The organism is Methylomonas sp. ZR1, from assembly GCF_013141865.1.
Lineage (GTDB): Bacteria > Pseudomonadota > Gammaproteobacteria > Methylococcales > Methylomonadaceae > Methylomonas.
This window is the reverse complement of record NZ_RCST01000001.1, coordinates 1,153,428-1,206,624: the sequence shown is the minus strand read 5'-3', so window position 1 is coordinate 1,206,624 and position 53,197 is coordinate 1,153,428. Positions and strand designations below refer to the sequence as shown.

Genomic DNA, 53,197 nt, shown 5'->3' with positions numbered 1-53,197 from the left:
CTTGCCAAGTTAGAAAATTTAAAAATCCTTACGACTCATTTGCTTTATCAAGATGTACTAAACAACTGGCCAACTCTGGAAAACATAAATTGTTTATACATTTCCTCGTCAAATATAACCGATGTAACACCGTTAGCAGGGTTTATAAATTTAGTGGATTTGGATATATCCGGGACAAAAGTCAACGATATAAGTCCGTTGAAATCCTTAAAAAAATTAAAACAACTATTTTTACCTTCAGAAGATATAAATGGCATAGAATTGTTTGATAAAAAAATATTGAAATACAGAAATATTGAGTTTAACGATTCGGAAGAAGTCGAGTCGTTAAACTAATAAAGACATAGAAATACAATAAATTCGGCACTTGCCACGATACTAACTCTGAAATTCGTTCTGAAACGTTTCTTCTCCGTGAGTAGAATTTTTTGCATTGTTACAAAAGCAGACCCAGTCATGAGCGAACAAGTAAAACCCACCCTCAGTCCCAACACTCAAGCGATGTTGGATAGCCTGCAATCCGCCGTCAGCAAAACCCTGGAGCGCAAGCGCCGACTGGGTCAATACGTGGTGCAATGGGACGGTCATCGCCCTATAGCCATTGGCGATGACGCGCCGGAGGAATTAAAACCCGTGCTTTCCGACCCTGAATCTTAAAGCTATGACTTGGTTAAGTCGTATAAAACGGTAGCCGTCGTTTTTTTTGCATGTTTTATTCATCCCGCCGCCTGCCGCCGCTTCTCGCTTGCAGCAATCATCGCCGATAAATCCTCGGCCGGGCGGATTTCCCACGGCCCCATCTTCGTTCCGGGATGGTTGGATATTAACTGGATGGCGTGATTAGTATCCGTCGCTTCCAAAATCAATAGTCCGCCCAACAGTTCTTTGGTTTCGGCGTAAGGGCCGTCGGTGCGGAATACTTCGCCGTCTCGGTGACGCAGGGTCACGGCGGTGTTGGGGCCTTGCAGCCCTTCCCCGCTTACCCAGTTGCCGTTTTTCTTCAGGACGGCATCGTAGGCAAAGCACGCATCGATCATGGCTAGTTGTTCGGTTTCCGGCTTGCTAGTCCAGTTTTCGACGTCCAGGTAGCCGAAGCAAATGTATTTCATGGTTTTCTCCCGAGTTGGTTTATAAAGACAAGAAGGCTGTCGTCACATAATCGTTTGAGAAGCGTCCAAATCGACAACGGCTCGAAAAATTATTTTTCAATTCAGCCAGAATCACGGAAATCGTTAACAGTCTTCGCAACCGCAGTTGTCACATTAAGCTTAGGTGGCAAAGCTTATCGAAATCGGCTTTTAAGTTTAATTCCACTACATCCACGCCCGGCGTAAACTAAGTCCAAAATGCCTACTCAAACCGAATCCCCAATTATTCAGCGCATCGGTATCATCTCCGACACCCACGGCTTACTCCGCCCCGAGGCGCTAGCGGCGTTGCAGGGCTGCGAGCGGATTATCCACGCCGGCGACATCGGCAAACAGGAGGTGTTGCAGCGGCTGAACGAGTTGGCACCGGTTACGGCGGTACGTGGTAACAACGATAAAGACGCTTGGGTTGAGGAACTGCCGGTTAGCGCCATTGTGACGATTGAGCAAGCGTGCCTTTACGTGATTCACGATCTGGCCGAGCTGCGCATCGATCCAGTCGCGGCCGGGATTCGTGTCGTCATCTCCGGCCATTCGCATAAACCATCGATTCAAGAACTTGATGGCGTGCTGTATCTCAACCCCGGCAGCGCTGGTCCACGCCGATTTAAATTGCCGATAGCCGTTGCCGAACTTGTCATCAGGGATACGGCAATCGAGGCGCGAATCGTCGAGCTGGCAGTTTGAAACCGATTGCAAGAATTTGTTATCGTTGTCACCTGCAGGATCATGCTGGCGCACGATTCGTTTCCATTTAACCTCTTTTTCACTGTACCAGATTACCCCATGAGTTTTGATTTTAACGCTTACCTAAACCGCATCGGCATAGCCAAACCGGAGACTAGCCTCGCCGGGCTCAGCCAATTGCAACAGGCGCAACTCGGCGCTATTCCGTTCGAAAACATCAATCCGCTATTAGGCTTGCTGCCCGAGTTGGAAACGGCGGCGTTGATGGAAAAGATCGTCGCCAATCGACGCGGCGGCTATTGTTTCGAATTGAACGGGTTGTTTGGACAGGCGCTGGACGAGTTGGGATTTGCGTATCAGCCGATTATGGCCAGAGTGCGAATGGGCCGTAACGAGGGCGGACCGCGACTGCATTTGGCGTTTATCGTGGAGGCTGAAGGCGATTCCTGGCTGGTCGATGCCGGCTTCGGCGGCCCTAGCCACTATCGGCCGCTACGCCTGAATACCGAGCAGACGCAAAGCCAGGATCATAACCAGTTTCGGTTGCGCGAAGAAGCGGAAACGGGAGAAACCGTATTGGAGCGCTGGCAAAACGGCGAGTGGTTTGCGTTGTATAGTTTCGACCGCTCAAAAGTGCAACGCTGCGACCTGGACGCGGCCAACTTGGTATGCACAACCTGGGACCAATCGCTGCTGTCGCAAAATTTGTTGATTTGCCGGAATACCGCCGAAGGCTGGGTACAATTGTTCAATACCCATTTTTCAAGATGCCGCGCGGATGAGAAAATTAGCCATTCAATTGACAGCCAGGCGCAATTAAATGACTTGCTGGACGAGCAGTTTGATATAGCGCTCAACAGTGAGCAATTGCGCTGCCTCGCCGAGCGTTTGGCATTAAACCAGGATAACTAAGCATTTGTCCGGCGGGTTTTATCGGCATTGCAGCGCCCTGTCTGAGCAGGTACTCGGCAAATTTGCCTATTTGTTCAAGCAAACTTGACGATTTATCCATCGCTCAAGATGTCTGGAACGGCTTTTGCTTGGAAATGGCGACAAAACTGGCTAATACAAAGGTCGCGTGCTATCAGCAAGGCAAACTGAGTGTTAAAAAAATGATTTTGGTATTCTCATACGTATGATGTAGCAGGGGAAATTTATTTCCAAACTCGGCGAGCACTTTAAGGCAAGTCTTGTCGCGCGTTTATCGCACCCGTCGATGTGCGCTTACCCAAGGCCTCGGAGCCAAATTCAGTCCGGCACCAGGACTACATGCTAGTGAATTACTCTGCAGTTAACACAGCTTTTTGAAGAGCGTGACCAACCGACAATACGGTTGCTAATTGTGAAGTAGGATTAACCGGCAGAGCAGTTTAGTGTGCTGCTGAGTATGTGATTAAGCGGGATATATGGCGGAAGGTGGGATTTGTCGGGATTTGGCCGGAAGTGGCGGGACGACTGGGGTTGAGGGGATTTTGGGTTAGTTTTGCGGTTGCGCGTTATTTGGCGCATTTTAGGGAGGTTGGTTGATATTTTGCGAGATAATTGGCGGAAAGTTTTTCCGGCTTTTTGCTTTATTGCACGCCATATCGACAAAGGCGATACGCTGACGATTATACCTATATATATGAACGGCCCCAAAACTAGACTCGGGGCTGAGTAGTGGGTGATGGTGTAGTTGATGTTGATGGTGTTGCCTACACCATAGCCTAAATCAACGTTGTCGCCGTTTATGGTAATGTTAATACCGCCGGATGGCTCTTTCGGCGTGGGCTTTAAAGTCGAGTGCTCCAATTGGTCTTTTATTCTGTCCTTAATGTCCTTTTGCTTAACGTCCTGATGATCAGCCATGATGAATCTCCGTGTATTGGTGGTTGCGGCGCACTTTAGACGCTTGAAAGCCGCGCCGCTATTGGACTTTGCGCCAATTTACGCCACTAATTTAAGGAATCTCTCCACCGTGGCCGGAGCACTCACATCATCTTCCAGCTTGCAATACTCGTACATCAACTGAATCACGGCCGCCTTGCGGGCTGGCGTCAATTCCAGATTGCGTTCATCCAGCGCGGTTTCCAGCGACTCTATCAAATCCTGCAACAGCTTGTAATTCACTGGTGATGTGGGGATCGGGGCCGATTTGGCCTCAATTTGCCGGATAAACTCCGCCAGCTCCTTGACCGCCAGGCGAATAACCGGCGTATACGCCTGATCCATTGCCATCAATGACCAAAAGTTCATGCGCGTCAGCTGTGGCAGTTGCAAGCCCTCCTCTATCTCGATGGCCTGTAGATCGGCCTCGATCTGCCTTGATTTGGCGCTTTGCTCCTCTTGACGGGCTTGGAGGCGGCGCTTGGCCTCTTCATCGCCCGCAAAAGAAAGCGCAAAGTCAATGCCGGCTTGCAATTCAGGCGGCAGCTGCTTGGCATCTTCCAGCAGCATTGGGCCTTCGCCTGTCATTAGCCAGTTGGCATTGATGCCTGCCTCAATAAATCCCTTAACCGCATCACCGCCAGGGATCGTCCTATCGGATTCATACTTTTGATACACACCATAAGAGACGCCAAATAGTAAGGCCGCATCCTCTTGACTCATTTTATTTGACGCCCTCCATTGCTTTAATCTGCTCCCGATGGTCATGCGGCAATTGATCCCGTGAATTGCCGCATGGAGCTAGTTTCTATTGCCGCACATGCGGCAATTCTATGTTTTTGATTTAATTGGTTTTTCATAAAATCACCAGATATGGCGCGCAAAACTAATTGCCGCATGTAAAAAATAACGTTTACGCATTTGACAACACGTTAAATATGGCGTCTAATTAGCACACCTTGAAACACACCAAAGGACAACAAGTTATGCAAACAGCAGCCCCAAAAAAAGCCAATCCGGTATCGGTTGCACCCGATACCGATTGGCACCCTGCACAGATTCTCGCGGCACTGAATATGGCCGGCTATACGATCACCTCGTTAGCTGAACATTACCAGCTGAGCGATGGATCATCTCTATCCAAAGCGCTACGAAACAGCTCACCCGCCGGTGAAAAACGCATTGCCGAAGTCCTTGATAGACACCCCAAGGAGATTTGGCCCAGTCGTTATGAGAAAGATGGCACTCGCAAACTGGTGGGTTTCCACGCCTTACAGTCTACACGCCGCCGTAATAGCGTCAATGCCAAACTGGCAAAAATGAATAGCCATGAAAGCGCGTGATGCATTGACTGTCGATCTGTTTGACGGCTTTTTTACCGTGCCGGTTGAGCGTGGCAACAAACCTGGATCGTTAGACATTGGCATGGAATTTAGGCACCTGATTAGCGAGCAAATCAAGGCTTGCCCCAAGTCCAGACACCAAATAGCGGCGCGGATGAGCGAGCTGGTAGGGCATGAAATCACCAAGCATCAATTGGACAGCTGGACAGCGGAAAGCCGCGAAGGCTGGCGCTTTCCGGCCGAGTATCTGCCCGCATTGGAAATGGCTCTGGAAACGCATGAAGTGTTGGCTTTTCTGGCGGATTTGCGTGGGGCAAAACTCAGCGTTGGTAAAGAGGCCTTGGAAGCGCAACTGGGCAAGCTGGAAAGCATGAAAGACCAATTGCGCAAGCAGGAACAGGTATTGAAAAAGCTGTTGGGTGAACGGGAATGAGCGAGATCGACAAAAACCTGTATGCCGATGCCGAGGAAATCGCAGCAGCGATTTGCAAAAGCAAAAGCACCGTTGAGCGTATGGCCAACGATGGCAAATGGGAAAGTAAAGAAGGAAAAAGCCGTGGTAAAAATAAGAAAAAATGGTTTTTGATCAAACGGTTGCCGCAACACATTCAAGAAGCTGTTTTTATTAAACGCTATACCCCAGGAGTTAGCAATGAGCAAGCAAGACAAGCCGCAAGTGCTAAAATTTCCAGACAAGTTAACGATGGAGGACATGACCGAACAGCAGATGGACGAAATTCTGGCAATGGAAAAACAGCTGACTATCTACCAGTTGTCGTTCCTGGCTCAAGCCAAGGGAAAGCTACATGCAATTATGCCGATGTGGCATTACCAGAACACGCAAGAATGGGCGGAAACGTACTCGCTAGCGTTTCATCAGGTGCCGGAGATCATGACGGAAGACTTGTTAACGGACCTGTTGCAAGTGCGCAAGCTGGAAACATTGGGCCTGGTCAGGAAAATCAAGTTTCAGGACAAGGTTTGGTGGCAGTTAACAGCGCGCGGACATCTGACGGTGGTCTTATTCCTGGGGTATATGCAGGATTACCAACAGGACATAGACAACCTGTAAAAACCGACGAAAAGCAGCGCATTCGGGATGGTGCGCGCCAATACATTCTCAATTTTGTCAGCAAATACCCTGGAAAATTAGAAAAGGCGGTAGCGTTCATTAACGAGGGTTTTGCCGCTGGCACTCTGGATATTGATCTGCACAATGCTGTATTGCATTGCAACGATAAAGCGAATGCCGAACGGGTTGGGAAGTTAGCGGCTAGAACTTTACAGCGTTGGGCAAAGTTGCGGGACGATGCCGGCAGTTGCACGCCAATGAAAACTCGCGTGAAAACCGATTGGCGCGATGTGGTTTGGTTAAATTGGTATTTTGGCTTTTACCGGAAGCCGCAGAAACCGGGGATTAGCGAAGCGTATAGGCTATTTGCGGCCGACTTTGAAGAGCGCGGTTTATCCGAATCCATCCCCAGTGAATTTGCCGTGCGGCGGTTGCTGAAAACCGTGCCGAAACTGGTATTGGAATGGGGGCGCTCGACAGGTGCTGAGTACAAAGCCATGCAGGCTTTTACGCGACGGGATTGGTCAGGCGATTCCAACGAGATTTGGGTAGGCGACGGTCACAGCTTTAAAGCCAAGGTGCGGCATCCGGATGCGCCAGACCGTCTGGCGTTTACGCCTGAAGTGACAGTAATAATTGATGCTGCCAGCCGGTTTATCGTGGGATGGGCATTTAGTTTGTCGGAAAACCAAATCGCGGTTTCAGAAGCCTTGGGCAATGCGATGGTCAAGCATGGCAAACCACTGATCTATTACAGCGATAACGGTTCCGGCCAAACCGCCAAAACCATCGACTGCCCTGCTGGCGGCATGTTAGCAAGGTTGGGCGTGCAACACGAAACCGGCATCCCAGGCAATCCGCAAGGACGCGGCATTATTGAAGGCATGTGGGACGTTACCACGATTTGGGCCGCCAAACAGTTTCCGACCTTCCAAGGCACCGGTATGGATGCCGAGACCCTGCGGAAGAACACCGTCGCCATTAATTCCGCTAAAAACAAGAATGGCGAGATGCCAGATAACGTGCCGTTTTGGGAAGAATTTATCGCAGCCTGCGAGGCGCGATTTGAGTGGTACAACACCCAGCACAAACATAGCGCTTTGGGCGGCAAAACGCCGGCCGAGGTGTATTACGCCAACTTCGACGATAGCTGGCATTGCCATTTGACGGATGACGAAAAAGCCACGCTGTATCGTCCATTTAAAGAACGGACGCCGGCTCGCGGCGAAATTCGCCACTTGAACAACATCTATTTCCACGCGGCATTGGCGGCTTTGCCTGCCAATACCAAGGTCAGGATGTATTACGACTTATACAACGCCGATCAGGTGTGGGTAACGGATTTGGATGGTGTGGCGATCTGCGTGGCTGAGTGGAACGGCAACCGGGTAGCCGCTTTCCCAATCACACCAAGACAGAATTTGAAGATTCAACGCGCCAAGGCCAAAAAGAAATTGGGCCAAGAGCGTTTTGATGTGGCGGACATCGAGCTTAACGGCTTATTGGACGCCGACTATGGACTACTTGAAGCCATCCCCGCCAATCAAGTGCCTGGGCTGGAAATCACTGCGAAGAAGATCGAAGAGAAAGTATCGACCAGGATGGCTGTCACCATCCCGGAAGACCCCCGCGAGCGCCATTTGTTCTGGCGCGAGTGGACCCAAAAATCTGCAAACGGGACGGCAATCCCGGATGAATTGCAGATGTTTATGAGCAGCTACCCAACGACCGCCAAATATAAGTCCTGGGAAGCGTATTACAACGCCGGCCGCGATTCCGCGACCGGTTAACCGTCGCTGAATGTTCCATACAACAGCGACATTTCCGCCATCCATGGCGGTCACGGAGACAAAATGATAGCAGAAATCAACAGCCCCGGTATCGCGCATATCGGCAACATGATGCAGTGCCAGACCGCGTTGGAGCGCGCTATAGAGCGCAATGCCAACTTGCCGGGCATGGTCTGTTTCTACGGCCCCAGCGGCTGGGGAAAATCGCTGAGCAGCAATTACTTGTGCAACCAGATGCGCGGCTATTACATCCAGGTCAAAAGCATCTGGAGCAAGAAAGTTATCCTGCAAAAAATTCTGGGTGAAATGGGCATCAAGCCCGCGCAAACTACAGGCGAAATGTTAGACCAAGTCTGCGACCAGCTCAGCGCCAGCCAACGGCCTTTGGTGATCGATGAAATGGACCACGTGGTGGATAAAAAAGCCGTCGAACTGGTCCGCGACATCTACGAAGGCAGCCAAGCGCCGATTCTGATCATCGGCGAGGAAAACCTACCGCAAAAGCTGAAAAAGTGGGAACGCTTCCATGGCCGCATCCTGGCTTTTGTGCCCGCGCTGCCTGTCGATCTGGAAGACGCACGGCGCTTGTCCAGCGTCTACGCACCCGGCATCGATTGCGCCGACGAGCTGTTGCGCAAGCTGGTGGCGGATAGTCATGGTTCGGTAAGACGGGTCTGCGTCAACCTGGATCAAATTCGCGAAGCAGCCGCCGAGCACGGCGCAAAAGGCATCGATCTTGGTTGGTGCAAAGCCCACAACGTCACGTTTTACAGCGGCGAAGCGCCGAAGCGGAGGGTGGTGTGATGAAAAAATCTACTGACAAAAAACCCAGCCAATTAACCGAAATACCGTTTGGCGTATGGGTCAAAAAAGGCAAGTTCGACCACTTATACGGTCAATCGTCGGTGGCTTTGAACATGAATGATGGCGCGTGCTTTCTCAACCTGAGCTGCGATTGTGGTGCCGAGCCTATCGTGTTGGGCATGAACCTGGAAACGCTGAAAAAGGTATCTTCTGGCATGACTCGTGCCATTGCCGAATTGGAGCGCAGCAAGCAAGGAGTTGCGAATGTCCACTAATAAATTCACCAAGAAGCAATCAGCGCTATTGAATGCCTGTGCGGCTGATTACGAAGCCATGGGCGACGGTGTAATGGTCAAGGCAATAAAAGGCTTTTATGCCGATCATTCACATGTCACAGCAAGGTCACTGGAAGAACGCGGCTGGCTGAATGTCGCTGAAAACAGCGTTGGTGAGCAATATGCCAGCTTTGACGGCATGCAATACAGTGAATGGTTTGGCTTGAACGGGGGTAAGGATGACGAATAACCGTAAACCCGCTCACCTGGAATACGCCGGCGGCAAGTCGCCACGCCAGTTGATTTGGGAGCAACTTCGCCACAGTCGCAACGGCATCACCTTACCGGCCTTGGTCGGCGCTCTGCCAGGCACGATTCACCGAGATACCACCAGAACCTATGTCAAATCATTGTTGGCCGGTCAGTATCTGGAGCTGGACGACTTTGGCCTATACAAGCTGATAAAAGACAACGGCGTCGAAGCCCCGCGCGTTCGCAGGGACGGCAGCGAGGTGACACTGGGTCGTGAACAGGAAAACGTGTGGCGCTCATTACGTGCAGTTAATCACCCCGTTAACTATAGGGAGCTGGCCGCACTGGCTAGCACGGCCACACACCCGGTTACTCCGGCCTTCGCGAAAGACTACTTGGCGAATTTATACAAAGCCGGCTATGTGACTCGAAACGACTCCAAGCCGTTTAAAGGCGCTTGTAAATACCAGCTAATCCCCAGCAAAAACACCGGCCCGCGCCCGCCCATGATTCAGCGCATCAAGCAGGTCTACGACCCTAACCTGGGCAAAGTGGTCTGGTCGGAAACCAAAGGAGACGGCGATGCGTAAATATCGAATCCCAGACAATGCGGCAGTGCGTGTAGTACCGGCAGAAGACGGCGGTATTGCGATGATGGTTAGGCTACCAGGTGACACGGTAGTGCTATTAGCCAGTGCCTACGTAGCAAGAGCTTTAGCTGAAGAAATCAATAGAGCAACCGACTTCGCTTGCAACGGAGGTAGTCATGGTTGAGCAGACTGAAGCCTTGCAACGCCTGAAACAAGCGGTGGCGGACAGCAATATCACCCAGGTCGCCGACAAGATCGGCGTTAAACGCTGCACCTTGAGTTTGGTGGTTAACGACAAATATCCCGCGAATCCAAAGAAGATTCTGGAGAAGTTTGAAACGGCCTATGGCGGCGTGGAATGCCCGCACCTGGCACAAACCTTAACCCACGAGCAATGCCGCGACTATGCCACCAAGCGCCGCCCCAGTAACCCGCTGGGCCTGCAACACTGGCGCGCCTGCCAAAACTGTATCCACAAAGGAGCTAAACCATGACTCACGTCATTATCAGCATAGACGATCAACCCGACGGCAGCCTAAGCATTAAAACCCTGGCGCATCCGGCCCAAATCGGTCAGCCGTTGACCCAAACCCCAGCCACCGAGCTGGGTGATTTTCTGCAAAAAGCCATCGACGTTTGGCACGGCACCCGCGATATAGACATGCCGCAAGCCGCCGCCTTTGTGCAATCCGTAACCACTAAACCAACCATCAATTGAGGTGAAGCATGCCAACAATCAAACGCAAACGCGCCACGGTTGACGATTACATCGCCATCCTGACTGAACATGACCGCAAACAAGCGCAGCGCGCCACTCGCGACGCAGCAATTAGCCAATTGGCTAAACGAGCCGCGCAAGGCTACACGCTGATGGACCACGTCGAAACCGTGGTGGTCATCATCATCCTGGCGATAGTCGGCATTATGAAAACCGGAGGCCTGTGATGGACATGCTCACAATCATTATTGCGGTGTTAGTGGCGTGCTTCGGTTACGCAGTAGGGTTTTTCAGCTGTGCTCTGTTAGCGACGGGCTTCGAGGCAAAAGGCGAAGCCGCCCGCCATCAACCCGCCTGCGCGGTGATAGACGCCCTGGCGAAACAGGTATGCCGCTATCGTCTGGGTATGGTCGTGATATTCGTGCTGATGTTTTTCGGCATGGTGATGCTGGCCGGAGCGATGTGGCATGACTAAAGCAAAACTCCCCGAGCATCTATCCCAAGCCGAGGTAGCCGAGCTGATGGACGTGAATAAACACATGCTCAGCAAAGCGATTCCGTACTTGCCCGGCTTCCCCAAAACGCAATCCGTACCCGGTCAGGCCGGTAATTTCCGGCGCTATTCGCGTAAACAGATTTTAGCGTGGTGCAAAAATCGAGACGTTAAAAAGGAAGTCAGCATCGCCGGCTCCCAAGCGCGGGCCGGCCAATCAAACGAAACGGACCAGCGTTTCAATGCCGCCTGCCGTCTGTTTATAACCGGCGCCTATGTCGGGCCAACGCAGCGCAACCGCATTGCCTTGAAAAAGATAGCCGCCCGCCAATGCTACAAACCCGGCAAGCGCTTGATTATCACCATCGTGCCGGATTGGATGCAAGACCAACGCGGCTACAACGAACCCCAAACCAAAATTATTGAGAGGACAGTATGAGCCTGATTAAAAACGCCATTACCTACAAATGCGACCTGCCGGCAGCGGCCACGCTGGAAAAACACCTGGCCGAGCATCCCTTCCGCGAACTGGGCGAGGCGGAGTTTTCCATAGCCGGCTTTGTGCCGGTTAAAGACGACCGCTACGTGTTTCCGTTTCCGGATGGCTACTGCTTTCGGTTGCGTTTCGATGAAAAGATTCTGCCTACATCGGTAATTGGTACCGAGGTCAATAAACGCGTAAACGAAATAGAGACTGAACGCGGTGAAAAGCTGCCATTCAAAGAAGTATTGCGGGTTAGAGACGATGTGTACAACGACCTGGTCAAAAAGGCGCTGAGCCAAAGCCGCCACGTAGCCGCGTTTTATCGTCCGAAAGACCGGCTGTTGGTGGTTGCCACCGCCAGTAAAGCCCTGGCGGATGTATTAAGTAACCGCCTGGTTCACGCCGTGGGCAGCATCAAGGCAACCACCATCTATATCAGCGGTATCAGCAACGGCCTGACAGCCAAGCTAAAAAGCCTGTTGGATGGCGGCGATGGTTTGGCCGGCTTTGAAATCGGCGGCGTCTGTAAATTGAAAGGCGAGAATGGCACCGCCCTTTCGGTTAAAGCCCTGGAAATCCAGGAATCCAAGCTGGGCTTAATCGAAGCCTTAGAGCAAGGCTACAAAGTCACTGAATTAGAAATCGGCAACAAAGACGTGCATTTCCGCTTAAACGAAAAGTTTGTCAAAAAAGGCATTTTCTTTCATCCGCAAGATGACGAATACGACGCCGACGACGGTATCGACCAATTTCAACACCAAGCCTCGACCGAACTGCTATGGCTAGCCAACGCCTGCCAGCAGCTGTTGACCTTATTCGAATACAAAGAACCCGCTGCCGATCAGGAGAAAGCCGCATGAATACGCCAACAACACTATTACCACCGGGCTACCGGGCCGATAGCTTTGGCCGCTTAGTGCCGGAAGACGGCATCAAGAAAATCGACCTGCTGCGGGATGACACCGTTAAAACTATCGTCAAGGGCGGCTTATTGCTGCAAGAACAGATGCGTACATGGAAGCACCAAGTGCTGGCCGATATCGCCGCGTTTTGTGAGCTGTCTGCCGAGCAATATGGCGTGAAATGGGGCGGCAAGAAAGGCAATCTGTCCCTGGTCAGTTACGACGGCAAATATAAAGTGCTGCTGGCCGTTAGCGATGCTTTGGCATTTGATGAGCGTCTGCAAGTCGCTAAAACTCTGATCGACGAGTGTATTCACGAATGGACGGCCAATAGCAATACCGAAATCAAGGTGCTGGTCGAACACGCTTTCCAGGCCGACCGCCAAGGCAAGATCAACACAGGCCGCATCTTCGGCTTGATGCGCGTCAAGATCGAGCATCCCAAGTGGAAAGAGGCTATGGACGCCCTGAAGGATTCCATTCAAGTGACTTCTACTAGCGAATATTTGCGCATGTATGAGCGGATTGGCGATACCAACCAGTATCGGCAAATCACTATGGATATTGCGGGGTTGTAGTCATGAGCAAATACGCTACTACGAAACGTATTGCCGAATTGCGCAGCATTGCCCAACATCATTTCGAGCAGGCCAAGCAATCGCCACGTTATGAGGTCTATTTCAGTGAACAGCAAAAAGCGCGTCTAGCGGATGCTGAAGCCGATCAGTTAGAGCTGGAATTGCAAGGCGGTGAGGCATGAGCAATCAACCGCACACCCATACCAACCCAAAACATAAAGCCCAGCGCTATGCCGCGCTGGGAAAAATCCACCTGGGCAAAAAGCAGCTTGGCATGGACGATGAAACCTACCGCGCCATGCTGCTGACCATCGGCGGCGTTAAATCCAGCAAGGATTTGACTAACGAAGGCTTGAACAAGGTGCTACGGCACCTTGAGAAAGCCGGCGTGGTGTTTGTCAGTAAGAAAAAGCACGGCCGCAAGCCCAATAACCTACCGAGCGGTTCCGACCGCAACGCCAAGCTGAGCAAGATCGAGGCGCTGTTGGCCGAAGCCAAACGGCCGTGGGAATACGCCCACGCCATGGCAAAGCGCATGTACAAAAAAGACGCCCTGGAGTTCTGCGACCACGATGAGCTGAGCGGGATTATTGCGGCGCTGGTGAAGAATGCCAAGCGGGAAGGACGGAAAACCGATGCAACTGAATAGATGCCCCGTCTGCCACACCCGCATTAGCCTGGACGCCATGGCCCAGGACGAAGCCGGCCGCGAGCTGTTGGGCATCCTCGCCAAACTCGATGGTGAAACCGGCTTTGCGCTGGTGGGTTACTTGGGCTTGTTCCGCTCTCATACCCGCGACCTGGCAAGCGATAGAGCCTTGCGAATGGCGAAAGAAGTCTTGGCGTTGTCGGAATCGCTGCCGGCGCTGGCCGAGGCCATGCGTATCACTGTAGAGCAAATCCGCGCCAAGGGCGGCGATCCGTTGAGCAACCACAACTATCTGCGCAAGGTGCTGGGTGATTGTCATGGCTTTAAAGCCGACATCGGTGCCGGCCAGGCCAATAAGGACCACGTCGACGGCTTGACGGTTTACGGCGCCAACAAAAAAACCAGCAAAACCGCGCAAGCCTTGCAAGCGTTGGAGGATTTCGGCAATGGAAACAGCTAACGACATCGAATGGTTACGCCAGGCGATCAGCAAGGGCTTGATGGGGCTGGTGGTGCTGCACTTGGAAGGCGGACCCAGCGCGGAGACGGTCAAGCACACGGCCGGGGTTTGGTATCACGTCGCGAAAAACTGGCCGATTACCTGGGAAGAAACGCTAGACCGGCCACGGCTGCGGACGGCGTTTACCCAGTTGGCCAGCCAGTCACGCCGCTGGCCTAGCCCGTCTGAATTGCGCTTGTTGTTGCCGTCGCGCATCTATCCGGACGACCAACTACCGGCGCCGGAATACCCGGAAGCCAAAGCCGCCGCCAACCGCGCCAAGATCAAGTTTTTACTCGGCGCGACATTTCAGCTGCGGGAGTTGAAAGACGACTTTGCCAAGCTGGAAGCCAAACATCAGCAAGCCCCCAGCGAAAACAGCCTGGAAGCGCTGACCGACCTGCAAATCAAAATAGACACCCTGCAACAACAAATCCAGGAGGCCCAATAGCCATGAACACCCCGCTGCCCAAACACCTGCTGCCCAAACACCTGCTACCCGATAGCCTGCTGCAAATCGCCGAGTATTGTGGCGAGGAAACTATGTGGCTGATCTGGCGGGCCTACGGCGGCGGGCATTTAACCGTGCCGGTAAACGTTACGCCCGACCACCGCCTTGCCGAGTTGCTGGGCATGGAATTGGCCGCGAAGTTTTGCGAGATGTTTGGCGGGGCCACGGTGTATCAAATCCCCAAAGCCCACGCGGCCATGCTGGCCATGCGTAATGAGCGCATCCGTCATGACCGCAGCAACGGCATGGGTAACTTTGCCTTGTGCCGTAAATACGGCCTGACCGAGCGGCAAATCATCACCATCGTCGGCCAAGCCGTACCGGCCGCGCTTAATTTCGACCTATTCGACGATTAACCATTTTTTAACAAACCGGAGTAATCCACTATGAACCACCGTGATCTAGTCAGAACCATCAGCGACAACACCGGTATCCATAAAACCGATGCCGATATGGCCCTTCGCGGCCTGGCCGATGTGATTGCCGCAGAGTTGCATATCCACGGCAGTATCACCCTGCATGAAATTGGCACCATCAGCGTCGTGGAAACCGCAGCCCGCAAAGGCCGCAACCCGCAAACCGGCGCAGAGATCGACATCCCCGCAGGCAAACGCATCAAGCTGAAAGCCGCCAAGGCTTTGAAGGATGCGGTGGCTGCTTAAAGCTTAAAGCCAAGCGCCCCAGGGCAAGCCTGGGGCTTTTGTCTTTAACCTTTTCCGCCGATAATTCGGCCATTTTTAACAAAGGAGCACGTATGAAAAGCAAAGTGATATTGGCAACAATCTGTTTATTGGCCGGTGGGTGCAGTACCAACTATCGATACCCAAACTGGCAATATGTGCGGTTGGAAGAAAAAACCCCGGACAATTGCACTTACAAAATGCAGGAAACATGCGCGAGAGCGGGGCTGGAATGTTACGACTGGTACAAGCAGCGGGCTACCACGTTTGGCGCTAATACCGTAGTCATCGGCCAAGTCTCCAAAGACGAACGGGCGACCACCAATCCGTTTACCGGCAACTATTCGCGTAATGTGGAAGGCAGCATGTTGGCGGAGTATTACCATTGCAACGGCGAAAAGAACATCCTTCCGCCAAAACAATAAATCGTTAAATTCAGTAGTAAAGCATTTCTTGACAACTCTCAAACCGAGGGGCTAACCTAATCGGGCACTGGCAAAATCCAGTGCTCGGGATTGGCGTCTCGGATTCGCAGGCTCAATTAACCGCGTTGAGCGGTTTTTTTGTGTCTTTTGCTCAAGCTCTACAGTCATGTCGGGCTGGGCAGGCCGTCGCAAGACGGGCCGGACCCTGTGACCGGTACGCCAACCTGTTCAGTCCGGCACCCTGATTGGCGTCATGGTGTCGGTTTTCAACTTTCACGGGAAACCATCATGAATTCACTTCAAGCTTTCCAATTCCATACCCATCAACTGCAAGTTATTGTCGATGCCATCGGCGAGCCTTGGTTTATCGCCAAACACGTCGCGGAAATCCTCGAATACAGTGACGCTCATAAGATGACCGGCCGGTTGGATGAGGACGAAAAGTCAAACCGCCAAATCGGCGGTTTGGGGCCAGATACCGGCGGCAGAGGGATTATCTGCATCAACGAATCCGGCCTATACAGCGCCATCCTCACGAGCAAAAAGCCCGCCGCAAAAGCCTTCAAGCGCTGGGTAACGCATGATGTCTTGCCGGCGATCCGCAAAACCGGCAGCTATCAGGTTATCCCCAATTTAGACCAACCGTTGACGTTGGCGCAGTTACAAGCCTGCGAAACCATGCTGCGTGATGCTTCCCGCAAATTGAGCAAGGCTCAGGTCATTTTGACGGTAGATGAGCTCAAGCAATACGAGAAAACCGCTAAAAAGAAACAATACGAGTTGATTTGCGAGCGGATAAAACAAGGTTTTACTCGTGCCGAAATATCGGAAGAGCTGGGTATTACGCGGGTCAACGTGCGCCAAGTCATTTTTCATGCGCACAAAGATGGCGACTTGGCCGCCAATGAGGGGTTAGCATGAACCCCGCCCTAAATGCGTTGGATCGTATCGACCGCATCGCCTGTTGCATTGAGGCGGTCGGTGACCTGCTGATACCGGAAAAAGACCTGCACGTGGTCAACCGCGAGAAGCAAGCCATGCTGCTGGCCTATCTGGCCGAAGAGTTAATCGCCGCCCGTAACCAGTTAAACCAGACTTGGCCGCGTTAACTTTTCGTAAAACTTAAACACTTTCAAGGCCGGTTTAACCGGCCTTTTTTGTGGATTAAATCACATTATTTTGATTATTTGTATTGCAATTAATCAAAAATAGCGTATCATTAAAACCGTGGAAAGCATCCATAACCGACCAGGCGGCACCCGTGTTAATCAGGAGAACGAAATGAGCGCATGTACAATTGAACAAATAAACAAACTAATTGCAGACGCAGAAACAACGGCCATTACTATTCCGTCCGAATATCTTGACGACGAACACATGCTAGCCAATGGCATAGCGCTTGACGATGAATCGACAGATGCTAGATGGTGGCACGCAATCGAAGGATCTGGAGACAATATCGGCGTATTTTCCGACCAAAAAAATCAGTATTGGGTGCTGATTTATACCGGCGGAGAATTGGTTCTGACTTTCTCGGGCGATGTGGATGGCGTGGCAGACATATTGGATATCGAGATCGCCGAGGAAAACGACTAATCGTTACTTAGTCGCTATTGCATAGAGCATGCTTCAATAAGGCCTCGGCGATCCCGAGGCCAACTATAGCCGAGTTCAAAAATATGTCAACGGAACAAGAATACCGCGAGCGCATCACCGCTCTAGCCGAGCAACTCACCCAGCTGTTTTCGGACTTTGCCGATTTCAGCGACTATAAGCGGCCGCGCGGGCCGTCGATGCTGACTAACGCCGATTTTGATTTGTATCAACAGCTAGAGCGCTATCTCGGCGTGCCGGGCGTCGATTGATGGACGGCACGGAAAAAAGAGGCGGCAACCGCGAAGGCGCCGGCCGGAAGGTCGGCACCACAAAACCGACCGCCAAACAGTCCCTGACCATCCGCCTACCCCCGGATTTGCTCAAGGCGCTGGATGAATTTGGTCGAGGGAAAAACCGGTTTATCGAGTGCGCGATTAGGCAGGCGCTGGAAAACCAGCAATAGGATTTATGCGGGCTTGGCGCTTTTAATGCGGGTGGTAAACGTAAATTTACAACCTCCGTCAATCGGCCCGAATAACGACCAGCCCCAAAATAGGTTCAGATAGCGTTTAGTGAGCCGCCAGCAAAATTGGCCGTTTTCAAATATCACTACATCTCTGAAAGGGATATAAGCCCGAAGCATCCAATAGCCGTCTGGGCGCAGCCACAACCAGTCCCTGTCTTGCAACCAGTCATATTTAAGCCGGAATAACACGCTATCGGGGCAGCCCAGCAGTTGGTAATTCAATCGGTTGCCACCGTTGCGCCATAACCATTTGATGCGGTTCCAGGTACTCAGTGGGTCACTGCCGGGCATGATATGTTCGGTTTGCCAGCCGCTGTCGCCGGCCAGGTCGTTATCGATGGTGCCTAGCCAGGTAAACGGAAACAGCAGGTCTCGCCGGTCATTGCTGGTAAAAAACACCACGGCAATCGGTGCCAGCGGATAGCGGGCGATGACGATGGCCAGGTGAACAATCAGATACAGCAACCATTGCAAAATTCTGCCGCTGGTTTTTAAAAGTGTTTTCATGGTAGGCTCAAAAAAGGGATGGTGCTGCGCATTGTCCCCGCCCCCCACATCGCTGCCATCCGAAGCAGTTCACATACGTCGCTTTCCCCCTGTTCCTTAAACTCTCGCCATCACTTTCGAGCGAGATGCCATGAACACCGACAACCCCCATGACGCCACCGAGGCCGCAATCGAACTGATTACCCAGTTCGAAGGCATGCGCCAACAGGCGTATCTGTGCCCGGCCAATCGCCTAACCATCGGCTGCGGTCATGTGATTTTGCCAAAGTGGGATTTCGGGTTGTTCCGTGTCGACGCCGGCACGCTGGCCCGCATCGTGGACGAATGCCAAAGCCGCCGCATCCTCACGCAAGAGGCGCAAGTGGTGTTGACCACTAGCAAGGACAAGGTCAAAGAACTGCTGTATCGCGATGTCGAGCAAACCGCGCTGTTTCTGCGCTCTGTTACGCCTGTCCTGATTAATCAAAACCAATTCGATGCGCTGGTCTCGCTGATTTTCAACATCGGCCAAGGCCGCTACGCGCAATCTGCGCTACGCCACAAGCTGCATGCCCGAGACTTTGCCGGCGCTGCTGCCGAGTTCGACCGTTGGGTGATGGGGACTATTGACGGCAAAAAAGCCCCATTGCCCGGTTTAGTAAAACGCCGCGCCGCCGAGCGCGCCTTATTTGAGAAGCCTGTATGAAACAAAACCCGTTAATGCAAATAGTGGCTGTCGCTGAGATAGATGCCGCTTTGTCGGGTCAAGAATTTGCCCGCGCCCGGCATCGTCTTGAAGTTGCAAGAAAGGATGTGCGCTTTTATTCCGATCAGTTAGACCGGGCATTGGCCCGTTACTCGGATGCGGTTTTGCGTAAAAACAGCAGCCATCTGGATTTAATGAACAGCGGTATCTCGCACCGCGACTATCTGCGCTTTGTGCGGAGTACAGAGCCTTGTTTGAATTTTTGATTCACGTTTTCGGCAGTTTGGTTACTGCCGTTTTTATCCTGTTTTTCTGGATATTGTTCCTTGAGTACAAATATTCCGGAGAAAAACCCACCCGTATTGCCCTACGCACGGTCTTTGCGGATTACATCATCACTATGGAACCTCACGAAATGAAACGCATTAGTTCGCTAGTTACCCAATTTATCGTCACTGCACTGGCCTTAACCTATGCCGGCGCATCCGCAGCCATCGACGGCGCTATTAGCATCGTCTCTTCCGATCCGAACGTGTTGCTGGTCACGCCAGTGGGCGACGGTCAGTTTTTGGTCAAGGTGGTCGGCAAAGGCTTGGCTACCTTAACCGTCAGCGGTGACGCGGACTTGGGCGACGGCATTAGGAGCATTACCCAGTCATTCGAGTTTGAAGTGTATGACGGTGATACCGAGGCCGATCACTTTGACCTAACCATCACCGACATTTTACGCAGCGACGAGCCCAGCGCCGACGCCGCTAACGAAAACGCTACCGACAGCAGCGCAGCCGCCACCTCTTAAAAAATGGCGGACACTCAAAGCCGGGGCTTTGCCTCGGCTCTTTTTTGACAGGAAAAACCGATGGATAACGCCAAACACATTCTGGGCAGTAAAACCTTTTGGTTCAACGTGGCGGCCGCCGTATTGCCGTTGCTGGAGAGCAACCTGCATTTGGTGCGCGATTACCTGCCGGACGGCGGTTATCTGTTTTACATGTGCGCGGTGTCGGTGGCCAATATCTATTTGCGCATCATCACGCGCGTGCCGGTAACGTTTAAGGAGTGATTATGGGCATTGGACAATTTGCCGAGTGGCTGGATGTTGTTTACAAAATTATGGTGGGTGCGTTTGGCATTTGGCTGTATCTGGACCGTAAAAACGATAAAACCCATCTACGCATATCCCAGCTTGAAGAGCGGATAGACCAGCGTTTGGACGCTCACGCCGGACGAATAGTACGTATGGAAGCGGTCGTGGAAAAGCAGCCAACACACGACAACCTGGCGGATGTATACCGGGAAATCCGCAAGGTATCGGACTCCGTAGCGGGATTAACAGCAGCTATATCTGCGGTGCAAGCCACGCTGGTCAGCGTGGAAAAGCTGACATCACGCATGGATACATTTTGGCGGGATCATAAATCATGAGCGTACATGTCGCCCCGCTAATGCTGCACGCCCGTGGCTTTGTTAACTCGGTGAACGTGGATAAGCCGCTGCACGAAATGACTGATGCCTATCTGTATCACATCGTCGTGCTGATCAACGATTTAGGCGTCGCCCGTCTGGAAGGCCTGGAAGCATCTATCAGCCATCAAGACCGGCGAGAGCTGCAACACAAGCTTCGCGCCTTTGGTGTGCGCCGCGTGGAATGGCGGCATCACGGCATCGAGAAACATACCAACCTAGTGAGGTAACAATGGACTATAGCCAACACATGACCGCACACCGACGGTTAACGATTTTAGAGATATTGAACAATGTCGCCACCTATACCGCGCATGAAGTCGATATAAAAAACGAACTAGCCCGCCAAGCCCAGGCCGTTGGCACCGATAGCCTGCGCGCCGATCTGCAATGGTTGCACGAACAAGGCTTGGTGCTAGCCAATCAACCCGGCGGCGTCTGGTTTGCCACGCTGACGGCCAAGGGCGGCGATGTGCGGCAAGGCTTAAGCACGGTGCCGGGTGTGGCGCGGCCGGAGCCTAAGTAATGCCTCCCCGTAGTGCCATCACCACCTTACCCGATGATCTGTTAAACCTGCTGAACGGCAAGCTTATAGACAGCGGCTTTAGCGATTATGCCGGTTTATCCGCTTGGTTATCCGAGCAAGGCTATCAAATTAGCCGCTCAGCTGTGCATCGCCATGGCTCTGAATTGCAGGCGGCTATGCAGAAATCCATCAACCGCGCTCGGGAACGTGTGGAAATCGCCAAAGCCATGGGAGGTATGAGCAATGAAGGCAAAGCCGCTCTGCTGGAAGCTTCTGAAATGGTGGCTATCGATCAGATTATGGATGTGCTTGAGGAGATGCAAGGCTGGGACGCCGCCGACAAAGCCGCCATTGTGCCTAAGTTGGGTCGAGCTATCGCCGATATCGGTCGAAGTGCCATTGGTTCAGCTAAATGGAAAAAAGAATTTGAGGCCGAGGCCCAACGTAAGGCCCGCGAAGAAGCGGCCCAAGCTGCCAGCGCCGCCGCCAAAGCCGAAGGCGTATCGGAAGCCGGGGTGGCACGGATTCGCGAAGCGTTAGGCATGGCGGCGTAATGTCCGCCAAGATTATCCCCGCCAACCCCGACGCCATCTTCCTGCCGTTCCAGGAACGCTGGATCAAGGACGACGCGCGGCTAAAGCTGATGGAGAAATCCCGGCAGATTGGTATCAGCTGGTCTACGGCCTACAAAGCCGCCGAGCGTACCGCGATGGTCGGGCAAAAGTGGGATCAATGGGTATCCAGCCGCGACGATCTGCAAGCCCGTTTGTTTATTGAAGACTGCAAACTATTCGCCAATATTCTCGCCATTGCCGCCGAAGACTTGGGCGAGCGCGTGATTGACGAAAAAACCAAGTTAACAGCCTACGTGTTGGAGTTTGCCAGCGGCAAGCGCATACACAGTATGTCATCCAACCCGGATGCTCAGGCCGGTAAGCGCGGCGGGCGTATCCTGGACGAATTTGCCTTGCATCCCGATCCACGCAAGCTGTGGAGCATCGCGTATCCCGGTATTACCTGGGGCGGCTCGATGGAGATCATCAGCACCCACCGGGGCAGTCACAACTTTTTTAACCAGTTGATTCGCGAAGTCCGCGAGCATAACAACCCAAAGAACATCAGCCTGCACCGCGTCACGCTGCAAGATGCGCTGGATGCCGGCTTTTTGTGGAAACTGCAAAAGGCCCTGCCGAAAGAGCACGAAGTCCACGAAATGGACGAAGCGGCCTATTTCGACTTTATCAAGGCCGGTTGCGCCGATGAAGAATCGTTCCTGCAAGAGTACATGTGCGAGCCAGCCGACGACGATTCTGCCTTCCTGGAATACGACCTGATTGCCCGCTGTGAGTACAGCGAGAAAGACGAATGGGAAGTGGATTTGGCTGAAGCTAAACGCCGTGGCGCGCAACTGTTCGCTGGGCTGGATATTGGCCGCAAGAAAGACTTAACCGTGCTGTGGGTGCTGGAGCTGCTGGGCGATGTGCTCTACACCCGCGCCGTGATTGAGTTGCAGAACATGAGCAAGCCTGATCAAGAAAAAGTGCTGTGGCCGATCATGGCCTTGATGGAGCGCACATGCATTGACGCGACGGGCTTGGGGATTGGCTGGGCGGACGACGCGCAAAAGCAGTTTGGTCAATACCGTGTCGAGGCCGTCACGTTTACCAATCGCGTCAAAGAAGAATTGGCTTATCCCGTGCGCGGTGCGATGGAAGATCAAAAGCTGCGCATTCCTTACAAACCCGCTATCCGTGCCGATTTGCGCGCCGTGACCAAAGTCACCACGCTGGCCGGGAATATCCGCTTTACCGCTGAGCGTTCCGAAAACGGCCACGCCGACCGCTTTTGGGCACTCGCCCTGGGCGTAAGCGCCGCTAGCAACGGCGCAGCGGGATCTGCTTACACTCCGATGAGGTTGAAATGGCTATAGACCGCACATCCGATCAATTCCTGCTTGATGCCTACAGCGGCCAGGGCGGTTTTGCCAACGGCGCGTATCTCATCCCGCACCCACGCGAAACCACAGAAAAGCTGGCTCGCCGCAAAGAGTTGGCGGTGTACCCCAACTTTAGCCGCAAGATCGTCAATGTGATGATGGGCTTTTTGTGGAAACAAACCCCCACCCGCGAAAGCGACGAGTTGTATTCCAAATTTGCCACCAATGCCGACGGCGCGGGCGGCAAGCTGGATACATTGCTGAGCAGTTACCAGCGTTTGGCTATGATCCTGGGCACCGTGTACGTAATTGTCGACAAGCCCAAAACCCAGGGCCAAACCCGCGCCGATCAAGCCATGCCGTATATGGCCTTGCGCTTAAAAAGCCAGCTGGTTGCGGAAACTAAGGACGCCGCCGGCACCTGGACTTCGGTGACGTTTAGCGAACTGGATGGCAAGGAAACCCGCTATCGCACCTACACCACCACCGGTTGGCGCTTGAGCAAAGAGCAAGACGGCAGCGACGTGATCGAGCAAGGCGAATACAGCATTGGCCGCGTGCCGGTGGTGCGCTTGCATATTGCCAAACCGCTCAACCCTACCGACAGCGCCGCGCAAAGCTTCTTCTACGATCTGGCCGGCCTAAATTGGGATTTGTATAACGCCCGCTCGGAGATGCGCGAGCTGTTTCGCGCGCAAACCTTTGCCATTCTGGCCCTGCCGGTCGCGGACGATAACGAGCGCCAACGCTTGAAAGACATGACCATCAGCACCGAAAACGCGCTGACCTACAACCCGGCCGGGGGCGGCGAGCCCAAGTTTTTAGCGCCACCGCCCGATCCAGTGCAGCTGTACATGGAGCAAATCGCCAATACAGTGACCGACATTTACCGCGTGGCTAACCTGGAGTTTGTCGGCGGCGTGCAGCAAAGCGGCGTCGCGCTGTCGTTTCACTTCCAAGAATGCAACAGCACCTTGGGCGACATGGCGGAAAACTGCGAAGCGGCGGAAGTGGAAATCGCCGGCCTGGTCTATGCCTGGCAAGACAAGCAATTCACCGGCAATATCGCCTATCCCAAAGACTTTAACCTGTCCGATCTGCAAACGGCCATCAACATCGCTATGGATTCGGTAACGTTGGGTATGGGGCCGGAGTTTGATAAAGCCATCAAAAAACGCCTGGCAAAACAAATCCTGGCAAACGACACCGCGCCCAGCACCATGACGGCGATTGATAAGGACATTGACGCACAGGGCGACACCTATGGCGACCGGATTGCCCAGCAAGCCGGCCAATGACCGATTACCCCGCACTCTACCGCCAATTAGCCCGCGAAGTTCTCAAGCTAGAAGGCGAAATTCAAGGCGACACCCTCAAATTTATTGAGGCACTGGTTAAACAACTCCGCAAAACCGGCTATGTTTTAACGCCGGAAACGGAGGATGTGATGAGCAAGTACATAGACGCGATGAAGGCCGCTATTGGCTTAGGAATCAGTAAGGCAGCCGCCACGGCGACACAGCAACCCATGCAATCGGAAGCTGTACTGAAGCTGGCCGAGCAGTCGTTTAAGCAGCAATGGCCGGATGGCTTAACCCTAAGTGATCGCCTGTGGAAGTGGGACAATGCCACCCGCGACGGTGTAGCCCAAGTGCTGCAAGACGGCATCCGCGCCGGCAAAGCGGTCGATAGCATTGCCATGGACATGCAGCGCACCATCGAGCGATCTGCCGGCGACCAGCGCTTTAAGATCGTCTCCGAGCACATCGACGATTGGGTAGCCGAATTACACAGCGCCGCGCTGGAGTTGATCCACGATCCGGCCGCCCGCGCCGACTGGAATGCAGCAGTTGAAAATGCCCGCGAAATTATCGACGGCCTAAAAGCCACCGGCAGCCGATCCGCCGCCGAGCGGGTGTTATCCGAAATGCAAAAGGCCGTGGAAAAAGGCCGCGAAGAGTTGCTGGATAAAGCCGTGAAGTGGTGGACATACGACAAGCAGCTATACAACCTGAAGCGCATCGCCCGCACCGAGATGGCAAACGCCGGTCATCGCGCCGTGATCGAAAGCTCCATTGATCAGCCTCATATCATCGGCTACCAATGGCGGCTATCGGCCAGCCATCCGGTAACCGACATTTGCGACTATTACGCCAGCATCGACATGGGCCTGGGCAAAGGCGTGTTTACCAAAGACACTGTGCCCAAAACTAAAGCCCACCCGCACTGTATGTGCCTACTGATTCCGCGCGTATCGCCGGTAATGGAGCGTGGCGACAAGAATTATGCAGACTGGTTGCGTAACCTGTCCCCAGAAAAACAACAGGACGTGTTGCCGGATTGGGCGGCTAAGGCGATTGAAAAAGGCCTGTCCGTCGATAAATTGATCCGGCCCGATGGCTTGGGATTGCTCTCGCAAGCTGAAATCGAAAATAAAGCGATTTAAGCGCCAAAAATTGACGGAGCCGCATTCGTCGTATCTGAAAAAGGCACTACCCCCCGTTAAACCCCCGTTAAATTCGCCAGAAACGGCACGCACGATTAAAGTCGTGGTATAAATTCTCCGCCAATCGGCAAACCTTCCTAAATCCATCCCTTCCGAAGCGCTTCGCATACTGATGCAAAGCTGCGCTTCGTATCCTGTCGTCGAATTCAATTTTCACTATCCGACACAGGATCACGAACATGTTTAAAGTCCGTCATGTATTACGCAGCGACGATGCCGGCCAATCCGGCGGCGGCGCGCCCACCAACACCCCAACCTCTGCGAGCCAGTCCGGCGCGGGTGCTCCCGCGCCGGTTGTGGATGTGCAGGCCCAAATCAACGCGGCATTAGCCAAGCGAGACTCCGAGCATGCTGAGGAGCTGGAAAAAGCCACCGGTCATAAAAGCATCAAGTCTTTGACCGAGGCCCAATTGCAAGCCCAGGGCAAGTTGCAAGAATTGGCCGATGCCAAAGCCGCCGAAGCCAACACCTACAAAACTAAATTCGAAGGCGCGGCCATCAGCAATGCGCTGTTGGCGGCGTCTGCGGAAGCAGTTGACCCGGCCACCGTCAAAGACCTGCTGGCCGGCAAAGCCAAAGTGGACGACGCCGGTAATGTCACCATCGACGGCAAGCCGGTTGCGGATGCGGTCAAGGCATTACTTGAGGCCAAGCCGTTTTTGGCAAAAGCCCAAGGCGGCACCGGTTCCGGTGCGCCGCAAAATGCGCAGGGCGGCGCTAAAACTCATACCCGCGCGGAGTTTGAGGCGCTAGACCATGCCGCCCGTTCCAAATTCATCGCCGACGGCGGCAAAGTCGTTTAAGCGAGTCGTTTAAGCGTCCCTTTTCAGATTTTTAGGAACCTATCATGCCTAATACCTTAACCAATTTAATCCCCGACATGTACGCCGCGCTGGCCGTGGTCTCGCGCGAACAGGTCGGTTTTATCCCCGCCGTGACGTTGGACGCCGACGTGGCCCGCGCTGCCGTGGGCCAAACTGTTCGCGCGCCTGTTGCGCCGGCTGCGTCTGCATCCGACATTACCCCAGGCGTTACGCCGCCGGATGATGGTGACGCTAACATCGGCAACAAAACCATCACCATTTCCAAGGCTCGGCGTGTGCCTGTTCGCTTTACCGGCGAAGAGTCGCTGGGCTTGAATACCGGTCCCGGCGTATTGACCGTGCGGGCACAACGTTTTGCGCAAGCCATGCGTACTTTGTGCAACGAGATCGAGGCGGACATTGCCGCTTTGTATAAAACCTCGTCGCGCGCTTATGGCGCGGCAGGCACCACGCCGTTTGCGACGGCCGGCGATTATTCCGACGCATCGTTCGTGCGGCAAATCCTGATTGATAACGGCGCGCCGACATCCGATCTACAGCTTGTGATTAATACCACAGCGGGCGCGGTATTCCGTGGCAAACAAACCCAAGCGCAGCAAGCCGGCTCGGATACGATGCAGCGTCAAGGCGTGTTGCTGGATGTGCATGGCATGCAGATTCGCGAATCCGCGCAGGTTAAAAATCACACCAAAGGCACCGGTGCCAGTTACCTGGTGAACAACGGCGCGGGCTATGCCAGCGGCGCGACTACCATTGCCGCCGATACCGGCACCGGCACCATCTTGGCCGGCGACGTGATCACCTTTAACGGCAACAACGATAAACACATCGTCGGCACCGCATTAAGCGGCGGCTCCCTGGCGCTGAATGAGCCCGGCTTGCGCTCGGTAGTGGCGGACAACACCGCTATCACCGTCGGCAACAGTTATGCGGCTAATCTGGCGTTTAGCCGCTCGGCGATTGTGTTGGCAACCCGGACACCGGCCTTGCCTGAAGGCGGCGATTCCGCATCGGACCGCTTCTCGCTGACCGATCCTATGAGCGGCTTAACTTTTGAAATCTCGGTGTATGCACAATACAAGCAAGTGCAGTACGAGGTAGCGATTTGCTGGGGCGCGGCCAATTTCAACCCCGCGCATACTGCCACGTTGTTGGGTTAAGCCATGGCGACCTCTAAAGCGGCTAAAGCCGCTATCACAGAAAAAAACCCCGAAAGGGATCCGACGGTGCTGGATGCGCCGAAGGCTCCCGCCTTGGAGGGCGATATTATCTTGGGCAGTGAATCTGCTCCATCGGTAGGTGCCGGTGATGTGGGCGGAGGCACCGCCGACACGGAAGTCAAACAACCTGCAATTGTTACAAATGCCCAGGCCGAAGCTGAATCATTGTCAGCAGGCGATGCGGAGGAAACAGCCGAGGCGGACAAGGAAGTAATAGACGGGCCGTCCTCGGCATCGTTGGAAGATGATGGCAACAATGATGAGCCAGAACATTCAGTATTGTTTGTCTACTGGCCGAATATCGCTGTTTTGTCGCCTGATGGTGGTTTCGCATTCGACAAAAACGGCGCTGGCGAACTCACAGAAAAGGAAGCAGCCTGGCTGGCGGAGCAAATCTCGGCAGGAAACCTGCCGGAACCACCTGAAAATATTCTGCCGGCAGACTCCCTTGATCGCATAGCGATGGTGCGTGCAGAACCAGCGTTTGACGATGGCCCAACAACCGCCGATGTCCATCCGAATGAACTGGTCAACTGGTTGGCTGCGGGTTGGGTGTTGGCTGCTGATCAGGCTGAGGGCGCGTAAGTGCTGTCCATCAGTCTGGACACCGGCAACATCCCCTCCGTGCTTGATGCGTTGCGCGATCCGCGTAACGCGCAGCGGGTGGCGGATGCGATGGCGGAAAGCTATGTGGTGGATATTCACGACTGGATCAAGGCCGGCAACGGCTTTGCCCCGCGCAGCCCTGGCGGCGGTTTGGAGCAAGCCATTAATTGGGCGCCCAATACCGACGGCTCGGCCGTCGTCTACGCAAACAAGGACTATGCCGGTTACGTCGAGCACGGCACCGGTGTACATGTGGGGCATCAACCGTGGGTAATTACACCCAAGGCGGGCCGCAAAGGCTTAAAAATACCCACCGGTGGCAATGCCTCGCCGGTTGGTCCACAAATGGCCGGTGGCGGCTACATCATCCGCCGTGCCGTTACTCACCAGGGCAGCAAGGCGCATCCGTTTTTCTTCGCCGATATGGAAGGCCGTCAGCAACGCATGCTGACGCATGCCACGTCGGTATTCGCGGCACATTTGGCAACATCGGGGCTTAATCATGGGTAAATATTGCACGCTAGCCGATTGCGCCGATCCGGTCGTGGTCGTCACCGATGCGCATTTGGACGGCGCGGATGTGTATGTCGATTTGGCGCTGGGCACGGCGGGTATTTCGCCTGCCGATGCCGCCACTATCACCTTGCCAAATAAAATTCTGAAAGAAATTGCGGTGAACTGGGCCAAGCGCCTGGCTGCAATAGACGGCAGCATGGGCGACAACTCGCTGATGATCGACAAAGCCAATCAATACAAAACCAGCGCCGACATGCTGGCTCAACAACTAAACCGCGCCGCGCTGGGCTTAGCTGAGCCGACCAGCGGCGGCTTTGGGTCAATCACTTTGGGAAGAGCATAAATGAAAACGTTGACTGCGCCGGATAAGACTGGGGAGTTGTTGCGGGCTGGACAGGTTCTAAGCGTAAGCGGCAATGTGCTCATAGAATTGACTGATAACACGGGTAAAACATACCCGCCGAGATCCTTGATTGGCATTAATGACTTAGGGCCTTTCGGTTGTGACATGCAGTTGATAATTACAGCGGTCAGTGGCTCAACACAATATGAGCTCATAGCCGATATCCTTAAAATAAAGGGGCTAAGCGTAGAATATAGTGGTGCGCAGCGCGAATATCCCGCATTTTACAAACGAAGACCGTTTCAGCATGAAGCTGTACCGTTTGGCACTGCTCTCATAAACGAGAAAACGTTGACAGGAGGCACAACCGGATTGTCGATTGATTTGGCAAATATGTTTAATGGCCGACCGACATCAAAATGTGCGATCACTGTGGCGGGGACGTCTGTCAACTTAGATATGGGCATTTCGAGTGCGGCGTTCGATTTTGACGCTGAAGCCGAGTTGATAAACTCTAGGATGCTGCTCTGCGCTGTAAAAGTATCCGGTGCAAATACATTATCTCAGGCCGTATTATTTGTTGGGGACGGTGGATTTGCCAATTACTCAACATATACGCTACAACCTCTTGGGGTGACGCCTGACGGGTGGACAATATTGGGTAAAATTGCTGTTGGTGCAGACTTTACCAGTGGGTCACCCGCATTTACGGGCAACAATAGAGTCAGGTTGCGTTTAGTCGCTACTGCAAATTGGAGCGTATCAGATGTATTTATATCCAGCGTTTACGTGTTACCCAGCCCTTTGCCAACTGTTATGTTGTCGTTTGATGATGGCTATGCCGAACATCAGTGGCTAGCGGAGGAAGCTGAAAAGCGTGGGCTTCCTATATCGTTTTCAATTGCTCGTGACTTTATAGATTCTGGAGCAGATTTTCTCACGTCTTCTCAGCTTGCGAATCTAATTAATCATAAGTCAGGATTGTTTGAAGCGATAAACCATAGTACCGACAATAATAATTTTAGCGGTATAGGAGCATCGCGTTATTTAGATAATGTAATAAAAAATAGAGACTATCTTAAAGCGCTTGGGGCGACAGAAGATGCGGCAAATTGCCATGCTTATGTAGGAGGATTCCGAGACGCCGGATTGATTGCTGGGCTGAAGGCTGCTGGCGTTATATCCTGCCGAGCTGTCGGGCCAATGAACAAAAAAAACAACAATACGTTAATTGCTTTGCAAGGTAAAACATCTGATACTCTTTATGATTTGCAATTGACTGCTCTGCTATCAAATGCAATCGATTTTGCAACTGTAAAGTCAAACGTGATCAATACAGCAACTGGCACTGGACTCGCTATTATAGGTGGGCACACGCTCAAAGCCGCTGCGGATTCAACGTCGTGGGTTAAGGGTTATGATAGCAATAATGGCATCCTGAATCTGCTAGATTGGTTGGCATACCAACGCGACGAAAGCGGTTGGGTAATCACTAAATGGACAGATTGGTACAAAGATGTTTTGTATGGGAAATATCCCATGGCGCTATAAATTACGCTTCATTTTGTCTTACGAATCCCTTCACATACCCCGCAACACCCCCTTTCTTTAGACTACCCCCAACCCTAAGCCCTCCGCCCGGTTATCCGGCGGGGGCTTGGCTTTTTGGTTTTATCCTCGGGTTAGTCGATGAGCATCAAAGCTTTACAAGCCGCACGCAGCAAGCTGATGAACGATGCGCCGCTGAATGCCTTTTGGCAAGCGCGTTACGGTCGCGCGGCCAGGCATTTAATCGGCTACAAGCGGCCGGTTAGCGCCAACGATTACCCCTCGATCTGCTACGCGCCGGTCACTGGCACCCGCGCGAATACTGTTGGCGGTCGGCATAGCGAGCGGGTCAGCTTGGTGGTTGGCGTCCACGAGCCGGACATCACTAACGACGTGTTCGACGGCATCACTCAACTTGCAATCATCGAGCAATTGATATTTGACTGTCTGGAGCCTGGGCATCTGGATAACGATTGCCTGTATCTGGGCGAGGCAAAAACCATTCACGATTTATCGGTTCGGCATCCATTCCACGAAATGGAAATCTCGATGCTGTTGGCCGCGCGTTAACTTTTTCATTATTTAACTGTTTGGAGACCGATATGGCCGCAACCACCAAAACCAGCAAACCGGAAGATGCTCAGCCGTTAGAGCCTGTGGCGGAAATTCATGCGCCTGTCGCCGAGGAAAAACCGCACGATCCCAATCACGGGCGCTGGATACTCGATCCCATTACCGGCGAAAAACGCAACAACAACGAGGGCTAAGCGATGTCGTTATTAAATAACAAGCGCGTGATTATCGCGAAACTGGAAACCACGTACGGTGTTGACGCCAGCCCGGTCGGCAGCGATGCGCTGTTGTTGCGCAATCTGGATTTGATGCCGCTGGAAGGTGACGTAGTGCAGCGGGATTTCATCCGGCCGTATTTCGGTTCGTCCGGTGAGATACGCGTCTCGAACTTTGCCAAGCTGGATTTCGAAGTGGAACTGGTCGGCTCCGGCACGGCCGGCACTGCACCGCCGTGGGGCAAGTTAGTGACCGCCTGCGCGTTTACTGAAACGCTGCTGGCGGCTGCTGTAACCGGCACGGCTCAAGTCGGCGGCTCGACATCCAGCATCAAGCTGGCAGCCGGCGCGTCAGCGGTAGATGGTGCTTATAACGGTGCCACTGTTAGCATTACCGCAGGCACTAACATCGGCACGTCCCGTGAAATTCTCAGCTATAACGGCACGACCAAGATTGCTACCGTATCGGTGCCCTGGTCGGCTGCGCCGGATGCGACCAGTCAATACAGTATCGGCGCGATGGCGCAATATGCACCGACCAGCGCTTTCGGCACCAGCACCTCTCTTTCCTTGTATTTCAATCTGGATGGTACGCGGCATATTCTGCTCGGCGCGCGCGGCACGTTTACGATGGACATGAGCGCCAAGGCATTGCCGGTGCTGAAATTCTCCTTTACCGGCTTGCTCGGCACGATCTCCGATGCGGTGTTGCCGTCGGTTTCGTTCTCTGGCTTCCAGGCACCGCAAACCATTTCCACGGCCAATACTACCAACCTGAATTTGCAGGGTTACAACAATGCCATCCTCGAAAAACTGACCTTCGATGTGGCGAATAGCGTGACCTATCGCCAGTTGGTCGGCGCGGAATCGGTGTTGATCACTAACCGCAAACCGACCGGCAGCGCCAGTATCGAAGCGGTGGCTGTGGGTACGAAAGACTGGTGGACCAGCGCGAAAAATGCCGCCAACGGCCCGTTTGGCGTCAAGCACGGATTAACCCCCGGCAACATCATTTCCGTGACATCGCAATCCATGCAGATTACCGCGCCGAAATATTCGGATTCCGACGGTATCGCGATGTTCGAATTCGGCATGCAGTTTATGCCGATCAACGGCAACGATGAATTTGTGATTGTTGCGAAATAAATTTTAACTTTGGGATTTGGTATGACTACTCAAGTAACTATTCGAGCGCATTTATCTGACGAAAAAGAAGTGCGTGTAACTGTTAAAGAAAATGGCGAAGTCATTGAGCAATTTGCGTTGCAACATGGCGAATCCGCTGATCGGTATGTATATGAAAGCCGAGAAATCAGCGTTTCTGAAGTCATTAAAGGTCAGGAGTAGACATGTTTCAACTCGTAGGCCAATCCGACGAAATCAAATGGCCGGTGAAAGTGCCGTTCGTAGACGGCAGCGGCAAGACTCAGCAAAAAACCTTTATCGCGTTTTTCCCACGCCTGCCGCAGTCCGAAATCGATGAAATCGTGAAACGGGCGCGGGTGACCGAGGAAGCCGATAGCCAAAGCGGTGACGACAAGCTGACCGACGATGAGCTGGCAAAAAAAATCCTGATCGGCTGGGACGAAGTGACCGACGACCAAGGTCAACCGGTCGAGTTTTCGCCAGCGATGCGCGACAAACTGTTGGAGATATTTCCCGTGCGGCCGTCGGTGATCTCGGCCTGGTTTGAAAGCATTTCCGGGCAAAAAAGAAAAAACTAATCGAGGCGGCGCAATGGTGGGCGAACGGGGGCAGCGGCAAGGCCCAGCAGTTTAGCGACGATTGCGCTGCACTCGGGATCGAACTGCCGGCGGGCTTTGCGCAGCCGGAAACCTGCTTCAAGGTCGAGGCGGAAAACTGGGAATCGGTGATGGTGTTTTTATCACTGGATACCCAATGGCAGATAGGCGCAATGGGTGAAGTGATTGGGTTGAATTATGCCGGGGTTGAATCGGTATTCCGGATTAAACGTATCAAGAACCGCGAGGCGCTGTTTGATGATTTGCAAATCATGGAACGCGCGGCGGTAACGGCATTTAGAGAGCAAAGGCAAAAGAAATGAGCGACATGGAACTGAAACTGAGAATTACAGCCGATGGCAAAGTGGCCGTTGCGTCTGTTAATCAGGTGGATAAGTCCGTGGTCGATCTGGGCAAGGACGCCCAAAAAGCCGGTGCCGATATGGCCGCTGGCATGAATGCCGCCAACCGCTCAACGCAAGAACTGGGCAAAGGCGTGGCGTCGGTTAGATCGCAAACCGCCGATCTGGCCTCAGCTGTGCGCGGCAGTATAGCCGGCATGGCCGGCAGCATTCTATCGGTCGGCGTGGCCGCTACCCTGGCCCGCGACATTTTGAACACCAACCGCAGCATGGAGATGCTCCGCGCACAGTTGACATCGTTGACCGGTTCCGCCCAGGCCGGCGCCATCCAGTTTAAATTTATTCAGGACTTTGCTACCCGCACCCCTTATGAGATCGATGGCTTAACCAAAACCTTCGTCACGTTGCAAGGCATGGGCCTAAACCCTACCCGCGAAGTCATGCAAGCCTTGACCGATCAGGCCAGTAAGCTGGGAGGCAGTCAGGAAACGCTGACCGCCATTGCATTGCAACTTGGCCAAGCCTACAGCAAGGGCAAATTGCAGCAAGAAGACATGGTCATATTGGCCGAACGCGGCATCCCCATTTATAAGCTGGCCGGCGAAGCCATGAATAAAACCGGCGCGGAAATCATGGAGATGTCGGCGAAGGGCGAAATGGGCCGCGATGCGATCGACGCCATCATCAAAAAGATGGGCGAGTTGTCCAGCGGTAGCAATGCGACGGCGATGGAAACCCTGAACGGCAAAATATCCAACCTGTCCGATGCATGGCATCAATTTGAAGACACGTTGATGCAGGATAAAAGTGAAGGGCTAGTTAAAGGCATTGTTAGTTCGATGACTAATAGCTTGAACATCTTGCGGCGCAATATGAGTGGCGCTGTTGACGATCAAATCGCCCACCTGGAAGCCCGCATTAAAACCTACAACCAATCTGGGGTAGTCGGTAAGACAATATCGGATTATTCCGGTTACGACATCAATCTGGAAAAAAACCGGCTTGATGTGCTGAAGAAGCAAAAAGCCGCCGAGGATGAACTGGCAAAAGCCGAACAACAACGCGCCGCCAGTCGTACTGCGGTATCGCAAACTCAAGGTTGGCTGGATGAATTGGCCGGCATTGATGCGGATAAGCGAAAAGAGTCGCAAAAGAAAGCAGCGGCCGATGCAAAAACCGCAGCTACTAAAGCCGAACACGCCGCCCAGCAAGCCCTGAACAAAGCCAAGCAAGAAGCGTTGAAAATCGAAGAACGCTATCAAGCTTTGCGCGACCAGGCCCGCACATCCGACCAGGTATTTATCGATACCGTGGCGGAATACACCAAGGCCTATAACACCCGCAACATCAGCCTGGAACAGTACATCATGCTGCTGGCCAAGGCCGACGATGCCCGCGATAAATCCGCGCAAAAAGCCAATCCCATCGTGCAAGCCGTACCGCATTTCACCGAAGGCGGGCAAAACCTCAGTGCTTATTCGGCGGCGGATAAGGCGATTAATTCCGAGTTGGACCAGGCGGCGAAATCCGCCGAAGAATACGACAAGTGGCTGAACCAGGTCGATAGCAGTTTAAGCAAAATGGGCGCGACCAGCGGCGATGTGTTTGACGGCGCGTTGGGTGGCATTCATTTGTTAACCGGTGCATTTTCCGACTTATCTGAGCAAATGGATAAGTTCTCGCAAGCCCAAGCCGCCAATGCCGAGCAGCTGGCAAAAGCCCAGCAAAATCCGCTGGCTAATGCTGATTTGATCCGCCGTGGCATGCTTAAGGAAAAAGAGCTGAATCAGCAAAAAACGGCTGCCGAGATTGCCGGCGCTGCGCGGCTGGCCGGTGCGACCGCGCAACTGTTTGATAAAAAAACTGCCGCTTATAAGGCCTTTCATACCCTTGAAATGGGCTTGTCGGCCATCCGGATGGCGGCGCAATTAAAAGAGACGGTTATCAGCGTGGCCGCCGGTGCGGCTAAGTTTTTTAGTCAATCCGGCTGGCTGGGTTTTGCCGGTGTGGCGGCGATGTTGGCGGTGATGGCTGGGCTGGGGTTTTCAAAATCAAGCAGTTCATCTGTGGGTACTGCGGCGATTCCAACGTCACCCGATAGTGGCACGGTATTGGGCGATCCAACGGCAAAATCGGAATCGGTTAAAAACACATATGAGTTATTGCAAGACATCCACGCCAAAGAATATCGCGAACTTCGCGGCATCAATGCGGGCGTGGCCGCGCTTAAGGAAGGCATCACCAATTCGATTACTCGATTGTTCCAAAGCGGTGGTTTGCAACTGCCACCAAATTTGAATACCGGGACGTTTTCCAACGCTAAAGCAATACTGCCTAAAGACCCTATCGGCCAATTTATTCTTAACGGCTTGTTTGGGACGACCAAGCGTGAAGTGACTGGCAACGGCGTCATTCTGAATGCGAAAAACCTCGCTGATTTGATGAATGGCGGGGAGATTTCCGGCCAGCAATACACGCAAATCACCACTACTAAAAAAAGCTGGTTTAGCAAAAAAACCACGGTTTCCGAAGTGATGGGTGCGCTCGATCCTGAGTTTACCGATGCATTGACCAAGATGTTTAAAGGCATGGGCACCAGCATGCTGTCGATGGCTGATCAGTTTGGTCAGGATATGACGACTGCGGTAAATCAATATGTGATTCCCGGGATCAAGGTCAATTTATTCGGCATGACTGCTGATGAAATGGTTAAGACGCTGAATAACGTCATTTCCACCCAGTTGGACACCATGACCACATCGATATTCGGCAGCCTGATTGCTAAGTATCAAAAGCTTGGTGAAGGCATGTTTGAAACCGCAACCCGCTTAGTCGCGGAAAAAGCCGTGGTGCTGGATGCGATCGATATGGTTGGCAGCAGCTTCAAAGGCGATGCGGTAGAGATGGCCGATGGTTTAATCACGTTGGCCGGCGGTATCAAAGAGTTCCAAGGCCTGTTCCAGGACTATTACAGCAAGTTTTACACCGAGGCCGAGCAGTTGGCGAACACCACCCGCCGCCTGATTGCCAACCTGGGCGACTTCGGTTTGATGCTGCCCGATACCCGCACTGCTTATCGCGACCTGGTCAATGCGCAACAACTTGATACCGAAGCCGGGCGCGAGCGCTACAACCAGTTGTTGAGCCTGGCTGAAGCCGCCGATACGTATTATCAGGCCAACGAAAAGCTCCGAGAAAGCATGGAGCTGCTGAGCAAAGACACGTTTGCCACAGCGGTCGATTACACCCGCTATTTGCGCTTAGCCCAACTGGCTGGCATTTCCAAAGCCGATAGCTTGTTGCCGCCCACGCCCGATAAAGTTTTCATGCCCAATGGTTTGCCTGGTCAAACCCTGCCCGGCATCAATCCCGGTAATGCAGTGACCAGCGCGTATACCACCGTCGCGCAAAGCAACGAAGCCGTTGCCGAGCAAATCCGCCAGTTGCGTATCGAGCTGCAAGCGCAAGAAATTGCGATCGCACAAAACACCGCGGATACCGCAAGAATCCTGAAACGCTGGAACGGTGATGGCATGCCGGCAGTGAGGACCGTCTGATGATGTTAGTCAGGCCGTTTCTGGTTAACGATGCGGTGTTAACATCGTCGAATATACCTGAAACCGATTATTCACCGTGGTCTGTGGGTACGACCTATGGACTTGGTGATAGGGTGCGAATTGTGGGCACGAATACTCATTTGGTCTTTGAATCCCTACAAGCCGGAAATGTAGCGCACGATGTGTCTGAGCCAACTTGGTGGTTACATGTTGGCTCCACAAACCGCTGGAAAATGTTTGATGAGGCGATTAATTCGCAATCGGTCAATCCCAATACCATCGACCTGACATTTACAACAACCGACAGAATAGATACGGTTGCGCTGCTGAATATCGCAGGCTTATCCGTCCGCATCATCATGACAGACGCTATTGATGGCGTGGTGTACGACAAAACGACTTCACTGATTTCCGACAGCGGTATCACGGACTGGTATTCGTATTTTTACGAGCCGATTGCCCGCAAAACCGACTTTGTCGCGTTCGATTTGCCACCGTATTACGCGGCTACTGTGCGCGTGATTTTGAGCGATCCTGGCTATAACGTGGCGATTGGGGCGTTGCTGCTAGGGTTTAAAAAGGTGCTTGGCGGCACGCAATACGGAGCCAAGGCGGGCATCCAAGATTACTCGGTTAAAAAGCGCGATGACTTTGGCAATTACACCATTCTGGAACGGGCTTATAACAAAAACGCCAGCTTTACATTTTGGGTGGTTGCTGGAAATGTCGATTATCTGCAAAACCTGCTGGCAACTTATCGCGCTACTCCCATTCTTTATATAGGTACTGAGGATTACCGCTCAACGGTGATTTACGGTTTTTATAAAGACTTTAGCATCACCATCGCTTATCCCACTGAATCACTTTGCAACCTTGAACTTGAAGGGCTTACCTGATGGCTATTTCTCCACTTCCACCTGTCCCGCTCCGTAGCGATACGCCAGCAGTATTTATTGCCAAGGCCGATGCGTTTTTGGGGGCTTTGTCTGTGTTTCGCACAGAGGCCAACGCTGTTGCAGAAGCGATGAATTTGGGCGCTGTGACCGCAAATAGTACGACGACGATGACTATTGGTTTTGGCGGCAAATCGTTAACGGTTGATGTGAGCAAAAGTTTTGTGCCCGGGATGACCGTAAAGATTGCTTCTACCGCGAACGGTGCCAACTGGATGCTGGGCGATGTGATTTCATACAACGCTACAACCGGCGCGATGGTGGTTGATTCTCAAAAGATCAGCGGTTCCGGAACCGGTATATCGGACTGGACTATTTCACAGTCCGCGCCAGGGGTTTCAGAGACAACTGGCGTTATCGGCTACTTTCCTGTTTCAAGTGCTCCATCCGGCTGGTTGAAAGCCAATGGCGCGGCGGTTTCTCGTACTGTGTATTGGGCGTTATTTAGCCTTATAGGCACAACATACGGTGCTGGTGATGGTTCTACCACGTTCAATTTGCCTGACTTGCGGGGCGAATTTCTGCGCGCATGGGATGACGGTCGTGGGGTTGATGCAGGTAGGTCTCTTGGGTCTGTTCAATCAGGCAGTAATGCATCTCATAGTCATACTTTTATTACTGAAACAGAAAATGCATACCACTCTCATATTGACGCCGGTCATACACATTTGGTATCGGCTAACGTAGCACGAGCAGTTACCGGGTCGGATATTCTGTATGCCGGTTTGGATGGTGGCATTCCTGGAGCTAGTTATACAAGTGCTGGCGCAGCTACTTTGGGTAACGAGACTGCTACGCATGCTCATGATGGTACAACTAATCCGACGGGCGGAACAGAAACCAGACCTCGTAACGTCGCCTATTTGGCTTGCATTAAATACTAAGGATTGCCATGGATATTTTTCATTATCACCATATTACCGGCGAATATTTGTGCTCTTCGACTGCCGATCATGATCCGCTAATCCCCGGCAGCTATCTAATCCCAGCATGGGCAACTACCGTTCTCGCTCCTGAAGCTGGCCCTAATGAAGTTGCTGTTTTTAATGGTACTGATTGGGCTTTGTTTAGTGATTATCGCGGTACAGACTACTATTTAGCAGATGGCTCAAGACGCGAGATATCTGCAATAGGCGACACTGTGCCTGCGGGTTCCTCCTTAATTGCCCCTGTGTATTATCAGTATGACCCCGCGACTGGTGAATTTTTGGGCATTGCCGATCCATTGACGCGGCCTGCTCATCACACCTTATTAGCACCGCTGGCGGTTACTAATGCAAAAGAAGTAGCCGTGTTTGATGGTGATGCATGGGTTGTATCCGAGGATAACCGGGGCGATGTCTGGGACACTGCAACTGGTATCAAATCGCATCATTCCGCCCTTGGACCCTTGCCAGGCAATCTGACTGCTATACCAAAGCCCAATGGGTTTTATAGTTGGAGTGGCAACGCATGGGTTGTTGATTATGCGGCCGCCAGGGCGGCTAAAATCGCTAAGCTAAAATTGGCCTGTGCTGCGCAGATAACATCGGGAATCGAACACGACGCGCTTGGCACTATCCATCGTTATCCGACGACCAAGGATGATCAGCAGTTTATGACTGCTAGATTCAGCAAAGCTCAGGCTGTTGGTAGTGCCGGTGATCCTTACAAATTTATGTGTGCTGATAACGCTGGTGTATGGGCTCGGCGCGATCATTCTGCTAGTCAAATTACAGCTGTCGCGCTGGCGATGGAAGCGCATATAACTGATACGTTAAATCATCTGGATACGCGCTTGGCTGTGCTGAATTCTAAGCCTGATGATCTTGATCAAATCGAGAGCGTGAATTGGTGATTATTTTGCGTTAAACCGAGACTTATCTTAACGACAAAAATCGCGCAAAATTACGACAAAAATCGCGCGTCGTTACAAGTACTGTCGTTTTTATACCAACCGGTACTCAATATCTTGCAGACATAAAAAAAGGACTAGCGAATTAACGCAAGTCCTTGATTTAAATGGTGGCGATACCGGGGATCGAACCTGGAACCTCGGGGTTATGAATCCCGCGCTCTAACCGGATTGAGCTATATCGCCACTGGGAACAGCTTTGAAAAGACGCGCATTATAGGGCGCGTCTTTTCTATTGTCAAACATTGAAACGAAAGTGCATTACGTCCCCATCCTGGACTTTATACTCTTTGCCTTCCAACCGCCATTTACCGGCATCTTTGGCACCTTGTTCGCCGCTATAAGCTATAAAATCCGCGTACGAGACCACTTCGGCGCGGATGAAACCTTTTTCGAAATCGGAATGGATTACGCCCGCCGCCTGCGGCGCGGTGGCGTTGACCGGAATCGTCCAAGCTCTGACTTCCTTGACGCCAGCAGTGAAATACGTCGAGAGATTCAATAGCTCGTAGCCGGCACGCACCACTCTGTTCAAGCCCGGCTCTTCCAAGCCTAAATCTTCGAGAAATTCTTTCTTTTCGTCTTCATCCAACTGCACGATCTCCGCTTCTATCGCGGCGCAGACGGCAACCACTTTGGAACCTTCCTTCTCGGCAAAAGCCTTGACCTTATCCAACATCGGGTTATTGTCGAATCCATCATCTTGGACGTTGGCAACATATAGAGTGGGCTTGATGGTGATCAGACATAACTCCTTGATAAGCTTGGCCTCGTCCTCGGTCAAGCCTAAAGTACGCACGGCTTCGCCGGCATTGAGGTGATCCAGCACCCGTTCCAGAACGTCTTTTCTCGCCAGTTCGTCCTTATTGCCAGACTTTGACGCTTTTGCGGCTTTTTGCAGCGCTCTCTCGACGGAAGACATATCGGCCAGAGCCAATTCGGTATTGATGACTTCGATATCGTTAATTGGATCGACCTTGCCGGCAACATGAATCACATTGTCGTCTTCAAAACAGCGCACAACATGGACAATGGCATCGGTTTCACGAATATTCCCCAGAAACTGATTTCCCAATCCTTCGCCTTTCGAGGCACCTGCCACCAAACCGGCTATATCGACAAACTCAATCGTGGTGGGCAACACCCGTTCCGGTTTAACGATTTCCGCGAGTTTATCCATGCGCGGATCAGGAACCGGCACGACGCCGACGTTAGGATCGATAGTGCAGAAAGGATAATTTTCGGCGGCGATAGTCGCTTTAGTAAGCGCGTTGAACAAAGTTGATTTACCGACGTTGGGCAGCCCAACGATTCCGCAGTGTAGTGCCATGAATTTTATACAGAAGGATTAATTTAACGGGAGCCGGAGAACCGGAAGAGTGCGGGCGCGATTATACAGCGAATTTAAGAATACGGCCGTGCCGATGCGAGAAGTAGCGCATCGCTTGCGAGCGATGCGCTATCGTTTGGTTATTTGACTTGCAAAACGCCACCTTGACCGCTGCCACCGCCGCCTTGCACTTCTTGCGCCTTATAGTTTCTAAGCGACTGGACCATATTGTTATAAGCGTCGAAAAAGGCTGCCGCGGTCGCTATGCCTTCCGGGGTTCTGCTGTACATACCTATGCTGCCGCCCGCCGCGCCGGCAAAAAGTCCGCCCCAACCGCCGAACGCGCCGCCGCCGGAAGTACTCATATTGTTAGCGGTGGCACTGCCTTGGGAAATGGCAATTTGTACGGTCGAACGAATATCGGTCAGGGTAAGCGCCACATCGGTGGTTCTAGTTTCCACGGCATGTGAAACTGCGCCGGCAATGGCGCCTAGACCACCCAAACCGGCAGCGCCTAATCCGGCACCGATTAATCCGGCTCCAATGGAGCCCCCTTGTCCGCCTGTGGATTCGTTAGCGACGATAATCTGCGGGTCGAGTAAATAATCGGCCGCAACACGTTGGCCTTTGTGTTGTTTTGAACCTGACCGATATTCTCCTGAGTTTCTTTGTTGATCGGTGATTCTATCCAGCATGGCACTGGTGCTCATATTGCCAATGCCGGTAATAATAAAACAATTGGATTGCTGCACCGCCAAGCGAATTAACGGATCAACCGTGGTAACCCCTGACGCCCCCGAAAAACGCCCGTCGCTGACCGCCAAGGTACCCAATGGGCTGGCACAACGTTCCAACGACTTATTGGCGTTGACGCTGGTCGCGCCGCCGGCAGAACCAGAAACTAAATTTGAACTACCACCTGTCTGCAAGCCAGGCTGTTGCGCGCAGCCGGCAAAAGCAAAAACAGAGACCAGTAATGATAAATCTCGAATTGATTTAACGCTCATCCAAAAAACTCCAAAAAATTGCCATTCAGTTAATGGTGCCTAGCAAACTAAAAAATTCGAGCGATAATAGACCAAAACTTATAAAAAGAAAAAGGAAATACTCATGCATTCAAAAAAGCCTTTTTTGTCAACGCTATTTGTTTTATTCGTAGCGTTTGGCCTTGTCGCCTGTACACATCAAGAAAAACAAGTTAAGTCGGACACCATTAGAATTTGCGACGAAAATGGATGCGCGGACCGCCCGAAAGACTATGCCTCTTTTCAACCGGAGCCGGCGATGTCCGCCGAAGACAGCGCAAAAATCAAAGCACTTGAAGAACTGGCCGCAAACGATCCGCGCGCCGCTTACGATTTGGCGCTACGTTTCTTTAGAGCGGACGGCGTTCGTCAAGATACCTACAAGTCGATCAAATGGATGCGCGAAGCCGCCGAGAAAGGCAACTTCGATGCTCAAAAAGCACTGGGTAGAGTCTATCTGACTGGTCTTGGTGAAATGGGGTCCGATCCGGGCGAGGCTGAAAAATGGTTGTCCATTACCGCCAGTAAAGGCGACAAAGAAGCAAGCAGCTTACTTAAAGAAGCAGTAAAAGCGCGCCAATCGGAGCAAGCCGATTACCAATGGCGGAGACGATGGCAACAGGTTTTTTACAACAACTGGTATTCCGGCTATCGCTACAATTGGTACTGGGGAACCGGACGCTGGTATTTGTATTATTGACCGGCCCTTAAATACCGTTCGCCTAAATGTCCTTGAGGGTACTGAGCTCGTTGACAGTCACACCAACTGGGGCTTCGACCAGCTCAGCCCGGACGGAATAACCGTTAATAAACAGGGCCGGTTTAATACCAAGAATACGTAATTACCTAAAAATCAACTATCGGACTGACAGACACTCCTGATGTCGTGCTGAGTGAGAAATTCAAATATTTTTAGTCACAACTTAAGGTTATGAATATCCCGATGAACCATCCCAAATCGTCTTACAACTGATCCGAGCAGGCTTCGCCGAATACTATCGTCTTATCTCGGCCGCTGGCTTTAGCTTGATACAACGCAGCATCGGCGTAATTAATCATTTGATCAATGTCAGGGGCTTGTTCGGATTGAATTAAATCGCTATTCAAGCAATATATGCCAATACTCAGGGTCAAATTTACCACCTCTTGATTGATAGACCATTCCAGGGTTTTGATTTCCTGACGAATGCGCTCCGCAAATGTTTTACCGCTATCGCAGCGGGTATTAGTAAAAATCGCTACAAACTCTTCGCCACCAAAACGTACCAGAATATCGGTATTACGCACTTGCCGCTTTAACGCTTTAGCGACACCGGTCAGCACTTGATCGCCGAACAAATGTCCGAAGCGATCATTAATGACTTTGAAATGATCAATGTCCATCACCAGTAAACAAAAACCGGTTTTGTAGCGCTTATGGTGAGCGATAACGACTTCGACTTGGTCATAAAAAAACCGCCGATTATGCAGGCCTGTTAACTGGTCATGCATGGACATACTGGCAAAATGATCTTTAAGTTGATTGGTTTCGGCAACCAAACTCTCCAACTCAGCCGTCCTGGAAGCAATTTGCTGTTCCATATGCTGAACCAGGCGCCTAGTGGTAATCAACTGACCAAGAATGTTTTTATAAACTTCCAACAAACGGATATGCCAATCGTTGAAATAATAGGCTTGCGGATGGGATACGTTTAAAACGCCAATCAAGGTGCGATTGAAAGTAAATACCGGCACACTGATAATTGAACCGGGCGATTGCTTCGAGTTTCCGGTTTTTTCGAATCGCTTATCTTCGTGGCAATTTTGACAATGCTGCAAAACACCGGTCGCCGCGGCAGCGCCAATCAAGCCTTCCCCTACTCTAAAGCGCAAAGGGCTATCCATATTTACTTCAGGAGCGCCAAGCTCGCCCACACTAATGCCGGCAACATTGCTTAATAAGCCTTCGCTATCCACGATAAAAAAAGAGCACCGCTCCATATCTTGATATTGGATAAGGCTTGCCAAAGCTTGTCTGATAAGGGTTTTTTCATCATCGACTTGACAATCGATTTCGGATAACTGTTTGACTGCGGACAGCGCATTGACGAGATCTATCAGCAAATCCTGCACGCCGAAACCTGCCAGTTTCACATCTTGACTGTTTGCGCTAGGCTGGTTCATCAATTCCCCATGATGGCAGCAAGTTTTTGCATAGCCGGCTGATTTTCTGCCAGTTGTTCAGCAAGCTCTTGTATATTGTCCAACGGCAACTTAATCTTCCGGCATTCCGATTCAAACTCTTGCAGATTAATAGACTCCCCTGAAATCACGGTTACGCTTAAGCGCTCGCAAAGCCTCATTAAAATCAGCAAGGGCAGCTCTATACCTTCAAAATCCTTATTTTCATAATTGTCTAATAGCACTTGGTACAAAACCGGCAAATGCCATTTACGTAATAAAAAATGACCGATTTGATAATGGCTCTGCCCCATTTGTCGAGAAATTCCCTGACTCACAGGCAAACCCGTTTTTTTGCATTCGACAAACACTTCATGCAGCTCTTCCGGCTGCAAATAGCCGAGCACCAATATGCCGATATTAAGAAGTAATCCACCGGAATAAATTGTCGATGGCGTAAATGCTCGCAATTGCGGAATTTCGATCGCCAGTTTTTGCGCGGATACCGCGGTGGTTAATGAGCGTATCCAAAAATACTCGGCGTCGAAACCTTGGCATTTGCGCGTATCAAATTGGACATTAAAAATAATTGCCTGTGCCAGCGCCTTCACCAAATCCAGACCCAAGACCTGAAAAATAGCGGTACGAATATCTGAGACATTTCTGCCACGGGCAAAATAGGCCGAATTTGCTAATCCAAGCAATCTAGCAACTAAACCAGGCGATAACGATAAGGCATCCGCCAACTTTTCTATGGGTATGTCCGGCGTGTTGATGACATCCAGAATTCGCAGACTTGCCTCTGGCAAAACCGGCAAGTTTTTCAGCGAACCGATTTGCAGTTCAATTGTTTGCTTCACACCGGCATTCATCAACCATGACCATAACCTGAAATAATTAAACAAACCGAGAGTTTGCGGTAATCGTCGTTACTCATTACATCTTTTGGAATTATCATCGATTGACACCTCCCTTCATCGTGCACCCAATGCAGCGCGATCAGTAATCCACTTACCACAGTTGACGCTTGAATCTCGATAGACCTGTACTGGTCGCCCGTTCCAAGCAGCGACCATCCATACTGAGGAGTATAGCGTAGATAAGTAACATCAATTTTGCCGAATGCCATATTGTTTCGCCAGCTTAGTAATACCAGCATCGTCAGCAAATATTTGTATGGCAACGGTAGCGCGTTTAGCCAACATGCCGCCAGCGCCGCGCTGTGAATAGCGCTAACAACGAATCTCAGCGCCCTCGAGCGCTCCACTTTAAAATTCATGCTCTGTTCAAGATTTTTCGACACAATCGCCGCACCTTTTTCGAGCTAAGGTAAACTACCCTGCTAAATTATGTTCATGTATTCCTACAAACGTTGCCGCCATGCTTGAAGACCGCACAGATCACACAAACGCTTTTAGCGAACCCAATGCACTTGCTTTATCCAAAAAAATTTTCGCGTCCACCGGTCTGAGCCTTATAGAAGTTATCGGTCAGGATGCCGCAAAACTGTTACAAGGCCAGCTGACTTGCAATATTAACGATTTATCGGCATCGCAAGCCAGTATAGCCGGATTCTGTAACGCCAAAGGCCGTGTTATCAGTACACTGTTGGTGGTTAAATCACCAGCGTCTTTTTTCCTGATACTGCCTACGGATTTGCTCGACACCGTGTTAAAAAAATTGCGGATGTACGTATTGCGTGCCGATGCAACATTGCAGGATCAAACTGGAAACATGCGTATTTTGGGCATATCGGGTTTTGCGCCTGAGATAGACGCTCCAACAGGCAATTTCGCTGTAGGGCAAATACCGTTAACGACCATTAAACTACCTGGCACCCCGCGTTATTTGACACTGGGTACACCTGATCAGATCGATGAATTTGCCGGATTACTCAGTAGCCGCTACGATTTCGAATCCGGCTGCCTGGACGAGTGGCGTTATCAAGACATCTCCACTGCCCTACCCTGGTTCGATATTAACCAATCGGAACAGCACATACCGCAGATGTTGGGTATTGACCAACTGGGCGGCATTAGTTTCAGTAAAGGCTGCTACACAGGCCAAGAAATCGTGGCCCGTAGCCACTATCTGGGCAAAGTTAAACGCGCGCTGTTTATCGCCGAGTGTCAGCCCTCAGCCAGCGGCGTGGTTAATGGCTGCAAGGTGTTGGACGGTATTTCTCAGCAAAGCATGGGCTGCGTATTGGCTAACGCGGTCTGGTCCGGAATAAACCGGGCGCTGGTGGTCTTGCAAATAGTTGATGGACTGCCAAAAAACCTTATACTTGAAGACGACTATCGGACGCCAATCGCGATAATTTCGGATCAATAGCGGAAATTCAATCCATGCAATTCAAATCTGTTCAAGACTTTTTAGTCCATGTGCAAGCGGAACTGGACGCCAACCGATTAATCCTGCCTACCTTACCGGATGTAGCCATCAAAGTCCGCGATGCTGTGAGTAAAGGCGATGCCACCGCGCAAAGCCTGGCCGAGATCATCGCAACCGACGCCGCTATTTCCGCCCGTTTGATACAAGTGGCCAACAGCCCCTTGTATCGCGGCACCATGGAAATCAAAAATATTCAAATGGCTGTTACCCGGCTCGGTAACAACACTATTCGCACCCTGATTACCAGCTTGATCATGCAGCAAATGTTCACGCCCACCACGGCGCTACTGGAAGGGTATTTTCGCAGCACCTGGGAGCAGGGTGTGAATGTCTCGGCGATCAGCCGGGCGTTGGCGGCATTCGTGCCGCATTTAAACGCCGATGAAGCGATGCTGGCCGGACTGATCCATCAAATCGGTAAATTACCGATACTGACGCTGGTCGAGAAAATCCCTGAATTCAGAGACAGCCCGTCGCGGCTGGATAAGTTATTGGAAAAAGCCCACCCACACGTTGGCAAACTGATCATGAACACCTGGAATTTCCCGGAAGAACTGAAGCTGGTGCCGTCCGAATATGTGGATTTTCAGCGCGACTCCGGAGCCAAGGCCGATTACGTCGATTTAGTGCAAGTCGCATTTTTGCAAAGCATCGCCGGCACCGATCATCCGGCCTGCCGCGTCGATTGGAACACCGTACCGGCCTTTGTTAAATTGGGCATCCAGCCCGATACCGAAATTTTGGAAATTGAAGGAGTCTCGGAAGAGATCGAACTCGCGCATTCAATGTTCCTTTGAGAATTAATAACACATGATAGACGCTCAAGACGCCGCCCGTTTTCGCCGCTTAGGCACCCTTACCATCTTTGCTGTGTATTTCGTAATTCTGGTCGGCGGCATCGTCCGCGCCTCAGGAGCCGGCATGGGCTGCCCGGATTGGCCCACCTGCTTCGGGCAATGGGTGCCACCGACTCACGAGTCGCAACTGCCTGCCAATTATCACGAAATTTATGCGGCGCGCGGCTATGAAAGCACCACCTTCAATCCGGTAAAAACCTGGACCGAATATACCAATCGTCTGGTCGGAGTGACGATTGGTTTTCTGATTTTTCTCACCGCCTGGACGTCGCGGGTTTATCTGAAAGCCGACAAAGCGATTTTTTATTTAGCGTTATCGGTATTTTTGCTGGTCGGATTTCAGGGCTGGCTGGGTTCGGCCGTGGTAGCGAGTAACTTAAAGCCCTTGATGATAACGCTGCACATGTTGTTGGCCTTATTTATCGTCGCGCTGCTAATCTACGCGATTGCCAGATCGCAAAAACCCCTACTGCAAGCCATCGATAGCCATTGGCTAACGCCACGTTTTGCTTTGGTTTTGAAAATTGCCATGGCAATGACCTTGCTGCAAGTGGCAATGGGCACCCAAGTCAGGGAAGCGGTCGATTACATTGCTCATGAGCACAGCTATATCGACAGGCAATATTGGCGCGATAGTTTTCCGATCATTTTTTATATTCACCGCTCTTTTTCATCAATCATTTTGTTCACCAACCTCTGGTTGGCTTGGAAAATTTATCAACAAGCCGACAAACAGAGCCTGCTGTTGCGCACTGCTTATCTTCTAGTGGGATTGATCGTTACCGCCATTTTGGCTGGCGTCAGCCTGGACAGACTGGGATTTCCCGCCGTCGCTCAACCGGTACATCTGTTGATGGCTAATCTGATTTTCGGCGCGCAATTTTTCATCTTTATTTGCTTAAATTACTCGTCCGGAAAAGCAAACTGAACAAGCCAGGATTTTACGGTAATTATCAATAAGTTAAGCAACATCAGACTAAGTTGCGATACAATGCCAGGCATAGCTAGCCCATGGCCGGCAACTCTCTTTTTTTCTACAGGTATTATTAATGTCCGACGCCCCTTCCTCCGCCACGCCTTCCTTTAAAGATTTATCGCTTTCAGACACCATTTTAAAAGCGCTGGAAAGTGTCGGTTACGAAACCCCTTCTCCGATTCAAGCACAGATTATTCCGTTCGTCATGGCAGGTCGCGACGTGTTGGGCCAAGCCCAAACCGGTACGGGTAAAACCGCTGCATTCGCCTTGCCGATTTTGTCGCGTATTAATCTCAATCAAAAAGACCCGCAAGCTTTGGTACTAGCCCCTACGCGCGAATTGGCGATACAGGTTGCCGAGGCTTTCCAAAGTTATGCCGCGCACATCAAAGGCTTTCACGTCTTGCCAATCTACGGCGGCCAGGATTACACCAGCCAGCTACGCCAATTGAATCGCGGTGCGCATGTCGTGGTGGGTACACCGGGACGGGTCATGGACCACATGCGTCGCGGCACGCTAAAACTGGATCAGCTTTCTACCCTGGTCCTGGACGAAGCCGACGAAATGTTACGCATGGGCTTTATCGATGACGTGGAATGGATTCTGGAACAAACCCCATCGACGCGCCAAACCGCGCTGTTCTCGGCCACCATGCCTACCGAAATTCGCAAAATTGCGCAGAAATACCTGAACAACCCCGAACAAGTCACCATCAAGGTTAAAACCGCCACCGCCGCCAATATTCGCCAACGCTACTGGTTTGTCAGCGGTGTGCACAAAATGGATGCGCTGACCCGTATTCTGGAAGCGGAAAACTTCGACGGCATGATTATCTTCGTCAGAACCAAAACCGCTACCATCGAAGTCGCGGAAAAATTGGAAGCACGTGGTTTTTCCGCCTCAGCCATCAATGGCGACATGTCGCAAGCCTTGCGCGAGCGGGCTATCGATAATCTGAAAAGCGGCAAACTGGATATTCTGATCGCCACGGACGTCGCCGCCCGCGGCCTGGACGTTGATCGTATTACCCATGTCGTCAACTATGACATCCCTTACGACACCGAATCTTATATCCATCGTATCGGCCGTACCGGTCGCGCCGGCCGCACCGGCGACGCGATTTTGTTTGTCTCGCCGCGCGAAAAACGCCTGCTAGCCAATATCGAGCAAGCCACGAAACAAAAAGTCGAAGAAATGCAATTGCCTTCCACCGACTTTATCAACAACGCCCGCATCAACCGTTTCAAACAGCGGATTACCGATACGCTGGCCGGCGAGGAACTCAGCTTTTACAACCAATTAATCAACCAATATCAGGTTGAGCATAATGTCCCGGCACTTGATATTGCGGCGGCGTTAGCCAAGTTATTGCAAGGCGATACGCCTTTGCTGATGAAAGAGCCCAGCAAAAAACCACGCAAAGACGCCGAGGAAAAAGGCCGTTCCGACCGCAATGATCGTAACGACCGCGGCCCAAGAAGGGAAAAAGGTCGCGTCGGCGCGGTAGAAATGGAAACCTTCCGCATCGAAGTAGGCCATGCCGACGGCGTGAAACCGGGCAATATCGTCGGGGCTATCGCCAACGAAACCGGTATAGACGGCGATCATATCGCCCGCATCAAAATCGAGGAGCACTACAGCACCGTAGAACTGCCCGCCGGCATGCCCAAAGACTTGTTCCAGGCCCTGAAAAAAGTCCGGGTAGTCGGTAAACCTTTGGATATTTCCAAATTCGACCCGGCTTTGGTGAAAAAAGACAAAAGTAAAAAACGGGTCGGCTCACCGTCAAGACGCGGCAAAAATAAAGACCAAGCCGAATAACTGATTGTAATCGGCCAGTCTAGGGTTCTAGCCCCATCGCCAGTTCCACATACCAAAGGCTTAGGTGTTTTTCACCTAGGCCTTATTTATTGGCCGTACCGAATTTGTACCCAGTCTTGCGTTATCTGCGTACTCGGCAAAATTGCCAGGCGGCAGATGAGCGTAACACAGTGCCTTCACGCACTATGAACTAATTCAATCTGGCTAGACCGTTGATGAACAGATACCGATCTTATGGCAGATTGGATGCTCTGAATGGAATGGGGAAACCTCGCGCCAGGACGTGGACGAATAGTGTTATGAGGCGCTTAGCTTGACCAAAAGCTCTTACGGTACCAGCTTCATGCTCAATCATGACAGACCACTTAATCTGAAACTCAAACGCCACGCCGTCAATTCGCCATTCCAAATATTTTTATATAATCCAGTGTTATTTAGAAAACTTCATTATTTTAAATTAGTGATACATGATTCAATTTTTGCTTTTTCGTGAAACCATTTCGGCAACGTGCTAATTATAAATGGATAATTATTTACCAAGTATATGAATACGTCGTATACAGCGGTTGCGTCTTCAGTGGCGTATATAATCTGATTTTCAGACAGGTCTTTGTTTTCCCAATTTGACCGAGACATCTTTTTTGATTTATTCATATTTTTTCTTAAAAAAATAGCAACTGCCTTTTTAGCGCCGATGTCATTTTCTGAGTGGAGGTAAGTTTTAAATATTTGATGTAAATCCAAAAATGAACGCGGCCTGACTCCAAAGTCTCTTAATATATTTTCAATATCTTCACTCAGTCCGCTGCCTATCTTTATTGTATTAATATCTTCTAGAATTTTAAGTAATGGGGTGACATCTTTTATAGATTTTATTTGGAAAATATAGCAATCAGAGTCGTTCGCAATTTGAATTATCGAAATTGGATTAGGTGGATCTCCTTTTTTAAAATTTGGCTTTTTCTCTGTATCGAAACCTATAACTCTATTTTTCCTAATTTTCTGAATTGCGCTATTTAGGTCACTGTTGTTTTTAACTATTTTGATTTCACGACGACCAATTGTATAGGGTTCAAGTTTTTCAAAATCTATATTGTCAATGTTATCAATCGCATGGAAGAGTTCAATTACTTTTAAAAATGAACAGTCTTCTGTTATAAATGACATTGCTTTTTCAAAGATAGCTTTCAACTCATCTTCTGCGGCTTCACCACAAATTTTTTTAATTAATTTTACTCTTTGTGGATGTGAAAGTGATTTGAGCATTTAAATAAATTTTTAAAAATTATTAGAATTTTATCATCATGCTTGGAGGGTATGCAGCATGACGTTATATGATGGCTGTCGGTCAAAAATCGACTGACGAAACAAAAATGCCAAGAGTCAAGGTATAGACCAAAGCAATCAAAGGGTGAGGTGCTTTTACAAACCACACCGTTGGCAAACGACGTGACTCAAGATGTTCAACACATCCTTTAGCTCTATATATGACTAAATTTGCAAAGAGGATTGCCTTATTAGATGAGGCTGCAATTAGCAGAATTTTAACGCCTGGCCCTCACAGATTTTGATAAGGCCAGGTATGTGCTCAAGAAAAACCGCCAAATAGCAAAGAAAACTCTATTGAATTTCCGTTAAGGAAGCGAGTGCTTCTCTTATAACAGCATTATCCGGAGACTTTTGGAATTCCGGGATTGACAAAGCAATATTCGCGATGTGAAGGAAGCGTGAACTATCAAAAAAGATTGATTTATTTTGCCACGCCATAGCGAGAAGTCGCGCATAACAGTGATAACCAAAAGGATGGATGAGACGAAGTTTGTCAATCTCTTCTAGTGATACTGGATTTAGGATCTTAAGAGCTGGATCGAATTCTTTCAATATGTATGCAGAAGTCGCGTAGTTACTCTTATAGACGAGGGTCTCCGAATCTCTAGATATTGCGGCAGAGTAGTGTTCGAGTGCTTGACGGCGATTGCCAAGGCTTACAGCGATCAAACCTCCAAGGTTAAACAAACGAGCGGACTCTACACCTAGACGGCGTAACCTTTCGAAGTCTGCATACGCGATCTCAAATGCGTTGGATTCTAAAAGCGCGCCTAGCACACTTGAAGCAACACTGTAACTAAAGTGGCGTAGCCGTGTTTCTGGTTTGCGACCTGCATCAGCTGCGGCAAAGCGAGCGAACTCAACGGCATTCGTCGCGTCGAGCGAATTCTCAGTATCACTAGTTGAAGACTCTCGGTCTGCTTCGCAGAATATACCAGCGAACACTCCTAGTTCGTGAAGATCCACCGTTACACTTTCAATAAAATCAGTAACTATGCTTTCCTTATAAACACTATTGGGGCCGGCGATGCAGATTGAGCCTCGGTCTAGCAATTCAATTAATGTTGCAGGAGGAAAGACTATCTGAGCCTCACGATAAAGTTTGGCTAGGGCAGTATTTAGCGCAACCGTTCCGTATTTTCGAAGATATTCGCCCTCTCTAGTAAACCTAACGACTACAGCGAAAGGAGCTCCATTATTACTGACTGATGTTTTAATGAAATCTAGTAACTCGCTAGTAACACCTCGCTCATGCTTATCCGATGTAGATGGAAGGTACTTTGAAAATGATGGTAGCAGATGACCAATGGAGCCAGCAGGTATAGCCTCAAGGTGCGATCCAGGCTCCAGAAGCGGGTCAGAATTACTGGGTTCCGGCTCTGCAACGTATGCAAACGAAATTTCAGGCTGTGCGTTAAAAATTACAATTCTAGCCGATT

Annotated in this window: 75 protein-coding genes and 1 tRNA gene (2 of these 76 only partly in view); 64 read left to right on the top strand and 12 right to left on the bottom strand. The window is 51.4% G+C overall.

The annotated features are described in order from the left end of the window. Positions 1–336, top strand: partial view of an NACHT domain-containing protein gene (locus tag DDY07_RS05485; protein WP_171695118.1) — the 3' end only. Its footprint begins 2,490 nt before the window's first position; 336 of the gene's 2,826 nt are visible here — the last part of the coding sequence; the start codon falls outside the window, past its left edge; its stop codon occupies positions 334–336. 120 nt (positions 337–456) lie between these two features. Continuing rightward, positions 457–657, top strand: coding sequence for a hypothetical protein (locus DDY07_RS05480; RefSeq protein ID WP_171695117.1), 201 nt, complete (start codon positions 457–459; stop codon positions 655–657). A gap of 59 nt (positions 658–716) precedes the next feature. Here DDY07_RS05480 and DDY07_RS05475 read toward each other — a convergent pair whose 3' ends face one another. Continuing rightward, positions 717–1,109: a YciI family protein gene (locus DDY07_RS05475; protein WP_171695116.1), complete on the bottom strand. Its 393-nt coding sequence runs from the start codon at positions 1,107–1,109 to the stop codon at positions 717–719. A 237-nt stretch (positions 1,110–1,346) separates the two neighbouring features. Here DDY07_RS05475 and DDY07_RS05470 point away from each other — a divergent pair, with 237 nt between their 5' ends. After that, a complete protein-coding gene (locus DDY07_RS05470; RefSeq protein ID WP_216614712.1) occupies positions 1,347–1,835 on the top strand; it encodes a metallophosphoesterase family protein in 489 nt (162 codons plus the stop codon). A 99-nt stretch (positions 1,836–1,934) separates the two neighbouring features. After that, the gene (locus tag DDY07_RS05465) at positions 1,935–2,747 is read left to right on the top strand and encodes an arylamine N-acetyltransferase (RefSeq protein WP_171695115.1); all 813 of its coding nucleotides are present in this window, start codon (positions 1,935–1,937) and stop codon (positions 2,745–2,747) included. A 441-nt stretch (positions 2,748–3,188) separates the two neighbouring features. Here DDY07_RS05465 and DDY07_RS05460 read toward each other — a convergent pair whose 3' ends face one another. After that, on the bottom strand, positions 3,189–3,683 hold the full coding sequence (locus tag DDY07_RS05460) for a hypothetical protein (RefSeq protein WP_171695114.1): 495 nt from the start codon (positions 3,681–3,683) through the stop codon (positions 3,189–3,191). A gap of 78 nt (positions 3,684–3,761) precedes the next feature. Further along, positions 3,762–4,469 (bottom strand): helix-turn-helix domain-containing protein, encoded by a 708-nt coding sequence (locus tag DDY07_RS05455; RefSeq protein WP_301539343.1) that lies wholly within the window; start codon positions 4,467–4,469, stop codon positions 3,762–3,764. 218 nt (positions 4,470–4,687) lie between these two features. Between DDY07_RS05455 and DDY07_RS05450 the strand changes: the two genes are divergently transcribed. The 28 genes from DDY07_RS05450 to DDY07_RS05315 all read left to right on the top strand — a co-directional run bounded on the left by DDY07_RS05450 (position 4,688) and on the right by DDY07_RS05315 (position 17,825). Then, positions 4,688–5,044, top strand: coding sequence for a helix-turn-helix domain-containing protein (locus tag DDY07_RS05450; RefSeq protein ID WP_171695112.1), 357 nt, complete (start codon positions 4,688–4,690; stop codon positions 5,042–5,044). Then, positions 5,031–5,477: a hypothetical protein gene (locus DDY07_RS05445; RefSeq protein WP_171695111.1), complete on the top strand. Its 447-nt coding sequence runs from the start codon at positions 5,031–5,033 to the stop codon at positions 5,475–5,477. The genes DDY07_RS05450 and DDY07_RS05445 overlap by 14 nt, the downstream gene beginning before the upstream one ends. A gap of 219 nt (positions 5,478–5,696) precedes the next feature. Next, on the top strand, positions 5,697–6,116 hold the full coding sequence (locus DDY07_RS05440) for a hypothetical protein (RefSeq protein WP_171695110.1): 420 nt from the start codon (positions 5,697–5,699) through the stop codon (positions 6,114–6,116). Beyond that, positions 6,029–7,906, top strand: a complete 1,878-nt coding sequence (locus DDY07_RS05435; protein ID WP_171695109.1) for a DDE-type integrase/transposase/recombinase — start codon at positions 6,029–6,031, stop codon at positions 7,904–7,906. The genes DDY07_RS05440 and DDY07_RS05435 overlap by 88 nt, the downstream gene beginning before the upstream one ends. A gap of 63 nt (positions 7,907–7,969) precedes the next feature. Next, entirely contained in the window at positions 7,970–8,710 is a 741-nt protein-coding gene (locus DDY07_RS05430; RefSeq protein WP_171695108.1) for an AAA family ATPase, read from the top strand. Beyond that, positions 8,710–8,985, top strand: coding sequence for a hypothetical protein (locus tag DDY07_RS05425; protein WP_171695107.1), 276 nt, complete (start codon positions 8,710–8,712; stop codon positions 8,983–8,985). The genes DDY07_RS05430 and DDY07_RS05425 overlap by 1 nt, the downstream gene beginning before the upstream one ends. After that, entirely contained in the window at positions 8,975–9,235 is a 261-nt protein-coding gene (locus DDY07_RS05420) for a hypothetical protein (protein WP_171695106.1), read from the top strand. The genes DDY07_RS05425 and DDY07_RS05420 overlap by 11 nt, the downstream gene beginning before the upstream one ends. Then, a complete protein-coding gene (locus tag DDY07_RS05415; RefSeq protein WP_171695105.1) occupies positions 9,225–9,827 on the top strand; it encodes a hypothetical protein in 603 nt (200 codons plus the stop codon). Before DDY07_RS05420 ends, DDY07_RS05415 begins: the two co-directional genes overlap by 11 nt. Beyond that, a complete protein-coding gene (locus tag DDY07_RS05410; protein WP_171695104.1) occupies positions 9,820–10,011 on the top strand; it encodes a hypothetical protein in 192 nt (63 codons plus the stop codon). The genes DDY07_RS05415 and DDY07_RS05410 overlap by 8 nt, the downstream gene beginning before the upstream one ends. Continuing rightward, positions 10,004–10,321, top strand: coding sequence for a helix-turn-helix transcriptional regulator (locus tag DDY07_RS05405; RefSeq protein WP_171695103.1), 318 nt, complete (start codon positions 10,004–10,006; stop codon positions 10,319–10,321). Before DDY07_RS05410 ends, DDY07_RS05405 begins: the two co-directional genes overlap by 8 nt. Continuing rightward, a complete protein-coding gene (locus DDY07_RS05400; RefSeq protein ID WP_171695102.1) occupies positions 10,318–10,545 on the top strand; it encodes a hypothetical protein in 228 nt (75 codons plus the stop codon). The genes DDY07_RS05405 and DDY07_RS05400 overlap by 4 nt, the downstream gene beginning before the upstream one ends. Before the next feature lie 8 nt (positions 10,546–10,553). Beyond that, the gene (locus tag DDY07_RS05395) at positions 10,554–10,772 is read left to right on the top strand and encodes a hypothetical protein (RefSeq protein ID WP_171695101.1); all 219 of its coding nucleotides are present in this window, start codon (positions 10,554–10,556) and stop codon (positions 10,770–10,772) included. Further along, the gene (locus DDY07_RS05390) at positions 10,772–11,020 is read left to right on the top strand and encodes a hypothetical protein (RefSeq protein ID WP_171695100.1); all 249 of its coding nucleotides are present in this window, start codon (positions 10,772–10,774) and stop codon (positions 11,018–11,020) included. The genes DDY07_RS05395 and DDY07_RS05390 overlap by 1 nt, the downstream gene beginning before the upstream one ends. After that, a complete protein-coding gene (locus tag DDY07_RS05385; RefSeq protein ID WP_171695099.1) occupies positions 11,013–11,477 on the top strand; it encodes a hypothetical protein in 465 nt (154 codons plus the stop codon). The genes DDY07_RS05390 and DDY07_RS05385 overlap by 8 nt, the downstream gene beginning before the upstream one ends. Further along, positions 11,474–12,382 carry a recombination-associated protein RdgC gene (gene rdgC, locus DDY07_RS05380; RefSeq protein WP_171695098.1) on the top strand — a complete coding sequence of 303 codons (909 nt, stop codon included), beginning with the start codon at positions 11,474–11,476 and terminating at the stop codon, positions 12,380–12,382. The genes DDY07_RS05385 and rdgC overlap by 4 nt, the downstream gene beginning before the upstream one ends. Then, on the top strand, positions 12,379–13,002 hold the full coding sequence (locus DDY07_RS05375; RefSeq protein ID WP_171695097.1) for a DUF3164 family protein: 624 nt from the start codon (positions 12,379–12,381) through the stop codon (positions 13,000–13,002). Before rdgC ends, DDY07_RS05375 begins: the two co-directional genes overlap by 4 nt. 2 nt (positions 13,003–13,004) lie before the next feature. Further along, positions 13,005–13,184 (top strand): hypothetical protein, encoded by a 180-nt coding sequence (locus DDY07_RS05370; protein ID WP_171695096.1) that lies wholly within the window; start codon positions 13,005–13,007, stop codon positions 13,182–13,184. Continuing rightward, complete coding sequence (locus DDY07_RS05365) at positions 13,181–13,651, top strand: gp16 family protein (protein ID WP_171695095.1); 471 nt, start codon at positions 13,181–13,183, stop codon at positions 13,649–13,651. Before DDY07_RS05370 ends, DDY07_RS05365 begins: the two co-directional genes overlap by 4 nt. After that, positions 13,638–14,111 carry a hypothetical protein gene (locus tag DDY07_RS05360; protein WP_171695094.1) on the top strand — a complete coding sequence of 158 codons (474 nt, stop codon included), beginning with the start codon at positions 13,638–13,640 and terminating at the stop codon, positions 14,109–14,111. Before DDY07_RS05365 ends, DDY07_RS05360 begins: the two co-directional genes overlap by 14 nt. Next, positions 14,098–14,601, top strand: a complete 504-nt coding sequence (locus DDY07_RS05355) for a hypothetical protein (RefSeq protein ID WP_171695093.1) — start codon at positions 14,098–14,100, stop codon at positions 14,599–14,601. Before DDY07_RS05360 ends, DDY07_RS05355 begins: the two co-directional genes overlap by 14 nt. A 2-nt stretch (positions 14,602–14,603) precedes the next feature. Next, positions 14,604–15,017 (top strand): Mor transcription activator family protein, encoded by a 414-nt coding sequence (locus tag DDY07_RS05350; protein WP_171695092.1) that lies wholly within the window; start codon positions 14,604–14,606, stop codon positions 15,015–15,017. 30 nt (positions 15,018–15,047) lie between these two features. Next, a complete protein-coding gene (locus tag DDY07_RS05345; RefSeq protein ID WP_171695091.1) occupies positions 15,048–15,323 on the top strand; it encodes an HU family DNA-binding protein in 276 nt (91 codons plus the stop codon). 92 nt (positions 15,324–15,415) lie between these two features. Next, positions 15,416–15,766, top strand: coding sequence for a hypothetical protein (locus tag DDY07_RS05340; RefSeq protein WP_171695090.1), 351 nt, complete (start codon positions 15,416–15,418; stop codon positions 15,764–15,766). A gap of 288 nt (positions 15,767–16,054) precedes the next feature. Then, positions 16,055–16,687: a BRO family protein gene (locus DDY07_RS05335; RefSeq protein ID WP_171695089.1), complete on the top strand. Its 633-nt coding sequence runs from the start codon at positions 16,055–16,057 to the stop codon at positions 16,685–16,687. Then, the gene (locus DDY07_RS05330; RefSeq protein ID WP_171695088.1) at positions 16,684–16,875 is read left to right on the top strand and encodes a hypothetical protein; all 192 of its coding nucleotides are present in this window, start codon (positions 16,684–16,686) and stop codon (positions 16,873–16,875) included. Before DDY07_RS05335 ends, DDY07_RS05330 begins: the two co-directional genes overlap by 4 nt. A 118-nt stretch (positions 16,876–16,993) precedes the next feature. Further along, entirely contained in the window at positions 16,994–17,362 is a 369-nt protein-coding gene (locus tag DDY07_RS05325) for a hypothetical protein (protein WP_171695087.1), read from the top strand. Positions 17,363–17,445: 83 nt separating this feature from the next. After that, complete coding sequence (locus DDY07_RS05320; RefSeq protein ID WP_171695086.1) at positions 17,446–17,631, top strand: hypothetical protein; 186 nt, start codon at positions 17,446–17,448, stop codon at positions 17,629–17,631. Further along, positions 17,631–17,825: a ribbon-helix-helix domain-containing protein gene (locus DDY07_RS05315; protein WP_171695085.1), complete on the top strand. Its 195-nt coding sequence runs from the start codon at positions 17,631–17,633 to the stop codon at positions 17,823–17,825. Before DDY07_RS05320 ends, DDY07_RS05315 begins: the two co-directional genes overlap by 1 nt. A 3-nt stretch (positions 17,826–17,828) precedes the next feature. Here DDY07_RS05315 and DDY07_RS05310 read toward each other — a convergent pair whose 3' ends face one another. Then, positions 17,829–18,395: a hypothetical protein gene (locus tag DDY07_RS05310; protein ID WP_171695084.1), complete on the bottom strand. Its 567-nt coding sequence runs from the start codon at positions 18,393–18,395 to the stop codon at positions 17,829–17,831. Positions 18,396–18,525: 130 nt separating this feature from the next. Between DDY07_RS05310 and DDY07_RS05305 the strand changes: the two genes are divergently transcribed. The 27 genes from DDY07_RS05305 (at position 18,526) to DDY07_RS05175 (ending at position 39,808) form a co-directional block, all read left to right on the top strand. Continuing rightward, the gene (locus DDY07_RS05305; protein ID WP_171695083.1) at positions 18,526–19,080 is read left to right on the top strand and encodes a lysozyme; all 555 of its coding nucleotides are present in this window, start codon (positions 18,526–18,528) and stop codon (positions 19,078–19,080) included. Further along, positions 19,077–19,346, top strand: coding sequence for a hypothetical protein (locus DDY07_RS05300; protein WP_171695082.1), 270 nt, complete (start codon positions 19,077–19,079; stop codon positions 19,344–19,346). Before DDY07_RS05305 ends, DDY07_RS05300 begins: the two co-directional genes overlap by 4 nt. Continuing rightward, complete coding sequence (locus DDY07_RS05295; protein ID WP_171695081.1) at positions 19,331–19,879, top strand: hypothetical protein; 549 nt, start codon at positions 19,331–19,333, stop codon at positions 19,877–19,879. The genes DDY07_RS05300 and DDY07_RS05295 overlap by 16 nt, the downstream gene beginning before the upstream one ends. Before the next feature lie 60 nt (positions 19,880–19,939). Continuing rightward, positions 19,940–20,143, top strand: a complete 204-nt coding sequence (locus DDY07_RS05290; RefSeq protein WP_171695080.1) for a hypothetical protein — start codon at positions 19,940–19,942, stop codon at positions 20,141–20,143. Positions 20,144–20,145: 2 nt separating this feature from the next. Beyond that, a complete protein-coding gene (locus tag DDY07_RS05285) occupies positions 20,146–20,505 on the top strand; it encodes a hypothetical protein (protein ID WP_171695079.1) in 360 nt (119 codons plus the stop codon). Then, positions 20,502–20,774: a hypothetical protein gene (locus tag DDY07_RS05280; RefSeq protein WP_171695078.1), complete on the top strand. Its 273-nt coding sequence runs from the start codon at positions 20,502–20,504 to the stop codon at positions 20,772–20,774. Before DDY07_RS05285 ends, DDY07_RS05280 begins: the two co-directional genes overlap by 4 nt. Positions 20,775–20,776: 2 nt before the next feature. Further along, positions 20,777–21,070 (top strand): hypothetical protein, encoded by a 294-nt coding sequence (locus DDY07_RS05275; protein WP_171695077.1) that lies wholly within the window; start codon positions 20,777–20,779, stop codon positions 21,068–21,070. Then, positions 21,070–21,624 carry a phage protein Gp27 family protein gene (locus DDY07_RS05270; protein WP_171695076.1) on the top strand — a complete coding sequence of 185 codons (555 nt, stop codon included), beginning with the start codon at positions 21,070–21,072 and terminating at the stop codon, positions 21,622–21,624. Before DDY07_RS05275 ends, DDY07_RS05270 begins: the two co-directional genes overlap by 1 nt. Then, positions 21,624–23,000: a terminase family protein gene (locus tag DDY07_RS05265; RefSeq protein ID WP_171695075.1), complete on the top strand. Its 1,377-nt coding sequence runs from the start codon at positions 21,624–21,626 to the stop codon at positions 22,998–23,000. The genes DDY07_RS05270 and DDY07_RS05265 overlap by 1 nt, the downstream gene beginning before the upstream one ends. Next, the gene (locus tag DDY07_RS05260; protein ID WP_171695074.1) at positions 22,991–24,304 is read left to right on the top strand and encodes a hypothetical protein; all 1,314 of its coding nucleotides are present in this window, start codon (positions 22,991–22,993) and stop codon (positions 24,302–24,304) included. The genes DDY07_RS05265 and DDY07_RS05260 overlap by 10 nt, the downstream gene beginning before the upstream one ends. Continuing rightward, a complete protein-coding gene (locus tag DDY07_RS05255) occupies positions 24,301–25,452 on the top strand; it encodes a hypothetical protein (protein ID WP_171695073.1) in 1,152 nt (383 codons plus the stop codon). Before DDY07_RS05260 ends, DDY07_RS05255 begins: the two co-directional genes overlap by 4 nt. Before the next feature lie 239 nt (positions 25,453–25,691). Next, positions 25,692–26,315, top strand: coding sequence for a hypothetical protein (locus tag DDY07_RS05250; protein WP_171695072.1), 624 nt, complete (start codon positions 25,692–25,694; stop codon positions 26,313–26,315). Positions 26,316–26,359: 44 nt separating this feature from the next. Next, positions 26,360–27,496, top strand: a complete 1,137-nt coding sequence (locus tag DDY07_RS05245) for a P22 phage major capsid protein family protein (RefSeq protein ID WP_171695071.1) — start codon at positions 26,360–26,362, stop codon at positions 27,494–27,496. Between the two features lie 3 nt (positions 27,497–27,499). Then, positions 27,500–28,141 (top strand): hypothetical protein, encoded by a 642-nt coding sequence (locus DDY07_RS05240; RefSeq protein WP_171695070.1) that lies wholly within the window; start codon positions 27,500–27,502, stop codon positions 28,139–28,141. After that, complete coding sequence (locus DDY07_RS05235) at positions 28,142–28,672, top strand: hypothetical protein (protein WP_216614710.1); 531 nt, start codon at positions 28,142–28,144, stop codon at positions 28,670–28,672. After that, positions 28,665–29,021, top strand: coding sequence for a hypothetical protein (locus DDY07_RS05230; RefSeq protein WP_171695069.1), 357 nt, complete (start codon positions 28,665–28,667; stop codon positions 29,019–29,021). The genes DDY07_RS05235 and DDY07_RS05230 overlap by 8 nt, the downstream gene beginning before the upstream one ends. Then, complete coding sequence (locus DDY07_RS05225) at positions 29,022–30,572, top strand: polysaccharide deacetylase family protein (RefSeq protein ID WP_171695068.1); 1,551 nt, start codon at positions 29,022–29,024, stop codon at positions 30,570–30,572. A 138-nt stretch (positions 30,573–30,710) separates the two neighbouring features. Next, positions 30,711–31,139, top strand: a complete 429-nt coding sequence (locus DDY07_RS05220; protein ID WP_171695067.1) for a hypothetical protein — start codon at positions 30,711–30,713, stop codon at positions 31,137–31,139. A 32-nt stretch (positions 31,140–31,171) separates the two neighbouring features. Continuing rightward, on the top strand, positions 31,172–31,336 hold the full coding sequence (locus DDY07_RS05215) for a hypothetical protein (RefSeq protein WP_171695066.1): 165 nt from the start codon (positions 31,172–31,174) through the stop codon (positions 31,334–31,336). A 3-nt stretch (positions 31,337–31,339) separates the two neighbouring features. Then, positions 31,340–32,503, top strand: a complete 1,164-nt coding sequence (locus DDY07_RS05210; protein WP_171695065.1) for a hypothetical protein — start codon at positions 31,340–31,342, stop codon at positions 32,501–32,503. A gap of 21 nt (positions 32,504–32,524) precedes the next feature. Further along, positions 32,525–32,704, top strand: a complete 180-nt coding sequence (locus tag DDY07_RS05205) for a hypothetical protein (protein ID WP_171695064.1) — start codon at positions 32,525–32,527, stop codon at positions 32,702–32,704. Positions 32,705–32,706: 2 nt separating this feature from the next. Beyond that, the gene (locus DDY07_RS05200; RefSeq protein WP_171695063.1) at positions 32,707–33,081 is read left to right on the top strand and encodes a hypothetical protein; all 375 of its coding nucleotides are present in this window, start codon (positions 32,707–32,709) and stop codon (positions 33,079–33,081) included. Beyond that, entirely contained in the window at positions 33,081–33,422 is a 342-nt protein-coding gene (locus DDY07_RS05195) for a DUF1799 domain-containing protein (protein ID WP_367650910.1), read from the top strand. Before DDY07_RS05200 ends, DDY07_RS05195 begins: the two co-directional genes overlap by 1 nt. After that, entirely contained in the window at positions 33,419–37,018 is a 3,600-nt protein-coding gene (locus DDY07_RS05190) for a tape measure protein (protein WP_171695061.1), read from the top strand. Before DDY07_RS05195 ends, DDY07_RS05190 begins: the two co-directional genes overlap by 4 nt. 83 nt (positions 37,019–37,101) lie before the next feature. After that, positions 37,102–37,914 (top strand): hypothetical protein, encoded by an 813-nt coding sequence (locus DDY07_RS05185; protein WP_171695060.1) that lies wholly within the window; start codon positions 37,102–37,104, stop codon positions 37,912–37,914. Continuing rightward, positions 37,914–38,855 carry a phage tail protein gene (locus tag DDY07_RS05180; RefSeq protein ID WP_171695059.1) on the top strand — a complete coding sequence of 314 codons (942 nt, stop codon included), beginning with the start codon at positions 37,914–37,916 and terminating at the stop codon, positions 38,853–38,855. The genes DDY07_RS05185 and DDY07_RS05180 overlap by 1 nt, the downstream gene beginning before the upstream one ends. Before the next feature lie 8 nt (positions 38,856–38,863). Next, complete coding sequence (locus DDY07_RS05175; protein ID WP_171695058.1) at positions 38,864–39,808, top strand: hypothetical protein; 945 nt, start codon at positions 38,864–38,866, stop codon at positions 39,806–39,808. Positions 39,809–39,973: 165 nt separating this feature from the next. Here the strand turns inward: DDY07_RS05175 and DDY07_RS05170 are convergent. The 3 genes from DDY07_RS05170 to DDY07_RS05160 all read right to left on the bottom strand — a co-directional run bounded on the left by DDY07_RS05170 (position 39,974) and on the right by DDY07_RS05160 (position 42,202). Continuing rightward, a tRNA-Met gene (locus tag DDY07_RS05170) sits at positions 39,974–40,051 on the bottom strand. Between the two features lie 52 nt (positions 40,052–40,103). Continuing rightward, on the bottom strand, positions 40,104–41,195 hold the full coding sequence (gene ychF / locus DDY07_RS05165; RefSeq protein ID WP_171695057.1) for a redox-regulated ATPase YchF: 1,092 nt from the start codon (positions 41,193–41,195) through the stop codon (positions 40,104–40,106). A 140-nt stretch (positions 41,196–41,335) separates the two neighbouring features. Further along, entirely contained in the window at positions 41,336–42,202 is an 867-nt protein-coding gene (locus DDY07_RS05160; protein ID WP_020481912.1) for a hypothetical protein, read from the bottom strand. Positions 42,203–42,479: 277 nt separating this feature from the next. On the opposite strand from DDY07_RS05160, the gene DDY07_RS05155 reads away from it, so the two are divergent. Further along, positions 42,480–42,920: a tetratricopeptide repeat protein gene (locus DDY07_RS05155; protein ID WP_253734408.1), complete on the top strand. Its 441-nt coding sequence runs from the start codon at positions 42,480–42,482 to the stop codon at positions 42,918–42,920. Between the two features lie 263 nt (positions 42,921–43,183). Here the strand turns inward: DDY07_RS05155 and DDY07_RS05150 are convergent, their stop codons facing one another. The 3 genes from DDY07_RS05150 to DDY07_RS05140 are packed head-to-tail and all read right to left on the bottom strand — an operon-like array spanning position 43,184 to position 45,659. Further along, positions 43,184–44,383 carry a sensor domain-containing diguanylate cyclase gene (locus DDY07_RS05150; protein WP_171695055.1) on the bottom strand — a complete coding sequence of 400 codons (1,200 nt, stop codon included), beginning with the start codon at positions 44,381–44,383 and terminating at the stop codon, positions 43,184–43,186. Continuing rightward, the gene (locus DDY07_RS05145) at positions 44,383–45,252 is read right to left on the bottom strand and encodes an HDOD domain-containing protein (RefSeq protein WP_253734407.1); all 870 of its coding nucleotides are present in this window, start codon (positions 45,250–45,252) and stop codon (positions 44,383–44,385) included. The genes DDY07_RS05150 and DDY07_RS05145 overlap by 1 nt, the downstream gene beginning before the upstream one ends. Beyond that, a complete protein-coding gene (locus DDY07_RS05140; protein WP_171695053.1) occupies positions 45,252–45,659 on the bottom strand; it encodes a protein YgfX in 408 nt (135 codons plus the stop codon). Before DDY07_RS05140 ends, DDY07_RS05145 begins: the two co-directional genes overlap by 1 nt. 101 nt (positions 45,660–45,760) lie before the next feature. Here DDY07_RS05140 and DDY07_RS05135 point away from each other — a divergent pair, with 101 nt between their 5' ends. From DDY07_RS05135 to DDY07_RS05120, 4 genes are all read left to right on the top strand, one after another. Continuing rightward, positions 45,761–46,714, top strand: coding sequence for a folate-binding protein YgfZ (locus tag DDY07_RS05135; RefSeq protein WP_171695052.1), 954 nt, complete (start codon positions 45,761–45,763; stop codon positions 46,712–46,714). Between the two features lie 14 nt (positions 46,715–46,728). Continuing rightward, positions 46,729–47,571 (top strand): HDOD domain-containing protein, encoded by an 843-nt coding sequence (locus DDY07_RS05130; protein ID WP_171695051.1) that lies wholly within the window; start codon positions 46,729–46,731, stop codon positions 47,569–47,571. Between the two features lie 13 nt (positions 47,572–47,584). Next, positions 47,585–48,559: a heme A synthase gene (locus tag DDY07_RS05125; RefSeq protein ID WP_171695050.1), complete on the top strand. Its 975-nt coding sequence runs from the start codon at positions 47,585–47,587 to the stop codon at positions 48,557–48,559. A gap of 121 nt (positions 48,560–48,680) precedes the next feature. Continuing rightward, a complete protein-coding gene (locus DDY07_RS05120; protein WP_171695049.1) occupies positions 48,681–50,429 on the top strand; it encodes a DEAD/DEAH box helicase in 1,749 nt (582 codons plus the stop codon). Between the two features lie 447 nt (positions 50,430–50,876). On the opposite strand, the gene DDY07_RS05115 is transcribed toward DDY07_RS05120, so the two are convergent. Beyond that, the gene (locus tag DDY07_RS05115; protein WP_171695048.1) at positions 50,877–51,695 is read right to left on the bottom strand and encodes a 3'-5' exonuclease; all 819 of its coding nucleotides are present in this window, start codon (positions 51,693–51,695) and stop codon (positions 50,877–50,879) included. A gap of 354 nt (positions 51,696–52,049) precedes the next feature. Beyond that, positions 52,050–53,197: the end of a GGDEF domain-containing protein gene (locus DDY07_RS05110; RefSeq protein ID WP_171695047.1), read on the bottom strand. 1,162 nt of this gene lie beyond the right edge of the window; the window shows 1,148 of its 2,310 coding nt (coding positions 1,163–2,310); its start codon lies off the right edge, out of view — the gene reads right to left on this strand; its stop codon occupies positions 52,050–52,052.

What these genes read in the sequence shown, in the direction of transcription:
- DDY07_RS05480 (WP_171695117.1), top strand. Translation starts at nt 457, where the DNA reads ATGAGCGAACAAGTAAAACCCACCCTCAGTCCCAACACTCAAGCGATG.
- DDY07_RS05475 (WP_171695116.1), bottom strand. Translation starts at nt 1,109, where the DNA reads ATGAAATACATTTGCTTCGGCTACCTGGACGTCGAAAACTGGACTAGC.
- DDY07_RS05470 (WP_216614712.1), top strand. Translation starts at nt 1,347, where the DNA reads ATGCCTACTCAAACCGAATCCCCAATTATTCAGCGCATCGGTATCATC.
- DDY07_RS05465 (WP_171695115.1), top strand. Translation starts at nt 1,935, where the DNA reads ATGAGTTTTGATTTTAACGCTTACCTAAACCGCATCGGCATAGCCAAA.
- DDY07_RS05460 (WP_171695114.1), bottom strand. Translation starts at nt 3,683, where the DNA reads ATGGCTGATCATCAGGACGTTAAGCAAAAGGACATTAAGGACAGAATA.
- DDY07_RS05455 (WP_301539343.1), bottom strand. Translation starts at nt 4,469, where the DNA reads ATGACCATCGGGAGCAGATTAAAGCAATGGAGGGCGTCAAATAAAATG.
- DDY07_RS05450 (WP_171695112.1), top strand. Translation starts at nt 4,688, where the DNA reads ATGCAAACAGCAGCCCCAAAAAAAGCCAATCCGGTATCGGTTGCACCC.
- DDY07_RS05445 (WP_171695111.1), top strand. Translation starts at nt 5,031, where the DNA reads ATGAAAGCGCGTGATGCATTGACTGTCGATCTGTTTGACGGCTTTTTT.
- DDY07_RS05440 (WP_171695110.1), top strand. Translation starts at nt 5,697, where the DNA reads ATGAGCAAGCAAGACAAGCCGCAAGTGCTAAAATTTCCAGACAAGTTA.
- DDY07_RS05430 (WP_171695108.1), top strand. Translation starts at nt 7,970, where the DNA reads ATGATAGCAGAAATCAACAGCCCCGGTATCGCGCATATCGGCAACATG.
- DDY07_RS05425 (WP_171695107.1), top strand. Translation starts at nt 8,710, where the DNA reads ATGAAAAAATCTACTGACAAAAAACCCAGCCAATTAACCGAAATACCG.
- DDY07_RS05420 (WP_171695106.1), top strand. Translation starts at nt 8,975, where the DNA reads ATGTCCACTAATAAATTCACCAAGAAGCAATCAGCGCTATTGAATGCC.
- DDY07_RS05415 (WP_171695105.1), top strand. Translation starts at nt 9,225, where the DNA reads ATGACGAATAACCGTAAACCCGCTCACCTGGAATACGCCGGCGGCAAG.
- DDY07_RS05410 (WP_171695104.1), top strand. Translation starts at nt 9,820, where the DNA reads ATGCGTAAATATCGAATCCCAGACAATGCGGCAGTGCGTGTAGTACCG.
- DDY07_RS05405 (WP_171695103.1), top strand. Translation starts at nt 10,004, where the DNA reads ATGGTTGAGCAGACTGAAGCCTTGCAACGCCTGAAACAAGCGGTGGCG.
- DDY07_RS05400 (WP_171695102.1), top strand. Translation starts at nt 10,318, where the DNA reads ATGACTCACGTCATTATCAGCATAGACGATCAACCCGACGGCAGCCTA.
- DDY07_RS05395 (WP_171695101.1), top strand. Translation starts at nt 10,554, where the DNA reads ATGCCAACAATCAAACGCAAACGCGCCACGGTTGACGATTACATCGCC.
- DDY07_RS05390 (WP_171695100.1), top strand. Translation starts at nt 10,772, where the DNA reads ATGGACATGCTCACAATCATTATTGCGGTGTTAGTGGCGTGCTTCGGT.
- DDY07_RS05385 (WP_171695099.1), top strand. Translation starts at nt 11,013, where the DNA reads ATGACTAAAGCAAAACTCCCCGAGCATCTATCCCAAGCCGAGGTAGCC.
- rdgC (WP_171695098.1), top strand. Translation starts at nt 11,474, where the DNA reads ATGAGCCTGATTAAAAACGCCATTACCTACAAATGCGACCTGCCGGCA.
- DDY07_RS05375 (WP_171695097.1), top strand. Translation starts at nt 12,379, where the DNA reads ATGAATACGCCAACAACACTATTACCACCGGGCTACCGGGCCGATAGC.
- DDY07_RS05370 (WP_171695096.1), top strand. Translation starts at nt 13,005, where the DNA reads ATGAGCAAATACGCTACTACGAAACGTATTGCCGAATTGCGCAGCATT.
- DDY07_RS05365 (WP_171695095.1), top strand. Translation starts at nt 13,181, where the DNA reads ATGAGCAATCAACCGCACACCCATACCAACCCAAAACATAAAGCCCAG.
- DDY07_RS05360 (WP_171695094.1), top strand. Translation starts at nt 13,638, where the DNA reads ATGCAACTGAATAGATGCCCCGTCTGCCACACCCGCATTAGCCTGGAC.
- DDY07_RS05355 (WP_171695093.1), top strand. Translation starts at nt 14,098, where the DNA reads ATGGAAACAGCTAACGACATCGAATGGTTACGCCAGGCGATCAGCAAG.
- DDY07_RS05350 (WP_171695092.1), top strand. Translation starts at nt 14,604, where the DNA reads ATGAACACCCCGCTGCCCAAACACCTGCTGCCCAAACACCTGCTACCC.
- DDY07_RS05345 (WP_171695091.1), top strand. Translation starts at nt 15,048, where the DNA reads ATGAACCACCGTGATCTAGTCAGAACCATCAGCGACAACACCGGTATC.
- DDY07_RS05340 (WP_171695090.1), top strand. Translation starts at nt 15,416, where the DNA reads ATGAAAAGCAAAGTGATATTGGCAACAATCTGTTTATTGGCCGGTGGG.
- DDY07_RS05335 (WP_171695089.1), top strand. Translation starts at nt 16,055, where the DNA reads ATGAATTCACTTCAAGCTTTCCAATTCCATACCCATCAACTGCAAGTT.
- DDY07_RS05330 (WP_171695088.1), top strand. Translation starts at nt 16,684, where the DNA reads ATGAACCCCGCCCTAAATGCGTTGGATCGTATCGACCGCATCGCCTGT.
- DDY07_RS05320 (WP_171695086.1), top strand. Translation starts at nt 17,446, where the DNA reads ATGTCAACGGAACAAGAATACCGCGAGCGCATCACCGCTCTAGCCGAG.
- DDY07_RS05315 (WP_171695085.1), top strand. Translation starts at nt 17,631, where the DNA reads ATGGACGGCACGGAAAAAAGAGGCGGCAACCGCGAAGGCGCCGGCCGG.
- DDY07_RS05310 (WP_171695084.1), bottom strand. Translation starts at nt 18,395, where the DNA reads ATGAAAACACTTTTAAAAACCAGCGGCAGAATTTTGCAATGGTTGCTG.
- DDY07_RS05305 (WP_171695083.1), top strand. Translation starts at nt 18,526, where the DNA reads ATGAACACCGACAACCCCCATGACGCCACCGAGGCCGCAATCGAACTG.
- DDY07_RS05300 (WP_171695082.1), top strand. Translation starts at nt 19,077, where the DNA reads ATGAAACAAAACCCGTTAATGCAAATAGTGGCTGTCGCTGAGATAGAT.
- DDY07_RS05290 (WP_171695080.1), top strand. Translation starts at nt 19,940, where the DNA reads ATGGATAACGCCAAACACATTCTGGGCAGTAAAACCTTTTGGTTCAAC.
- DDY07_RS05285 (WP_171695079.1), top strand. Translation starts at nt 20,146, where the DNA reads ATGGGCATTGGACAATTTGCCGAGTGGCTGGATGTTGTTTACAAAATT.
- DDY07_RS05280 (WP_171695078.1), top strand. Translation starts at nt 20,502, where the DNA reads ATGAGCGTACATGTCGCCCCGCTAATGCTGCACGCCCGTGGCTTTGTT.
- DDY07_RS05275 (WP_171695077.1), top strand. Translation starts at nt 20,777, where the DNA reads ATGGACTATAGCCAACACATGACCGCACACCGACGGTTAACGATTTTA.
- DDY07_RS05270 (WP_171695076.1), top strand. Translation starts at nt 21,070, where the DNA reads ATGCCTCCCCGTAGTGCCATCACCACCTTACCCGATGATCTGTTAAAC.
- DDY07_RS05265 (WP_171695075.1), top strand. Translation starts at nt 21,624, where the DNA reads ATGTCCGCCAAGATTATCCCCGCCAACCCCGACGCCATCTTCCTGCCG.
- DDY07_RS05260 (WP_171695074.1), top strand. Translation starts at nt 22,991, where the DNA reads ATGGCTATAGACCGCACATCCGATCAATTCCTGCTTGATGCCTACAGC.
- DDY07_RS05255 (WP_171695073.1), top strand. Translation starts at nt 24,301, where the DNA reads ATGACCGATTACCCCGCACTCTACCGCCAATTAGCCCGCGAAGTTCTC.
- DDY07_RS05250 (WP_171695072.1), top strand. Translation starts at nt 25,692, where the DNA reads ATGTTTAAAGTCCGTCATGTATTACGCAGCGACGATGCCGGCCAATCC.
- DDY07_RS05245 (WP_171695071.1), top strand. Translation starts at nt 26,360, where the DNA reads ATGCCTAATACCTTAACCAATTTAATCCCCGACATGTACGCCGCGCTG.
- DDY07_RS05240 (WP_171695070.1), top strand. Translation starts at nt 27,500, where the DNA reads ATGGCGACCTCTAAAGCGGCTAAAGCCGCTATCACAGAAAAAAACCCC.
- DDY07_RS05230 (WP_171695069.1), top strand. Translation starts at nt 28,665, where the DNA reads ATGGGTAAATATTGCACGCTAGCCGATTGCGCCGATCCGGTCGTGGTC.
- DDY07_RS05225 (WP_171695068.1), top strand. Translation starts at nt 29,022, where the DNA reads ATGAAAACGTTGACTGCGCCGGATAAGACTGGGGAGTTGTTGCGGGCT.
- DDY07_RS05220 (WP_171695067.1), top strand. Translation starts at nt 30,711, where the DNA reads ATGAGCATCAAAGCTTTACAAGCCGCACGCAGCAAGCTGATGAACGAT.
- DDY07_RS05215 (WP_171695066.1), top strand. Translation starts at nt 31,172, where the DNA reads ATGGCCGCAACCACCAAAACCAGCAAACCGGAAGATGCTCAGCCGTTA.
- DDY07_RS05210 (WP_171695065.1), top strand. Translation starts at nt 31,340, where the DNA reads ATGTCGTTATTAAATAACAAGCGCGTGATTATCGCGAAACTGGAAACC.
- DDY07_RS05205 (WP_171695064.1), top strand. Translation starts at nt 32,525, where the DNA reads ATGACTACTCAAGTAACTATTCGAGCGCATTTATCTGACGAAAAAGAA.
- DDY07_RS05200 (WP_171695063.1), top strand. Translation starts at nt 32,707, where the DNA reads ATGTTTCAACTCGTAGGCCAATCCGACGAAATCAAATGGCCGGTGAAA.
- DDY07_RS05190 (WP_171695061.1), top strand. Translation starts at nt 33,419, where the DNA reads ATGAGCGACATGGAACTGAAACTGAGAATTACAGCCGATGGCAAAGTG.
- DDY07_RS05180 (WP_171695059.1), top strand. Translation starts at nt 37,914, where the DNA reads ATGGCTATTTCTCCACTTCCACCTGTCCCGCTCCGTAGCGATACGCCA.
- DDY07_RS05175 (WP_171695058.1), top strand. Translation starts at nt 38,864, where the DNA reads ATGGATATTTTTCATTATCACCATATTACCGGCGAATATTTGTGCTCT.
- ychF (WP_171695057.1), bottom strand. Translation starts at nt 41,195, where the DNA reads ATGGCACTACACTGCGGAATCGTTGGGCTGCCCAACGTCGGTAAATCA.
- DDY07_RS05160 (WP_020481912.1), bottom strand. Translation starts at nt 42,202, where the DNA reads ATGAGCGTTAAATCAATTCGAGATTTATCATTACTGGTCTCTGTTTTT.
- DDY07_RS05155 (WP_253734408.1), top strand. Translation starts at nt 42,480, where the DNA reads ATGTCCGCCGAAGACAGCGCAAAAATCAAAGCACTTGAAGAACTGGCC.
- DDY07_RS05150 (WP_171695055.1), bottom strand. Translation starts at nt 44,383, where the DNA reads ATGAACCAGCCTAGCGCAAACAGTCAAGATGTGAAACTGGCAGGTTTC.
- DDY07_RS05145 (WP_253734407.1), bottom strand. Translation starts at nt 45,252, where the DNA reads ATGAATGCCGGTGTGAAGCAAACAATTGAACTGCAAATCGGTTCGCTG.
- DDY07_RS05140 (WP_171695053.1), bottom strand. Translation starts at nt 45,659, where the DNA reads ATGAATTTTAAAGTGGAGCGCTCGAGGGCGCTGAGATTCGTTGTTAGC.
- DDY07_RS05135 (WP_171695052.1), top strand. Translation starts at nt 45,761, where the DNA reads ATGCTTGAAGACCGCACAGATCACACAAACGCTTTTAGCGAACCCAAT.
- DDY07_RS05130 (WP_171695051.1), top strand. Translation starts at nt 46,729, where the DNA reads ATGCAATTCAAATCTGTTCAAGACTTTTTAGTCCATGTGCAAGCGGAA.
- DDY07_RS05125 (WP_171695050.1), top strand. Translation starts at nt 47,585, where the DNA reads ATGATAGACGCTCAAGACGCCGCCCGTTTTCGCCGCTTAGGCACCCTT.
- DDY07_RS05120 (WP_171695049.1), top strand. Translation starts at nt 48,681, where the DNA reads ATGTCCGACGCCCCTTCCTCCGCCACGCCTTCCTTTAAAGATTTATCG.
- DDY07_RS05115 (WP_171695048.1), bottom strand. Translation starts at nt 51,695, where the DNA reads ATGCTCAAATCACTTTCACATCCACAAAGAGTAAAATTAATTAAAAAA.